Origin of the sequence: Amycolatopsis sp. NPDC049252 (genome assembly GCF_043197175.1) — a bacterium.
Taxonomy (GTDB): Bacteria; Actinomycetota; Actinomycetes; order Mycobacteriales; family Pseudonocardiaceae; genus Amycolatopsis.
This window is the reverse complement of the sequence record NZ_JBICSQ010000045.1, coordinates 1-57,671: the sequence shown is the minus strand read 5'-3', so window position 1 is coordinate 57,671 and position 57,671 is coordinate 1. Positions and strand designations below refer to the sequence as shown.

The 57,671-nt window shown below is 72.0% G+C and carries 38 protein-coding genes (1 of these 38 running past the window's edge); 17 read left to right on the top strand and 21 right to left on the bottom strand.

All coding sequences use genetic code 11. The features are described 5' to 3' along the window. From ACGFMK_RS32880 to ACGFMK_RS32855, 6 genes are all read right to left on the bottom strand, one after another. Positions 1-626, bottom strand: partial view of a pyridoxal phosphate-dependent decarboxylase family protein gene (locus ACGFMK_RS32880; protein WP_392771540.1) — the 5' end (the start) only. Its footprint begins 790 nt before the window's first position; 626 of the gene's 1,416 nt are visible here — the first part of the coding sequence; its start codon is at positions 624-626; the stop codon falls past the left edge of the window. Next, positions 613-1,935, bottom strand: a complete 1,323-nt coding sequence (locus ACGFMK_RS32875; protein ID WP_392771537.1) for an MFS transporter — start codon at positions 1,933-1,935, stop codon at positions 613-615. The genes ACGFMK_RS32880 and ACGFMK_RS32875 overlap by 14 nt, the downstream gene beginning before the upstream one ends. A 34-nt stretch (positions 1,936-1,969) precedes the next feature. After that, positions 1,970-2,920, bottom strand: a complete 951-nt coding sequence (locus tag ACGFMK_RS32870) for a sphingomyelin phosphodiesterase (protein ID WP_392771535.1) — start codon at positions 2,918-2,920, stop codon at positions 1,970-1,972. A gap of 21 nt (positions 2,921-2,941) precedes the next feature. Beyond that, entirely contained in the window at positions 2,942-4,957 is a 2,016-nt protein-coding gene (locus tag ACGFMK_RS32865) for a neutral/alkaline ceramidase (protein ID WP_392771532.1), read from the bottom strand. A gap of 119 nt (positions 4,958-5,076) precedes the next feature. Further along, positions 5,077-6,102, bottom strand: a complete 1,026-nt coding sequence (locus tag ACGFMK_RS32860) for an LLM class F420-dependent oxidoreductase (protein WP_392771529.1) — start codon at positions 6,100-6,102, stop codon at positions 5,077-5,079. Between the two features lie 9 nt (positions 6,103-6,111). Then, entirely contained in the window at positions 6,112-7,089 is a 978-nt protein-coding gene (locus tag ACGFMK_RS32855) for an oxygenase MpaB family protein (RefSeq protein ID WP_392771527.1), read from the bottom strand. Between the two features lie 85 nt (positions 7,090-7,174). Between ACGFMK_RS32855 and ACGFMK_RS32850 the strand changes: the two genes are divergently transcribed. The 5 genes from ACGFMK_RS32850 to ACGFMK_RS32830 all read left to right on the top strand — a co-directional run bounded on the left by ACGFMK_RS32850 (position 7,175) and on the right by ACGFMK_RS32830 (position 12,008). Continuing rightward, a complete protein-coding gene (locus ACGFMK_RS32850) occupies positions 7,175-7,771 on the top strand; it encodes a TetR/AcrR family transcriptional regulator (RefSeq protein ID WP_392771525.1) in 597 nt (198 codons plus the stop codon). Positions 7,772-7,819: 48 nt separating this feature from the next. Next, entirely contained in the window at positions 7,820-8,605 is a 786-nt protein-coding gene (locus tag ACGFMK_RS32845) for an IclR family transcriptional regulator (protein WP_323328569.1), read from the top strand. Positions 8,606-8,711: 106 nt separating this feature from the next. Continuing rightward, positions 8,712-10,538, top strand: coding sequence for a glycosyl transferase (locus ACGFMK_RS32840; protein WP_392771521.1), 1,827 nt, complete (start codon positions 8,712-8,714; stop codon positions 10,536-10,538). Between the two features lie 20 nt (positions 10,539-10,558). After that, positions 10,559-11,422, top strand: coding sequence for a DUF4397 domain-containing protein (locus tag ACGFMK_RS32835; RefSeq protein WP_392771520.1), 864 nt, complete (start codon positions 10,559-10,561; stop codon positions 11,420-11,422). Beyond that, on the top strand, positions 11,412-12,008 hold the full coding sequence (locus ACGFMK_RS32830) for a class F sortase (protein ID WP_392771517.1): 597 nt from the start codon (positions 11,412-11,414) through the stop codon (positions 12,006-12,008). The genes ACGFMK_RS32835 and ACGFMK_RS32830 overlap by 11 nt, the downstream gene beginning before the upstream one ends. Here the strand turns inward: ACGFMK_RS32830 and ACGFMK_RS32825 are convergent. The 7 genes from ACGFMK_RS32825 to ACGFMK_RS32795 all read right to left on the bottom strand — a co-directional run bounded on the left by ACGFMK_RS32825 (position 12,005) and on the right by ACGFMK_RS32795 (position 18,667). Beyond that, entirely contained in the window at positions 12,005-13,156 is a 1,152-nt protein-coding gene (locus tag ACGFMK_RS32825; protein WP_392771516.1) for an LLM class flavin-dependent oxidoreductase, read from the bottom strand. The genes ACGFMK_RS32830 and ACGFMK_RS32825 overlap by 4 nt on opposite strands. Next, the gene (locus ACGFMK_RS32820) at positions 13,153-14,181 is read right to left on the bottom strand and encodes an ABC transporter substrate-binding protein (protein ID WP_392771515.1); all 1,029 of its coding nucleotides are present in this window, start codon (positions 14,179-14,181) and stop codon (positions 13,153-13,155) included. The genes ACGFMK_RS32825 and ACGFMK_RS32820 overlap by 4 nt, the downstream gene beginning before the upstream one ends. After that, complete coding sequence (locus tag ACGFMK_RS32815; RefSeq protein WP_392771513.1) at positions 14,168-14,887, bottom strand: ABC transporter ATP-binding protein; 720 nt, start codon at positions 14,885-14,887, stop codon at positions 14,168-14,170. Before ACGFMK_RS32815 ends, ACGFMK_RS32820 begins: the two co-directional genes overlap by 14 nt. Continuing rightward, on the bottom strand, positions 14,872-15,690 hold the full coding sequence (locus tag ACGFMK_RS32810) for an ABC transporter permease (RefSeq protein ID WP_392771512.1): 819 nt from the start codon (positions 15,688-15,690) through the stop codon (positions 14,872-14,874). Before ACGFMK_RS32810 ends, ACGFMK_RS32815 begins: the two co-directional genes overlap by 16 nt. A 236-nt stretch (positions 15,691-15,926) precedes the next feature. Next, positions 15,927-16,637 (bottom strand): MBL fold metallo-hydrolase, encoded by a 711-nt coding sequence (locus ACGFMK_RS32805; RefSeq protein WP_392771509.1) that lies wholly within the window; start codon positions 16,635-16,637, stop codon positions 15,927-15,929. A gap of 18 nt (positions 16,638-16,655) precedes the next feature. Continuing rightward, positions 16,656-17,756, bottom strand: a complete 1,101-nt coding sequence (locus tag ACGFMK_RS32800; protein WP_392771506.1) for a hypothetical protein — start codon at positions 17,754-17,756, stop codon at positions 16,656-16,658. Between the two features lie 398 nt (positions 17,757-18,154). After that, positions 18,155-18,667, bottom strand: a complete 513-nt coding sequence (locus ACGFMK_RS32795; protein ID WP_323328589.1) for a DinB family protein — start codon at positions 18,665-18,667, stop codon at positions 18,155-18,157. Positions 18,668-18,750: 83 nt separating this feature from the next. Between ACGFMK_RS32795 and ACGFMK_RS32790 the strand changes: the two genes are divergently transcribed. The 3 genes from ACGFMK_RS32790 (at position 18,751) to ACGFMK_RS32780 (ending at position 23,093) form a co-directional block, all read left to right on the top strand. Continuing rightward, positions 18,751-19,596 (top strand): hypothetical protein, encoded by an 846-nt coding sequence (locus tag ACGFMK_RS32790; RefSeq protein ID WP_392771503.1) that lies wholly within the window; start codon positions 18,751-18,753, stop codon positions 19,594-19,596. A gap of 78 nt (positions 19,597-19,674) precedes the next feature. Beyond that, positions 19,675-21,345 (top strand): ABC transporter ATP-binding protein, encoded by a 1,671-nt coding sequence (locus ACGFMK_RS32785; RefSeq protein WP_392771501.1) that lies wholly within the window; start codon positions 19,675-19,677, stop codon positions 21,343-21,345. Continuing rightward, positions 21,342-23,093, top strand: a complete 1,752-nt coding sequence (locus ACGFMK_RS32780; protein WP_392771498.1) for an ABC transporter ATP-binding protein — start codon at positions 21,342-21,344, stop codon at positions 23,091-23,093. Before ACGFMK_RS32785 ends, ACGFMK_RS32780 begins: the two co-directional genes overlap by 4 nt. Before the next feature lie 54 nt (positions 23,094-23,147). Here ACGFMK_RS32780 and ACGFMK_RS32775 read toward each other — a convergent pair whose 3' ends face one another. From ACGFMK_RS32775 to ACGFMK_RS32760, 4 genes are all read right to left on the bottom strand, one after another. Continuing rightward, positions 23,148-23,357, bottom strand: coding sequence for an MbtH family protein (locus ACGFMK_RS32775; RefSeq protein ID WP_392771496.1), 210 nt, complete (start codon positions 23,355-23,357; stop codon positions 23,148-23,150). Positions 23,358-23,368: 11 nt separating this feature from the next. Further along, on the bottom strand, positions 23,369-24,394 hold the full coding sequence (locus ACGFMK_RS32770; RefSeq protein ID WP_392771493.1) for an ABC transporter substrate-binding protein: 1,026 nt from the start codon (positions 24,392-24,394) through the stop codon (positions 23,369-23,371). A 174-nt stretch (positions 24,395-24,568) separates the two neighbouring features. Further along, on the bottom strand, positions 24,569-24,979 hold the full coding sequence (gene panD, locus ACGFMK_RS32765) for an aspartate 1-decarboxylase (protein WP_392771491.1): 411 nt from the start codon (positions 24,977-24,979) through the stop codon (positions 24,569-24,571). After that, complete coding sequence (locus tag ACGFMK_RS32760) at positions 24,979-43,068, bottom strand: amino acid adenylation domain-containing protein (protein WP_392771488.1); 18,090 nt, start codon at positions 43,066-43,068, stop codon at positions 24,979-24,981. The genes panD and ACGFMK_RS32760 overlap by 1 nt, the downstream gene beginning before the upstream one ends. A 136-nt stretch (positions 43,069-43,204) precedes the next feature. Here ACGFMK_RS32760 and ACGFMK_RS32755 point away from each other — a divergent pair, with 136 nt between their 5' ends. The 4 genes from ACGFMK_RS32755 (at position 43,205) to ACGFMK_RS32740 (ending at position 46,681) form a co-directional block, all read left to right on the top strand. Further along, entirely contained in the window at positions 43,205-44,242 is a 1,038-nt protein-coding gene (locus tag ACGFMK_RS32755; protein WP_392771485.1) for a FecCD family ABC transporter permease, read from the top strand. Between the two features lies 1 nt (position 44,243). Beyond that, positions 44,244-45,293 carry a FecCD family ABC transporter permease gene (locus tag ACGFMK_RS32750; protein WP_392771483.1) on the top strand — a complete coding sequence of 350 codons (1,050 nt, stop codon included), beginning with the start codon at positions 44,244-44,246 and terminating at the stop codon, positions 45,291-45,293. Positions 45,294-45,297: 4 nt separating this feature from the next. After that, entirely contained in the window at positions 45,298-46,110 is an 813-nt protein-coding gene (locus ACGFMK_RS32745; protein WP_392771480.1) for an ABC transporter ATP-binding protein, read from the top strand. Positions 46,111-46,195: 85 nt separating this feature from the next. Then, complete coding sequence (locus tag ACGFMK_RS32740; RefSeq protein WP_392771478.1) at positions 46,196-46,681, top strand: DinB family protein; 486 nt, start codon at positions 46,196-46,198, stop codon at positions 46,679-46,681. On the opposite strand, the gene ACGFMK_RS32735 is transcribed toward ACGFMK_RS32740, so the two are convergent. Then, positions 46,668-47,990, bottom strand: a complete 1,323-nt coding sequence (locus tag ACGFMK_RS32735) for a lysine N(6)-hydroxylase/L-ornithine N(5)-oxygenase family protein (RefSeq protein WP_392771475.1) — start codon at positions 47,988-47,990, stop codon at positions 46,668-46,670. The two genes, ACGFMK_RS32740 and ACGFMK_RS32735, sit on opposite strands and share 14 nt — an antisense overlap. A 115-nt stretch (positions 47,991-48,105) precedes the next feature. Here ACGFMK_RS32735 and ACGFMK_RS32730 point away from each other — a divergent pair, with 115 nt between their 5' ends. Next, positions 48,106-49,050 carry a methionyl-tRNA formyltransferase gene (locus ACGFMK_RS32730; RefSeq protein WP_392771473.1) on the top strand — a complete coding sequence of 315 codons (945 nt, stop codon included), beginning with the start codon at positions 48,106-48,108 and terminating at the stop codon, positions 49,048-49,050. Between the two features lie 3 nt (positions 49,051-49,053). On the opposite strand, the gene ACGFMK_RS32725 is transcribed toward ACGFMK_RS32730, so the two are convergent. From ACGFMK_RS32725 to ACGFMK_RS32715, 3 genes are all read right to left on the bottom strand, one after another. Then, the gene (locus ACGFMK_RS32725) at positions 49,054-50,037 is read right to left on the bottom strand and encodes a hypothetical protein (RefSeq protein ID WP_392771470.1); all 984 of its coding nucleotides are present in this window, start codon (positions 50,035-50,037) and stop codon (positions 49,054-49,056) included. Positions 50,038-50,159: 122 nt separating this feature from the next. Next, positions 50,160-50,642, bottom strand: a complete 483-nt coding sequence (locus tag ACGFMK_RS32720; protein ID WP_392771467.1) for a GNAT family N-acetyltransferase — start codon at positions 50,640-50,642, stop codon at positions 50,160-50,162. Continuing rightward, positions 50,639-52,276 carry an ABC-F family ATP-binding cassette domain-containing protein gene (locus tag ACGFMK_RS32715; protein ID WP_392771465.1) on the bottom strand — a complete coding sequence of 546 codons (1,638 nt, stop codon included), beginning with the start codon at positions 52,274-52,276 and terminating at the stop codon, positions 50,639-50,641. Before ACGFMK_RS32715 ends, ACGFMK_RS32720 begins: the two co-directional genes overlap by 4 nt. Positions 52,277-52,424: 148 nt before the next feature. Here ACGFMK_RS32715 and ACGFMK_RS32710 point away from each other — a divergent pair, with 148 nt between their 5' ends. The 4 genes from ACGFMK_RS32710 to ACGFMK_RS32695 form a co-directional block, all read left to right on the top strand. Further along, on the top strand, positions 52,425-53,336 hold the full coding sequence (locus tag ACGFMK_RS32710; RefSeq protein ID WP_392771462.1) for a PaaX family transcriptional regulator C-terminal domain-containing protein: 912 nt from the start codon (positions 52,425-52,427) through the stop codon (positions 53,334-53,336). A 2-nt stretch (positions 53,337-53,338) separates the two neighbouring features. Then, entirely contained in the window at positions 53,339-54,118 is a 780-nt protein-coding gene (locus ACGFMK_RS32705; RefSeq protein WP_392771459.1) for an enoyl-CoA hydratase/isomerase family protein, read from the top strand. Between the two features lie 121 nt (positions 54,119-54,239). After that, positions 54,240-56,495, top strand: a complete 2,256-nt coding sequence (locus ACGFMK_RS32700; RefSeq protein ID WP_392771457.1) for a glycosyl hydrolase family 18 protein — start codon at positions 54,240-54,242, stop codon at positions 56,493-56,495. A gap of 187 nt (positions 56,496-56,682) precedes the next feature. Continuing rightward, positions 56,683-57,671: alginate lyase family protein (locus tag ACGFMK_RS32695; protein ID WP_392771454.1), on the top strand; the 989-nt coding region annotated here is incomplete at its 3' end.

The following is a 57,671-nucleotide window of genomic DNA, read 5'->3' as shown; positions in this document are numbered from 1 at the left end:
TGCGCGAAGTACGGCAGCACCCAGCCGCCGATGCAGGCGTCGACGTGCATCCGGACGCCGCGCTCAAGAGCAGCCGCCGCGATCTCCGTGATCGGGTCGAGCACGCCGTGGGCGTACGACGGCGCGCTCGCCACCACCAGCACCGTCGAGTCGTCGATGGCGGCGGCCATCGCGGCCGGGTCCGCGCGGAACGTCACCGGGTCGACCGGGACGTCGATCCGCCGCAGCCCGAACAGGTGCGCCGCCTTGTGGAAGGCCGCGTGCGCGGTGGTCGGCAGGACGATCGACGGGGCGGTGATCGCCGGATGGGCGTCGCGGGCGGCCAGCACCGAGAGCAGGCAGGACTCCGTGCCGCCGGACGTCACCGAACCGACCACCCCCGGCACGTCGCCGAGCAGCCGGGACGCCGCCGCGACGAGGTCGTTCTCCATCCGCAGCAGGCTGGGGAACGCCGTCGGGTCGAGGCCGTTGGCCGAGGACGCCAGCGCGTGCGCGGCGGCGCCCAAGGAGTCCACTTCGGACAGACCGCTGTCGTAGACGTACGCGAGGGTACGGCCACCGTGCGTCGGGAGGTCGCCTGCGCGCAGCTCCCGCAGCGCCGCGAGAACGTCCTCAGGCGGGTTCATGGCGTGGCTCCCGAGGCTCCAGCACCTTGCGCCGCAGGAGCGGCAGCGCCAGCGCGATGAGCACGCCGGGCACGATCGACGCTCCGACGAGGATCGCCACGATCGCGCTGTGCGGCTGGGCCGTCGTGGCGTCCGTGCTGGAAACGTACCCGCCGAACGCGAGGATGAGCGCCCACAGGCCGCCGCCGAAGGCGAGGCCGAGCGTCTCCCCCGCGGTCCACACGCCCGCCGCGATCCCGGCGCGGGTCTCGCCGGTCCGCTCCTCCTCCGCCGTGATCAGGTCCGGCAGGATGGCCAGCGGGAACACCGAGATCCCCGCGTACCCGACGCCGCACAGCGCGACGAAGACGAACGACACGACCAGCGGGATCTCCTGGGCGAAGACCAGGCCGAGCAGGCCGACCGCGAACGTCGCCGTCGCCAGGCGGAAGCCGTTGAGCTTGCCGACCCGGACGCCCAGCCGCGGCCACAGCGGCATGGTGACCAGCGCCGGGCCGACGAAGATGACGAACAGGATCGTGCCGTAGCCGTCGTTGCCGAGGATGCGCTGGGCGAAGAACGGGATCGCGGCGAGCACCGTGCCGATGCCCAGCGCCTGGATGAAGTAGGTGCCCAGCAGCCAGCGGAACGGCCGCCAGCCGGCGAGCGTGCGGACGAGCTCCTTCAGGTTCACGGTGTTCGGCCGCAGCGAGCCGACCGGCGCGCCCTTGAGCCCGAAGTACACCAGCAGCGTCGCGGCGAGCACGATCAGCCCGATCACCACGGCCATCAGCCGGTAGCCGGCGACGCCGTCGATCGCGGAGGTGATCGCCGGGGCACCGCCGCCGCAGATCAGGATCGTCACGGCCAGCACGCCGATGCGGACGCTGGTGAGCTTCGTGCGTTCGGTCGCCGACTCGGTCAGCTCGGCGGGCAGCGCGTTGAACGGCACTTGGAACAGCGCGTACGCCGTGGCGCAGAGGGCGAACGTGATCGCCACGTACAGCGCGTCCGGCAGCGGCGCGCCGAACCCGGGGTGGGCGAACATCGCCGCGAACAGGATCGCGACGCCGATGCCGCCGATGAGCAGGAAGCGCCGCCGGCTGCCGGTCTTGATCAGGTCGGCGTCCGACATCCGGCCGGCGATGGGGTTGAACAGCACGTCCCAGGCCTTGGGCACGAACACGATCGCCGCGGCCCAGCCCGCGGGCACGGCCATGGTGTCGGTCAGGTACTTCACCAGAACCAGGCCGGGGACCGTGCCGAAGGACCCCGTGACGAACGAGCCGAGCGAATACCTGAACCGCGTCCGGCCGGACAGCGTCGTCATGGTCCTCCTCGCGAAACGAACACCGATGAGGCACTCAGTAGTGGATCTCGGCCCGCACCGGGTAGTGGTCGGAGGGAATCGTGCCACCGTCGTAATGCACCAGCTGTACCGGGCCGACCTCGGCGCGTCGCAGCGAGCCGACGTAGTCCAGGGAATCGCGGTAGGTCGCCGGCGCGGACTTCGCCGCGTCCGGGTTGGTGACGGCGTCGAAGCTGTACTCCCCCGCGCCGGCCGTCCGCAATGTCCCGCCGAGCACGGCCTCGCCCTGCTCGGACTGGGCGCGGCCCAGGGTGTCACGGCGGCCCTGCCCGGCCCAGTACTCGATGTTGAGGTCGCCGGCGATCGCCACCGGGTCCGCCGCCGGGACGTGCGCGGCGGCGAGGTCGCGCAGCTCGCCGAGCTGCGCCAGCCGGATCTGGTGCGCCTTCGGCAGGGTGTCGGGGGCCTCGTCGGCCTGCAGGTGCGTGCCGGCCAGCCAGAGCGCCTTGCCGTGGGCGAAGATCCGGACCAGCGCCGCGCCCTTGTTGGACAGGTAGTCCGCGGTGCCGGAATAGGAGTTGCGGTAGACGAGCTGGTGCTTCTCGGTGATCGGGTACCGGCTCAGCACCGTGACCCCGCCGTTGACGACGATCGGCGAGTTCGAGCAGTTGCCGCTCACCGTCGTCCAGCCCGGTGACGTCGAGCAGGACTGCCCGACCACCGGCGTCTGGAACGGGTAGGCGTCGACGAGCCGGCTGCGCAGATCCTCGGCCTGCGCGCTGAACGCCTCTTCGAGCACGACGACGTCAGCGGCTTGGGCCCGGATGACCCGCTCGGCGGCCGCGGCCCGGGCCTCCTTGTCCGCGGTGTTCGGGTTGGCGATCCACGGCAGCTGCCACAGGTTGAAGCTCAGGACCGACACGCTCGCGGCCGCGGCCTTGGCCGGGGCGGTCACGAGGGCGAGGAAGGCGCAGACGACAGCGGCGAGAAGGGCGGTTCTCCGCACGGAGTGTCCTTTCGGGAAAGTTCAGGCGACGACGAAGGCGCGGGACGTCCCGCTGAGCTGGGCGATCGCGCCGGTCAGGCCGTGTTTCCACGCTCCGAAGTGGACGACGCGGTACTTCCCGACCGGCGTGTTCGCCGGGATGTCCCAGGTGACCTCGGCGCGTGACTCGGAGACGAACGTCCGGGTCCAGCGGAACTTCGTCGCCCAGTCACCGTCGTCGGCGTAGCGGACCCAGCGGCCGTCGACGTACTGCTGGATCTCCAGGAACGTGCCGTCGCGGCGCAGGTCGTTCTTCGGGTGGCCGGTCACGAACGCGACCGCCACCTGCTCGCCGCGCCGGTAGCTGCTCTTCGCGTCGGTGACGACGTCGCCGAAGCTCTTCAGCAGCGGCGCGCTGTCGAAGACCACGCCGGGCTGGAAGTTGACCAGCTTGCCGCGCAGGTCCCGCGGGACCGGGCCGTGCGGCACCGGGGTCCCGGCCTTCATCGCGGCGGCGAGCTTGCCGAACTCCTGCTGGTACGCGGGCAGCGTGTAGCGGCCGAAGAGCGTCGACGCGCCCTCGTACTGCTGCGAGTCGTACTCCTCCGGCGTCGTGACGTACTGGCTGTAGGCGTTGGAATAGCCCTGCACTAGGACGTTCTCCAGCGGGACGCCGAGTTCGGCCGCGACGGTCCGCCGGATCCGCAGCCCGGCGACGATCGTGTACTCGGCGGGCCCGGCGACCAGGTGCAGCTGCCCGATCCGGACGATCTGCAGCGGCAGCACCTCCGGCGCCCACGGGTAGGGCTTCATCGCGCCGAACGGCACGGCGACGACCTTCGGCGCCTGCGCGTCGGCCAGGGCCTGCGGGATCGGCGCGTCGATGCCGCCGAGCCAGTCGATGAACGGGTTCTTGACGCCTTCGGGCAGCGGCAGGCCGGGCCCGTCTTCGGTGCTGCCCGCCAGCATCGAGACGCCGATGGCCGCGGTGCAGGTGCGGTGCGGGCGGCCGTCCGGGGTGAACCTCGGGTCGACGTCGACGGCGGACATGTCCACGTAGGTCATCCGGTGGTCGACGCCGCCGGTCACGGACTCGGTTGCCGTGTCGAACGCGCGTTTCGCCGCCTGGAACTGGAGTTCGCCGATGCGCTGGGTGTTCTGAAACTCCGTCTCGGGTGTACCCGGCTGGAGGTTCAGGTTCGGCGTCATGTCGCCGGAGTTGGTCTGGGCGAACGCGGCGACGAACCCGGGCGGGCCGTCGAGGTAGCGGACGCCGGCGTGGTCGTGCTCCCACGTGTAGGCGGCGTAGCCCTTGTTGTCGCTGCTGATCAGGTGGTTGCCGTTGCTCATCGACGTGCCGTGCGTGGCGAACCAGGTGATCGCGCCGACGTCCTTCCCGCCCTGCCGGAACCGCAGCACGGTCACGGCCGGGTCGATCGACAGCGGGAAGTGGCCCTTGTCCGGGTTGAGCTCGAACGCGACGCGCGAGCGGTTGGCGCTGGCCGAGGTCAGCTCGGTGCGGCCGAGACTGAGTTCGCCGGGCGCGAGGGTGTCGTGCGCGTGGCCGATGGCCTCGACGATCCCGGCGACGACGGCGTCGTAGGTCTGCTGCTGGAACCCGAGGATCGACAGGTCGTAGGCCGCGTAGTGCGAGTCGCCGCCGCACGCCGAGTGTGTGTGGGTGGCGTTGAGCAGCACGTTCTGCTCGGTGTAGGTGTTCCCGTACTTCCGCGCCAGCTCGCGCAGGACGCCCTGGTGGACGGACTGGAACAGCGCGCCCAGCTCGGCGGTGACGAAGACGATCCGGTGGGTCCCGTCGTCGACGACGTAGGCGCGGGCCCGGGTGCGCAGGTGGATGCCGGCGGTCTGCTGCTGCGGCATCGAGTAGCCCATCATGCCGTTCTCGGCGGCGGGCCCGGTGACGTCGCCGATCCCGACGCCCACCTTGAGCCCGGCTTCGGCGGCCGCGGCGGGTCTGGCCGCAGCAGCACCGAAAGGCAGGGCGGCGAAGGGCAGGGCGGCGGCTCCGGCCAGGACGTGACGACGACTCACCCGCATACGGTCTCCCGACTAACGTGAACGACTTTCGCGTTAGTTGCGGACCGTACGTGACCCCGGCCACCCGGGCAACCCGACAAAAGTGCCGTCAAGCCGCCCGGGCGCCGTCGATTCGCGGGTCAGCCGAGGGCTTCGGCGATCTTCTCCAGGGTCGCCGCGTCCCCGCGCAGCAGCAGCTGGGTGACCACGGTGTCTTCCCACGCCTTCAGCTCTTCGCGGATTTTCGCCGCCGGCCCGATCAGCGAGGTGTCCTCGACGAGTGACGTCGGGATCGCCGCGACGGCTTCCTCCTTGCGCCCGGCGAGGTACAGCTCCTGGACCTTGTCCGCGACGTCCTCGTAGCCCAGCCGCGCGAAGACGTCGTGGTGGAAGTTCACGCTCTTCGCGCCCATGCCGCCGATGTAGAGCGCCAGCGACGGCTTGATCCAGCTCGCCGCTTCCTCGACGTCGTCGTGCACGATCACCGGCACCGACGCGGGCACCTCGAACGTCTCCAGCGTGTGCCGCGCACCCGGCCGCGCGAAGCCCTCTTCCAGCGCGGCCTTGTAGAAGTCGTTGCTCTTGGGCGAGAAGAACAGCGGGAGCCAGCCGTCGCAGATCTCGGCGGCGAGGGCCACGTTCTTCGGCCCCTCCGCGGCCAGGTGGATCGGGACGTCCTTGCGCAGCGGGTGCACGGTCGGCTTGAGCGGCTTGCCCAGCCCGGCACCGCCCTTCAGCGGGAGCTGGAAGTGCTGGCCGTCCACGATCACCGGCGCCTCACGCGCCAGCACCTGCCGCACGATGTCGACGTACTCCCGCGTGCGCGCCAGGGGCTTCGGGTACGGCTGGCCGTACCAGCCTTCGACGACCTGCGGACCGGACGCGCCGAGCCCGAGCACGAACCGCCCGCCCGACAGGTGGTCGAGGGTGAGCGCGCTCATCGCCGTCGCCGTCGGGGTCCGCGCGGCCATCTGGACGATGTTGGTGCCGAGCCGGATCCGGCTGGTCGACGAGCCCCACCAGGCCAGCGGCGTGAACGCGTCCGAGCCGTAGGCCTCCGCCGTCCACACCGAGTCGAAGCCGAGCTCCTCGGCCTTGAGGACCGCCTCCAGCGCACCCGGGGTCGGCCCGCTGCCCCAGTACCCGACGTGGAATCCTAGCTTCACGAAGACCTCCTAGACGTTCGGCGCGTAGTGCTCGGGTTTGCCGCGCTCGGACAGCGGCGGCAGGTTCCTGGGTGGAGTCTCGACCAACGCGGCGTCCGGAGCCACCTCGCCGCGCACCCGGCGCCAGCCGGCCCGGGCCCGCGGGTGGTAGCGGCGATCGTGCGGGACGAGCCTGAACACGGCGTTGATCAGCTTCCCCACCCGGCGGTGGCGGCGCGCGTCGCGCTCGGACCAGCGCAGGCCGAGCAGGTCGCGGATCTCGCGGTCGTAGAGCCCGGTGGTCAGCCAGACGAAGTTCTTCGCGATCAGCGCGCTCACCGGCCGCCAGAGCACGTCCGGCAGCCAGGGCAGGAACGGCGGCTTCGCGATCCCGGCGAGGTCGAGGACGTCCCGGGTGGCCTTGTTGTCCTCCAGGACCTCGGTGCACATGTGCTTCCAGTAGCGCTGGAAGTCCTCCCAGCTCTCCGGCACCGGCCGCATGCTCATGTCGTACATCCGCCACCACGTGACGTGCTCGTCGAACAGGCGCCGCTTCTCCCCCTCGCCGATGCCGCCCATGAAGTGGTCGGCGATGAGGATCGTGCTGACGAAGAACGTCGAGTGCGCCCAGTAGTAGGTGTCGGGGTCGAGCGCGTGGTAGCGGCGGCCGCGCGCGTCGATCCCCTTGATCCGGTCGTGGTACCCGCGGACTTCCAAGGCGGTCTGGTGCGCGCGCGGGCCGTCGTAGACGACCCCGCCGATCGGGTAGAGCGAGCGGAAGAGCCGCTGCCAGCGCTCCTCGAAGAACCGCGAGTGCTGCTCGACGCCGGCGCCGAGGCCCGGGTGCATGTTCTGCATCGACCCGGCCCACAGCGCGATCAGCAGGCCACGCCAGTCGCCGAAGTACTTCCAGGTCAGCGAGTCGGGACCCAGCGGCTCTGTGACATTCGGGGCTCCGCCCCGAGCCGGGGGCTTCGCCACCCGGACCCCCTCAAAGCGTTTAGGCATCGGCAGCTCCTCGTCGAGTCTCAACTGACTACGGCTGTTGTCAGGCTAGGATCTGACAACAGATGTAGTCAACCGAGGAGCGGGGATGCCGGGCCGGACCTGGGCGGGCACGACACTGGACGACCGGAAGGCGCTCCGGCGCGAGCAGCTCGTCGCCGCGGGCCTCGAGCTGCTGGGCACCGAAGGCTCGGCCGCGACCAGCGTGCGCGCGGTGTGCCGGCACGCGAAGCTCACCGAGCGCTACTTCTACGAGAGTTTCGCCGACCGCGAGGAGCTCGTCGCCGCGGTCTACGAGCACGTCGGCGAACAGGCGCGCCAGGCCCTCGTCGACGCCGTCCGGGACGCGCCCAACCCGACACTCCGGGCCGAGAACGCCGTGCGCGCGTTCGTCGAGCTGATCGTCGACGACCCCCGCAAGGGCCGGATCCTGCTGCTCGCCCCGCTGACCGACCCCGCGCTCACCCGGCGCGGCCTGCACCTGCTGCCCGTGTTCGCCGCCCTCGTCGGCGAGCAGCTTTCGCGCGGGGACGAGACCGAACGCCAGTTGGTGGCCGTCGGGCTGGTCGGCGCGCTGAGCAACGTCTTCATCGCCTACCTCGACGGCTCGCTGAAGGTGACGCGCGAGCGGCTCGTCGCGCACTGCGTCAAGCTCGTGCTCGGCGCCGACGACCTGGCCCGCTGACCGCACCACCAGCTGACAGTCCCGCGCCGGATCGGGCACACTCAACCCATGCGTACCGCTGGGCGGAACGAAGGAGCGAGCGGCGACGGTCTCGTCGCGGCCCGGCTCGCCGCGCTCCTCGAGGCCTTCCGCCCCGGCGACGAGTCACTCGGCGTGTCCGAGCTGGCCCGCCGGACCGGGCTCGCGAAGACCACCGTGCACCGCCTCGTCGGTCACCTCGCCGAGACCGGTCTGCTGACGCGTGAGGACGGCGCGGTGCGGCTCGGGCTGCGGCTGTTCGAAATCGGCCAACTGGCCTCGCCCCGGAGAGGACTTGTCGAAGCGGCCCGGCCGTACCTCGCCGATCTCCGCGAGGCGACCCGCAACACGGTCCACCTCGCGATCCTGGAAGGCACCGAAGTCGTCTACCTCGACGTGCTGCGCGGGCCGGACGCGCCGACGCTGCCGTCGCGCATCGGCGGCCGGTTCCCCGCGCACGCGACCGGCGTCGGCAAGGCGATTCTCGCGTTTTCCGCGGAATCCGTGGTGAACAAGGTGATCGACGCCGGATTGCCCCGCATGAGCCCCAAGACGATCACCGCGCCCGGACTGCTTCGCCGCCAGCTCACCCGGATCCGCGAAGACGGGATCGCGCTGGAACGTGAGGAATCGGGCGTCGGCGTCGTGTGCGCGGCCAGCCCGCTGCTCGACGCGCACGGCGTCGCGGTCGCGGCCGTGTCGATTTCGGGCTGGGCCAACCGGATGCGGACCGAACGGGTGGCCCCGGCCGTCCGCACGGTCGCCCTCGCGTTGACCCGGACGCTTTCCGGATCCACTGCGGACAGTCGGAAATAATCTTGCCGCACAAGGGTTTTTGATCATCAAGACGATCTCTAGGCCGTCCGGATGACGTAACCTCCCCGAGCTGTACGGGTGATCCCCAGCGGCTACGATCCGTCCAATGGCCCAGCACAGCTGGGGGACGACGTTCTCGGGCCACTCCCCCGCGACACTTTCCGAGCAGTCGGGTGCGCGTCCTTCGGCCGCGCACCGGCTGCTGTCCCTCGACATCGTGCTGGCGCTGCTGGCCCTGGCCGGCGGCCTCCGCGTGCTCTACCTCGCCGCCACCACCCCGGCCCTGCCGTCCGAAGCGGCGACCGTCGCCCACGCGTACGCGCTCGGCCACCTCACGCCGTTCACCGACGCGGGCGGCGCCGGGCTCAGCCGGTTCGGCTGGCTGCAGCTGTCCGCCTACACGATGGTGTCCGACGCGTTCGGCCGCTCGGCCACAGCGCTGGCGGCCGTCCGCGAGACGATGCTGGTCGCCGCCGTGATCGGCACGGTCCTCCTGTGGTTCCTCGCGCGCCGCCTCGGCCTGGCGCGCTGGGCGGCCACGGCGGCGGTGCTGCTGATCGCCGTGTCACCGCTGGCGCTCGGCCTGCAGCGGCTGGTCGTCGTCGAGCACCTGGCGGCGGTGTGGGCGCTCGGCGCGCTGGTGCTGATCACCACCCCCGAAGCCAAGCTCCGCCACGACATCCTGGCCGCGGTGTGCCTGCTGGCCGCCGTGCTCACCTCACCGCTGGCGCTGTTCCTGCTGCCCGCGGCCGGCTGGCTGCTGGTCCGCCGGTCGCCGACCCGGGCCGCGGTGGTGGCGGTGCTGCTCAACCTCGGGCTGGGTGTCGCGTTCGGCCCGGCCGCCGCCGTGCTGCGGCCCCACCTCGCCGCCGCGGGCCACCCCGACGTCGCCGACTGGGTGGCGCTCGACCCGGCGTGGGCGGTGCTCTCGACCTTCGCCCTCGTCGCCGGGCTGGCGGTCGCCGCGCTGCGGCCGTTCGCGGTGTCCGGCCTGCTGCTCGTCGCGATGCTGCTCGTACCCGGCGTGCCCGACACGGCGGTGCTCGCGCTGCTGCTGCCGGTGACCCCGCTGCTGGTGGCCGGGGTCGCCCAGGCCGTCACCCGCCAGCGCCGGGCGGCGGCCCACCAGTCACGGGCCGGGGGCCGGACCGGGCTCGTGGTGGCCGCCACCGCTTCCGTCCTGGTGGTCGGGGTCGGCTGGGCGTACGGGTTCAGCGCCTTGAAGCCGTCCCCCGACCGCAGCGGGCCGCTGACCGACGCGCAGGGATGGTTGCGGGACAACGCTTCCGGTGCCCGGCTGCTCGTCGACGACGCGGCCTGGGCCGAGCTCGCGAACGGGGGCTGGCCCACCGGAATGATGGCGCCGCCCGCCGCGTGCGCGGCCGCCTGCCCGGCCGCCGAGTGGGCGGTCTTCACCCATGACGCCGACGACCTCCGGCAGCGCTACCCCGCCCTCGACGGCGCCTTGACCGACGCCGGGGTGGTCGCGGCGTTCGGCTCCGGCGACCAGCGGGTCACGGTCTCCCGCCTCGACCTGCCCCCGGCCGACCCGGGCGCGTCGTCGGAGGACTCGGCCCGGGCCCACGCCGGTGCCGCGCTGGCCGCGTCCACCCGGCTCACCGTCAGCCAGGACGCCGCCGCCGTGCTGCGAGCCGGCCGCGTCGATCCCCGGCTCATCGCGACGATCGCCGCGCTGGCGGCCCTGCAGCCGGTGAAGATCACCGCGTTCCCCGAAGTCCCCGGCGAAGAATCCGCCGGTCAGCCCCGCCGCCGCGTGCAGTTCGCCGGCGGCGAGGACGGCGTGGCCGCGTTCTACACCGGCCAGCGCGACCTGTTCCGCCCCTCGGCCGTCGCCCGGACCCGCGACGGTGTGCTCGTCACCTACCCGTTGTTCGCGCCCTCGGGACTGCTGGTCCCGTTCTCCTCTCCCTGAGCTTCCCGAAAGGCCCTCCCATGCGCACCAGGCTCCTGCTCAGACCGGCCGGGCTGATCGCCGCGGCCCTCTTGATCGGCGCGCTCGCGCCGGGTCCCGCGTCCGCCGCGGCGAACACGCCCGGGCCGGGCGTCGGCTGGATCCGCGTCGGCCACCTGTCCCCGAAGGTCCCGCCGGTGGACATCTACTTCGCGCCGTTCGGGCAGGCCGAGAAGGTCGTCATCCGCAAGGCCGGCTACGGCGCGGTCACGCCCTACTCGTCGCTCGACCCCGGCAAGTACACCCTCTCGATGCGGCCCGCCAACGCCGCGGCGACCACCCCGCCCGCCCTGTCGGCCACCATCGACGTCGCCGAGCGCAACGCCTACTCCCTGCTGGTCTTCGCGAACGGCCCGGACGGCACGCTGCACGGCCAGCTGGTGACCGACGACCTGACCCCGCCCGGCCCGGGCCAGGGCCGGGTCCGCGTCGTCGAAGGGTCGGCGGCCATCGCCCCGGTCTCCGTCGACGGCCCGCAGGGCATGGCGATCGCCAAGGACGCGGCGTACGGCATGACGTCCAACTACGTCGACGTGCCGCAGGGGCGCTACCCGCTGCAGCTGAGCGGCGGCTCGGTGAAGTCCACCGCCGACGTCGACGTCAAGGCGGGCACGTCGACCACGCTGCTGGTCACCGAGGACGGCGGGGCGCTCAAGGCGAACCCGATCGCCGACGGCGCGTCGCTGCCCGACCCGCCGAAGTTCGGCGTCGAGACCGGCGGTGGCGGCACGGCGCCGGTGTCGTCGGGCACGCCGTTCTGGCCGGCGGCGGCGGTGGTCGCACTCCTGGCCGCGCTCGCGGCGTGGCCGGTGCTGCGGCGGCGCCGGGCCGCCCGTGCGCACTGAGCTCGGCGCGCTCCTCGTCACGGCGCTGGTGGTCGCGGGCTGCTCGACAGCGGCCCCGGCCACCCCGCCGCCGACGGTGACGTCGTCCTCCACCCCGGCGGCCGCGGCCGGGCCGCAGCCGCTGCCGACGGCCGCCGAGGTCCGCCCGGTGCACCTGCGGATCCCGGCTATCGCCATCGACGCGCCCGCGCTCGTCCCGCTCGGGCTCGGGCCCGACCACCAGCTCGAAGCGCCCGCGAAGTTCGGGGACATCGGCTGGTACGCCGACGGCCCGGTGCCGGGCGACCCCGGCCCCGCCGTGATCGCCGCGCACGTCGACTCCCGGTCCGGCCCGGCACCGTTCTTCCGGCTGCGCGAGCTGAAGGGCGGCGACGAAGTGTTCGTCACGCGCTCCGACGGCCAAGAGGCGCGTTTCGTGGTGGACCGCGTCCAGCGGTACCCGAAGAACGCCTTCCCGACCGACGCGGTCTACGGGCCCGCGCCGGGCAGCGCCCTGCGGCTGATCACCTGCGGCGGCAGCTTCGACGCGGCGAAACGCTCTTACCGCGACAACATCGTCGTCTACGCCTCCACTCGCTGGGGTTAAAGGGCGGCGACGTTGCGTTCGGGGTGGGACGGCCGGTGCAGCGCCGGGACGTCGGCCAGCAGGCCACGCCGGGCCAGCTCCGGCCGGACGCCGTCGCCGAACCAGTACGCCTCCTCCAGGTGCGGGTAGCCGGACAGCACGAACTCGCTGACGCCGACCGAGTGGTACTCCTCGATCAGGTCGGCGACCTCGCTGTGGCTGCCCACCAGCGCGGTGCCCGCGCCGCCGCGGACCAGGCCGACGCCGGCCCACAGGTTCGGGTGGATCTCCAGGCCGCGGACCCCGCCGTCGGTGCGGCCGCCGTGCAGCGCGACCATCCGCTGCTGCCCGACGGATTCGCTGACGGCCAGCTGCGCCTGCGCCTTCGCGACCTGCTCCGGGCTCAACGCGTCCAGCAGCTTCTGCGCCTCCGCCCACGCCTCGGCCGAGGTGTCGCGCGAGATCGTGTGCAGCCGGACGCCGAACCGGATGTCCCGGTCCCCCGCCAGCGCCTTGACCTTGGCGATCTTCTCGGCCACCTGCGCGGGCGGCTCGCCCCAGGTCAGGTAGACGTCGGCGTGCCGGGCGGCGACCGGCAGCGCGGCCGGCGACGAGCCACCGAAGTAGATCGGCGGCGCCGGGTCCGGCGCGGCCAGCGTCGTCGCGCCTTCGACCTTCAGGTGCTCGCCTTCGAAGGTGAACGGCTTCCCGGACCACACCCCGCGGACGATCGTCAGGAACTCGTCGGTGCGCGCGTACCGGGCGTCGTGGTCGTGCCAGTCGCCGAACCGGCGCTGCTCGACCGCGTCGCCGCCGGTGACGATGTTGAGCAGCACGCGGCCGTTCGACAGGCGCTGGAACGTGCCGGCCATCTGCGCGGCGAGCGTCGGCGAGATGACACCGGGACGGAAGGCGACCAGGAACTTCAGCTTGGTCGTCTCACGGATCAGCGCGGCCGTGGTCAGCCAGGCGTCCTCGCACCACGTCCCGGTCGGCGTCAAGACGCCTTCGAAGCCCTGCCGCTCGGCCGCGCGGGCCACCTGGGCGAGGTAGTCGAGATCGGGGTCGCGCTGCGCGGCCGGACCGGCGGACCGGTTGGCGTGGAAGCGTTCCACGATCGTGCGGCCGTCGCCGCTGGTGGGCAGGAACCAGTGCAGCCTGATGCTCATCCGTTGCTCCTCGGCGTCTTCTGGGCCGCCTCCAGGTCGGGACCGAACCGGCGGTCGGCGTACGCGGCGAAGTCCACCTTCCCCGGCAGAGTCTTGTCGTCGGTGAAGGCGTCCGCGAGCTGTTGCTCCGACTGCACGATCGAGTCGTCCAGCGGGGTCGGCAGGTCACGGCCCGCGTCGACGGCCTTCTGCGCCACCTCGAGCTTCAGCCCGGTCTCCTTGGCCCACGCCGCCGCCCACTCCGGGCGGTGCGCGTCGGCCCACTTCTGGGCCTTGACCACCCGGACCACGAAGTCCCGGATGGCCGAGTTCTTGCCGGGGTCGGCCAGCGCCGCGGTGCTCGCGGTCTGGAAGCTCAGGCCGTTCGACGAGCCCCGGCCGTCGGCCAGCACCCGCGCCTTGGCCTCGATCTGGGCCTGCGCGGTGTAGGGGTCCCAGATCGCCCACGCGTCGATCGTGTGCTGGGTGAACGCGGCGTAGGCCTCGGCCGGCTGCAGGAACGTCACCTTGATGTCCTTGGTGGACAGTCCGGCGTTGTGCAGCGTGTTCAGCAGCTGTCCGTGGGCGGACGAGCCCTTCGCGACGCCGACCGTCTTGCCTTTGAGGGACGCGACGTCCTTCAGCGGTGAGTCGTCCGGGACCAGGATCGCCTCGCGTTCGACGTTGCTCTTCGAGACGCTCACGACGGCGATCTTCGCCTTCGCGGCCGCGGCGAAGATGGGTGGCGTGTTGCCGACGCGGCCGATGTCGATCGCCCCGGCCGACGCCGCCTCGAGCAGCGGCGGGCCGGAGGTGAACGTCGACCACTCGATCTTGTACGGCAGGTTGTCGAGGCCCTTCGCGGCGGTGAGCAGCGACTTCACGCCGCCCTTCTGGTCGCCGACCTTGAGCGTCACCTTCGCCAGGTCGGCCGCGCTCACCGGCGGCGGCACGGCGGCCGGGCCGGGGTTCGCGCCGGTGGCCGAGCCGCAGCCGGCCAGTACCAGCGCCGCCGCGACGGCGACGATTCCCTTATACAGGCGCATCTTCGGTCACTCCCAGGTCCGCCAGCACGCGGCGGCGGACGTCGATGTGGTCGGCGGGGTTGCGCGGCCGGGACCCGCCCGGCCGGTGTTCGGCGACGATGCGGCCGCCGTCGAGGACGAGCACCCGGTCGGCGAGCAGGAGCGCTTCGTCGACGTCGTGGGTCACCAGCAGCACGCCCGGCCGGTGCCGGCGCCAGAGGTCCTCGACCAGCCGGTGCATCGCGATCCGGGTGAGCGCGTCGAGGGCGCCGAACGGCTCGTCGAGCAGCAGCAGGTCCGGCTCGCGCACCAGGGCGCGGGCCAGCGACACGCGCTGCGCCTCACCGCCCGACAGCGTCAGCGGCCAGTCGTCGGCGTGCTCACCGAGGTGGACCTCGGCGAGCGCCCGGTCGGCCAGCGCGCGGTTGCGGGACTTCGAGACGCCGTCCTGGCGCAGGCCGAGTACGACGTTGCGCCAGACCTTCCGCCACGGCAGCAACCGCGGCTGCTGAAAGGCGACCGAGACGGTGCCGTGGACGTCGGCCCTGCCTTCGACGTCACCGTCGAGCCCGGCCAGCACCCGCAGGAGCGTCGACTTGCCGGAGCCGCTGCGGCCCAGCAGGGCGACGAACTCGCCGCGGCCGATGGTCAGGTCGAGTCCACCGAGGACGGTCCGGTCGCCGAACCGCTTGGTCAGGTTCCCGACGTCCGCTACCGGGTTCGCCACCGCAGCACCTTCCGTTCCAGCAGCCGGACCAGCGCGTCGGTGACCAGGCCGAGCAGGGCGTACAGGATCAGGCCGACGACCACGACGTCGGTGCGCAGGAACTCCCGCGCGTTGTTGATGAGGTAGCCGACGCCGGCGTCGGCGTTGACCGTCTCGCCGACGATCAGCGCGAGCCACGCCAGGCCGAGCGACTGCCGCAGCCCGACCAGCGCCTGCGGCAGGGCGCCGGGCAGCACGACGTGCCAGAGCCGTTCCGCGCGGCTGAACCCGAGCGCCCGCGAGGCCTCGACGAGGTTCGGGTCGGCGCCGCGGATTCCCGAGTGGACGTTCAGGTAGAGCGGGAAGGCCACACCGAGCGCGACCAGCACGATCTTCGTCTCCTCGCCGATCCCGAACCACAGGATGAACAGCGGGATCAGGCCGAGGAACGGCAACGTGCGCAGCATCTGGACCGGCGGGTCGACCAGCGCTTCACCCCAGCGCGACAGCCCGGAGACGATGCCGAGGACGACACCGACGAGTGCGCCGACGGCGAAGCCGGCGCCGACGCGGCCGAGCGACACGGCGAACGCGTCACCGAGCTCGCCGCTGCGCGCGACTTCGACGCCGGCCTGCAGGACCGTCCACGGTGAACTGAGCTTGTCGGGTGGCAGCAGGCCGGTGCCGCTGGCGATCTGCCAGACGGCGACCAGCACCACCGGGCTGATCCACCGGCGCAGGTCGATCCGCCGCCAGGTCTTGCGGGACGGCCGTTCGGCGGCCGGTTCGGCGCGCGCCAGCACGCCCGTGGTGGAAATCGACACGGATTTCTCCCGGGACTTCAGTATTCGGGCTCAGCGGTGTTCGGGCTTCAGCGCGAAATCAGGCGCGCGGACACGCCGCGCTCGCCTGCCGCCGGAGATCGACGTGCAGGCGGGCGACGAGGAGCGCGCCGTGATGCATGGTCCCGAGCTTCGAGCCACGAACGGGTGAAGTCAATCCGTGGACGCGGACTCCCATTCCGTGAAATAGCCGTGTTTCAGTCCGTGGAACGGCGAGGTCAGCCGCCGAACATGACCTTCCATTCGTCGAGCGAACGCGGCCGGTAGACGAAGTTGGTGCGCTTGACGTCCGACAGCGGAGCCGAGGGCTCGGCGGAGTACTGGTGCCCGGGGTAGACGACGGGGTCGCCGGCCAGCCCGGCGAGGGCCTGCAGGCTGCGGTAGATCTCCTCGGCGTCCCCGCCGGGGAAGTCGGTGCGGCCGCAGCCCTCGAGGAACAGCGTGTCGCCGGAGACGAGCTTGTCCTCGACGAGGAAGCACTGGCTGCCCGGCGTGTGGCCGGGGGTGTGCAGCAGGCGGATCGGGATCGCGCCGACCTCGAGGACGTCGTCGTGGTCGTGCGCGCGCAGGTCGGTGTCCGACACTCCGGTGACCCGCCGGACCCACTCGGTCTCGGCGGCGTTGACGTGGATCGGCACCTGCTCCACGGCCAGCAGCTCGGCGATCCCGGGCAGTGAGAAGCCCATCATGTCGCCGCCGACGTGGTCGGGGTGGTGGTGGGTGGCGAGCACGCCGGTGAGCCGCATCCCGTCCGCGGCGAGCACGTCGAGCAGATCCCGCACGGCGTAGGCCGGGTCGACGATCACCGCGTCCCCGGTCTCGCGGTCGCCGATCAGGTAGGCGAAGTTCACCATCTGCGTCGCCACCGGGTCCCCGACCGCGAAGTCGCGGCCCGCGAGCAACTGCCGGAAGTAGAGCCGATCCGTCATGCCCGCCACCCTACGGGGTCACCGCGCGGCCCACTGGTGGACGTTGCCCCGGTGCAGGGCGGCGTAGACGCGGTCGCGCAGGAGGTTGGCCTCGTGGTCGGAGAGCGTCGTTCCCGTCGGGCGGAGTACCAGGCGTACCAGCAGGTTCTTCTGGTCGGCGCTCGCGCCCAGCCGGGCGAGTGCCTGCGGTGGCAGGTCCGCGCACGGCGTCTCCTGCCGGATCTCGACCGTCTCGACGACGTCGGCGCCGGCGCCCAGTGCGTCGCGGACGCGGTCGCCGAGGTCCTCCGCGAGGTCGTCGGCCGCGACGGCGATCGAGAGGTCACGGCGCACCGACGGCATCGCCGACACCGGGCGGTAGGGCTCGAGGTCGAGCATCTGGTGTGCGACCGCGGGTTCGGTCGAGCGCAGCAGCCGGATGTCCGGGATGCCCTTGAGCAGCATCAGCATCCGGTCCAGGCCCAGGCCGAGGGCGAGCCCGGACCAGCCTTCGCGCAGCCCGGCCCGCGCCAGGACGGCCGGGTGCGCGAGCCCGCATTCGGCGACCTCCACCCAGGCGCCGTCGTGCTCGACGTCGAGCTCGGCACCGTCCACTGTGTACGAATGCCGCCGGTCCGCCCGCCGCCACCGGCGGCCCGGCAGGAGCGCGCCGGCCAGCTCTTCGAGGTCGGCCCGCCCCATCGGGCGGCGGGTGATCCGCCACAGGTCGAGCTGGTGCGGCGTCCCGCTGTGCAGCCGGTCGATGCTGTCGCGGCGGTAGACGACACCCGGGCACACGAGCAGGACGTCGTCGGCCGGGCTCGTGGCCAGCGCGCGCAGCGCCGCCGGGATCATCGCGCTGGAATGGCTGCGCAGCATGCGATCCGCGTCGACGTAGCGGGTGTAACGCGCGTCGCGGGTGACATCGGCCGGGTCGTAGCCGAGGTTGTCGTAGTTGTCGGCGGCGGTGACGATCCGCTCTCCGGGCCACCGCCGGACGGCGCACGACCACCGTCCGGCCAGCGCGGCGACGGCCCGTTCGACAACGAGCTGGACGGCGTGCGGCCCGGCGGCCGGATCGGTCAGATCGCGGACGGCGAGATCACGGGTCAGCTGAGCAGGGGTGAGGGCAACGGGCATGACAAGACCTCCGGGACGAGCGGGACGATGGGGGCGGCTGCTCCCCCTGGCCCGGACACCCGGTGAGGTCGGCACATCTCCACGCGCTCGCGACTCGCCTCGACCAGCCGAGGCGATCGGCAGGCAGGCAGACCGGCTTGGGCAAGCATGGCGACCTGAGGCGGCCGGGCCGCCTCAGCCACTCACGCAACCCGAGCCAGCCAGGCAGAGCAAACCGAAACCGCGCCGGCCGACTCACTCAGGCCGAACCGCACTCGCCGAACCCGCGCAGCCTCAGCCGTTCACGGACATGGCACCGCAGCCCCACTGGCACCCGTGAAGGGCCAGGGGGCCGGTAAATCGGCGGTACTCCGCGACGACGGCCACCCACCCACGCTATCCCGCGTGTCACCCCGTTTTCATTCCCCCACCTCCCCGTCGGCCAGCTCGCGCAGGACGTCCAGGTGCCCTACATGCCGGGCCGTCTCCTGCACGACGTGCGCGAGCACCCACCGCACGGTGAACTCCGAGCGCCGCCTCGTGCGGTCGTCGGGGGTGAGCCCGTGCAGTGCCTTCTCCACCCGGGCCCACTCCGCCTTGTACGCCGCGACCACCGACGCCGGGGTGTCGTCCTCCGTCAGGTCCCAGCTCGGGTCCGGTTTGCCCGGCCAGAGCGACGGCAGGTCCGCACCGCCCGCCTCGATCGCCAGCCACCACCGCTCGACCGCGGTCAGGTGCTTCAGGACACCCAGCGCGCTCATCCGCGGTGACGTCGGCAGCGGCGTCGCCGCGGCGGCCTCGGGGGTCAACCCGGCGACCTTGTTGACCGCGGTGGCGCGGAGGAACTGCAGGAAGTCCAGCTGCACGCGAAGCTCGTCCCAGGCCAGGCGAGCGGGCCAGGACCGGCGCATCTTCGAACTCGTGTTCGACATGCAGACAAGATAGCGAGGGGGTCCGACAAAATCCGGAGGCCGCCAAGATCACGCCGGACGGGAACGGTCCTAGGCTGGGTGACATGTGGTGGGGACTCCTCTGCGCCTTGGGCGCGGCCTGCGCGTACGGCGTCGCGTCGGTCATGCAGTCGGTCGCCGCGCAGGCGACCGACACCGGCGCCGACGGCGTCGACCCGAAACTCCTGGTGCGCGTGCTCGGCCAGTGGAAGTTCGTGCTCGGCCTCTCGCTGGACGTTCTCGGCTTCGTGGCGCAGATCGTGGCCCTGCACGTCCTGCCGCTGTTCGTCGTGCAGGCCGCGCTCGCCGCCAGCCTCGCCGTGACCGCCGTCGCCGCGCGGTTCCTCGGCGTCCGGCTGGGCAAACGGGAGTGGGGTGCCATCGCCGTCGTGTGCGCCGGCCTGGGCCTGCTCGGCGCGGCCGCCGAGAGCGAGGGCTCGGACCCCGTCGGCCTCGGGTTCCGGCTGGTGCTGATCGGCGCGGTCGTCGTGCTGGCCGGCGCCGGGATCGTCGCCGGCAAGGCGAACCGCCGCATCCGGACGCCGGCGCTCGGGCTGGTCGCCGGGCTGTGCTTCGGCGTCGTCGCGATCGCCGGGCGGATCATCCCCAGCCTCGCGCCGCTCGACCTGCTCAAGGACCCGGCGACCTACACCGTCGCCGTCGCGGGCGGGATGGCGATGCTCTTCTACGCGACGGCGTTGCAACGCGGCAGCGTCACGACGTCGACCGCGATGATGGTTCTCGGCGAGACGGTGTTCCCGTCACTGGTCGGCGTGCTCGCGCTCGGCGACCGCACGCGGCCCGGGTTCGCGCTGGTCGCGGTGGCGGGGTTCGTCCTGGCCGTCGCCGCCGCACTGGCCCTCGCGCGGTTCGGGGAACCGGCGACCGATCCCGTCGCGGCCGCGAACTGAGACGAACACGACCGTTTCCCCGTAAGCGATTTACTTAGACTAGCCTTACCTATCCCACGACAGGACAGGGAGGCGCGGGTGAGCACGACCGGACGGGAAGTCCTCCGCCGTTCGATCGCCGGGCAACGCCGGCCGGTGGCGCTCGCGTCGCTGCTGACGGCGTGCCACCAGGGCGGTGAGGCGCTGGTCCCGGTGGTGATCGGCGTCGTGATCGACCAGGCCGTCGCGGGCGGCTCGGTCTGGACCCTGCTGCTCTGGCTCGCGGTGCTCGGTGTGCTCTTCGCCGGCCTGTCGACCAGCTACCGGCTCGGCGCCCGCGCCGGCGAGCGCGCCGCGGAACGCGCCGCCCACGAACTCCGCCTCGACCTCGGCCGCCGTGTGCTGCACCCGGGTGGCGGCGCCGAAACCGGCAACCTCGCGGGTGAACTGGTGAGCATCGGGACGTCGGACGCGAAGCGCGTCGGCCAGCTCAACGGCGTCCTCCCGTTCGGTGTCGCCGGGCTGGCCGGGCTCCTGGTGAGCGCCGTCGTGCTGCTGACGATGTCGATCCCGCTCGGCCTGCTCGTGCTGCTCGGCACGCCGCCGATGCTCTACCTCGCGCACCTCGTCGGAAAGCCCCTGGAACGCCGCAGCGAAGCCGAGCAGGAACGCTCCGCCTTCGCCTCCGGGATCGCGACGGACCTCGTCGCCGGGCTGCGCGTGCTCAAGGGCGTCGGCGCCGAACGCGCGGCCGTCGACCGCTACCGCCGGACCAGCCAGGACTCGCTGAAGGCGACGCTCAAGGCGGCCCGCGCCCAGGCCTGGCACAACGGCGCCCTGCTCGCGCTCACCGGCATCTTCATCGCGCTGGTCGCGCTGGTCGGCGGCAACCTCGCCGCGGCGGGCGACATCACCATCGGCGACCTGGTCGCGGCGGTCGGGCTCGCCCAGTACCTCATCACGCCGTTCTCGATCTTCTCGTGGGTCAACGGCGAACTCGCCCAGGGCCGGGCGTCGGCCGGGCGGATCGCCGACGTCCTCAACGCCCCGCCCGCCGTCGGCGCGGGCACCGCGACGCTGCCGGCCCCGGCGCCCGGGCACGTGCGGCTGTCCGCGCTGGGCCGGGGCGCGCTGCGCGACGTCGACTTCGAAGCCCGGCCGGGGGAACTGCTCGGCGTGGTCGCCACCGACCCGGCCGCCGCGACCGACCTGCTCGACTGCCTCGGCCGCGCCGCCGACCCCGCCACCGGGTCGGTGTCGGTCGACGCGGTCGACCTGTCCACCGTGGACCCGAGCCGGGTGCGCGAAGTCGTGCTGGTCGCCGCGCACGACGCGGACCTGTTCGCGGGGACCGTCGCCGAGAACGTCGAGCCCGGGCCGCGCGTCGCCGAGGCGATGTCGGCCGCCGCCGTCGACGAGGTGGCGAGCGCGCTGCCCGACGGCGTCGCGACCGCCGTCAGCGAACGCGGGAGATCACTCTCCGGCGGCCAACGCCAGCGGGTCGCCCTCGCCCGGGCGCTGGCCGTCGACGCGCCGGTGCTCGTGCTGCACGACCCGACGACCGCGGTCGACACCGTCACCGAGGCCCGGATCGCCGCGGGCCTGGCGGAGCTGCGCCGCGGCCGCACGACCATCCTCGTGACCACCAGCCCGGCCCTGCTCGCCGCGACCGATCGGGTCGTGCTGCTCGACGACGGGCGGATCGCCTGCGAGGGCAGCCATGCCGAGCTGGCCGGCCGGGCCGACTACCGGGCGGCGGTGCTGTCATGACCCGCGAGCTCCTTCCCGTGGCCGGCGGGCCGCGCATCCGCGCCGTCCTCGGCGAGCTGCTCGGCCGGGCCAAGGGCCGCGCGGTGGCCGCGTTCACCATGCTGGTCGCGGCCACCGCGATCGGCCTGCTCACCGCTCCCCTGCTCGGCCGGGTCGTCGACCTGGTCGCGTCGAAGCAGCCGGCGACCGGGCTCGTCACGCCGGTGGTCGCGCTGGTGCTCGTCGCGCTGGCGCAGGCGGTCGCGACCGCCCTCGGCGTGTCGATGGTGTCGCGTCTCGGTGAGACGATCCTGGCGGAGCTGCGGGAACGCTTCGTCGAGCGGGCGCTCGGGCTGCCGCTCGAACAGGTGGAACGCGCCGGGTCCGGCGACCTCACCGCGCGCGTGACGAACGACGTCTCCGTGGTCGCGGAGGGCGTCCGGGAGGCGCTGCCCGAGCTGGGGCGTTCGGTGCTGACGGTGGTGCTCACGCTCGGCGCGCTTGCCGTGCTGGACTGGCGGTTCTTCCTGGCCGCGCTGGTGGCCGTGCCGATCCAGCTGTGGACCGTGCGCTGGTACGTGCCGCGCGCGAAGCCGTTGTACGCCAGCCAGCGCGAGGCCGTCGGCGCGCAACAGCAGCAGCTGCTGGACACCATCGGTGGCGCGAAGACCGTCCGCGCGTTCAGCATGGGCGACGCCCACATCGAGCGGGTGCGGAAGCGCTCCGACAGCGCCGTCGAGCTGGCGCTGCGCGGGATCCGGCTGGTGACGCGGTTCTACGCTCGGCTCAACCTCGCCGAGTTCGCCGGGCTGTCGGCGATCCTCGCGATGGGGTTCCTGCTGGTCGGGGCGGACGCCGTGACGGTCGGTGTGGCGACGGCGGCGGCCCTGTACTTCCACAGCCTGTTCGGCCCGATCACGACGGCCCTGGCCCTGGTCGACGACGCGCAGGCGGCCGCGGCCAGCCTCGCGCGGCTGATCGGCGTCGCCGACCTGCCCGCCGCAGCCCAGCCCGCGCAACCGGCGCGGCCGGTCGACGCGTCGGTGAAGACGGCGGGCGCGGGTTACTCCTATGTGGACGGTCACCCGGTGCTGCGGGACGTCGACCTCGGCGTCGCGCCCGGCGAGCGGGTGGCGCTGGTCGGGGCGAGCGGCGCCGGGAAGACCACGCTGGCCAAGCTGATCGCCGGCATCCACCGGCCGGGCTCGGGCTCGATCACGCTCGGCGGCGTCCCCCTGGACGAACTGGGCCCGGAGGCGACCCGCCGGACCGTCGCGCTGATCAGCCAGGAGGTCCACGTCTTCGCCGGGCCACTGGCTGAGGACCTGCGCCTGGCACGGCCCTCGGCGTCGGACGACGACCTGCGGGCCGCGCTGACGAAGGTCGGGGCACTGTCCTGGGTGGACGCGCTGCCGGGGGGCTTGGCGACGGTCGTCGGCGAAGGCGGTCACCAGCTGACGGTGACGCAGGCGCAGCAGCTGGCCCTGGTCCGGCTGGTGCTGGCCGACCCGCCGATCGCGATCCTCGACGAGGCCACGGCCGAGGCGGGCAGCGCCGGTTCCCGCGTCCTGGAGTCGGCGGCCGCGGCGGCCCTCGAAGGCCGCACGGCCCTGGTGGTCGCCCACCGCCTCACCCAGGCGGCGGCGTCCGACCGCATCGTGGTCCTGGACGCGGGCGCGGTGGTCGAGTCGGGCACGCACGACGAGCTGGTCGCCGCGAATGGCCAGTACGCCAAGCTCTGGGCGGCTTGGTCCGGCCAGCGCACCTGACATACGACAACGCCGGGAGCACAGGCGGCTCCCGGCGTGTCGTGCGGGGAAGGGTCAGTTGTCCATGGCGTCGGCCAGAGACTTCGGGCGCATGTCCGTCCAGTTCGCTTCCACGTGGTCCAGGCACGCCTGGCGGCCGGACGGGCCGAACACCACGCTCCAGCCGGCCGGGACGTCGACCGGCTCCGGCCACAGGCTGTGCTGGTTCTCGGCGTTGACCAGGACCAGGTACGTGCCTTCGGGGTCTTCGAACGGGTTGGTCATCGGGGGCCTCCTCAGGCGGTGATGTCCGTGCGGGCGCCGTTCACGACCTCGGCCAGCTTCTGGATGACCGGGGCCGCGAGCACCGGGTTGAACCGCGGCTCGGTCGACCAGTCGGCGAGCTGGTTCGCCTTGACGGCGGGCAGCTGCGCCCAGGTCGGGATCGCGGCCAGCTGCTGACGCGACAGGGCGAAGGTGCGGCTGTCGCTGAGGATCAGGTCGGCCGGGTACTTGCCGGCCTGCTCCCAGCTGAGCGTCTCGAAGTAGTCGTCCGTGCCCGCGCCGTTGACGATGTCCAGGCCGAGGTCGCGGTAGTACGCGAGGTCGGCGAAGAACTCCGGCTTGCAGACGTACAGGTTGTCCTTGTCGCTGGACACCACGAGCACCTTCAGGCCGGGCTTGGACTTGATCGCGGCCTTCAGGTCGTCGGACGCCTTCCGGAAGTCGTCCTTGCCCTTCTTGATGGCGGCCGAGTTCGCGTCGCCGCCCAGCGCGACGGCGAGCTGCTCGTAGCGCTCGATCACCTTCGGCAGCGTGACCTTGTACTCCGACAGCGCGACGATCGGGGCGATCGCCTGCACCTTGGGGCCGAGGTCGTCCTTCAGCACCCACAGGTCGGTCGGCTTGGTGCCGGTGAGCCCGGTGACGACCAGGTCCGGCTTCAGCGCGGCGAACTTCTCCATGCTGAAGTCGTCCCAGGCGTTGCCGATGGAGGTGACGGCGTTCAGGTCGATGTTGCCGGCCTGGATCTCCTTGGCGCCGTCGGCCGTCTTCTGCGGGCCGAACACGCCGACCGGGCGGACGCCGTAGTCCCAGAGCGCGGCGGCCGAGCTGGCGTAGGCGACGACACGGGACGGTCGCTGGTCGCGCGCGGCCTTCTGGTTCCGGTCGTCGGTGAACTCCCACGGCCCGGAGGCGGCGGCCGCCGGCTTGTCACCACTGCTGCCGCACGCGGTGAGCGCCGCGACCGCGGCGAGACCGCCGGTGCCGATCAGGAATCCACGCCGGCTGAGCCCGGCACCGCCTTGAAACACGGACATGAGAACCTCTCGAGAACCTTTTTTTGGGGGTTCCGGGTGGCGGAGCCCCCGGCTCGGGCCGAAGGCCCGGATGCCACAGACTTTAGGATAGGCACACCTTATTTAGGGGAGCCTGACAAAAGCAACCTCCGCGACCGACCTGTGTCCACCCCCACCTGTCCACCCCCACCTGCGTCAATTCCTCCCCGACAGCTGGGCCTGGGCGCCGGGAACCGGCTCGGCCGGGTCGTGTCCCAGGTGGACCTGGCGGTTGCCGGCGTCGACGTGCACCACCCGCGGCCGGTGCGCCGCGCGCTCGGCCTCGTCGACCTGGGCGTAGGTGATGATGATGACCAGGTCACCGGGGTGCACCAGGTGCGCGGCCGCGCCGTTGATCCCGATCACGCCGGAGCCGGGCTCGCCGGTGATCGCGTACGTCTCCAGGCGGGCGCCGTTGGTGATGTCGACGATCTGCACCTGCTCGCCCTCGACGATGTCCGCGGCGGCCATCAGGTCGGCGTCGATGGTCAGGGAGCCGACGTAGTGCAGGTCGGCCTGGGTCACCGTGGCGCGGTGGATCTTGGCGTTCATCAGGGTGCGCTGCATCAGTTTCCTCGTGTCTCGGTCATCAGGGCGGCCAGGCCGGCCACGGTGGGGGTACGGAAGAACTCGGCGATCGGGAGCTCGGTCCCGGTCCGCTCGGTGATCCGGTTGCGCAGGACCACGAGCAGCATCGAATGACCGCCGAGGGTGAACAGGTCGTCGTCGGCGCCCACGGCGTCGACGTCCAGCACCTCGGCGAACACGTCGCAGAGGGTCTTCTCCAGCGGCGTCCCGGGCGCCCGGCCGCGAGCCTCGAGGTCGGGCACGGGCAGGGCCGCCTTGTCGAGCTTCCCGTTGGGCGTCACGGGGAACGCCTCCAGCGGGACGATCGCCGCGGGCACCATGTACTCCGGCAGGGAGCGGGCCACGAACTCCCGCAGCCGCGCGGGATCCGCGGACGCCGGCGTCGTGTACGCGACCAGCCGCTTGTCCCCCGGCCGGTCCTCGCGAACGATCACGAGTGCCTGCGCGACGTCGTCGTGCCGCGTCAACGCCGTCTCGATCTCACCCGGCTCGATCCGGAAGCCGCGGACCTTCACCTGGTCGTCGGTGCGGCCGAGGTACTCGAGCTGCCCGTCCGGCCGCCAGCGCACCAGGTCGCCGGTGCGGTACATCCGCTCCCCCGGCGGCCCGAACGGATCCGCGACGAACCGGTCGGCGGTCAGCGCCGGACGCTCGTGGTACCCGCGGGCCAGTCCGGCGCCGGCCAGGTACAGCTCGCCGGGCACGCCGGCCGGCACCGGGGTGAGGCCGCCGTCGAGGACGTACGCCCGGGCGTTGTGCACCGGACGGCCGACCACCGGACGTTCGCTGTCCGCGACCCGGCCGACCAGAGCGTCCACTGTGGCCTCCGTGGGGCCGTACAGGTTGTACGCCTCGGTCCCCGGGAACGCTCGCAGCTCTTCCCACAGCGACTGGGAAACCGCCTCGCCGCCGACGCCGACGACGCCCAGGGCGCACGAGCCGTCCTCGACCACGCCGGCCGCGGCCAGCTGCGCGAAGTGCGACGGCGTCAGCTCGAGGAAGTCGAGCCCGCGCTCGCGAACCACCGCGGCGAGCCGGTCCGGGTCGCGGCGGGTCTCGTCGTCGACGACGTGGACCTCGTGGCCGTCCAGCATCCACAGCTGCGGCTGCCAGGACGCGTCGAAGAAGAACGCCCACGCGTGCCCGACCCGCAGCGCCCGTCCGGCCGCCGCGGCGACGGCCGGGCGGTAGAGCGTCTCGCGGTGGCTGTGGAACAGGTTCACCAGCCCCGCATGCGGGATGACGACACCCTTGGGCTTGCCCGTGGAGCCGGAGGTGTAGAGCACGTACGCCGGGTTGGCGGGCGACGGCGGGATCAGCACTACGGAACTGTCCACAGTGTCCTCAAGCAGGTCCTCGACGAACAGCACCCGACCCTCGGGAACACGGTCCCCCAGCGAACGGCTGGTCAGGACCAGCGACGCGCCGGAATCGGCGAGGATCGCCGCGATCCGGTCGGCCGGCTGGTCCGGATCCACCGGCAGATAGGCCGCACCCGACTTGAACACGCCGAAGATCGCCTCGACGACCGCCGCCGACCGCGGCAGCACCAGCGCCACCACGCGCTCGGGCCCGGCACCGTGCGACACCAGCCACCGAGCGAGCCGGTCGGTCCGCGCGGCGAATTCGCGGAAGCTGACGCTCTCGTGCGCGTCGCTCAGCGCGGTCGCCTCCGGCGTCGCGGCCACCTGCGCGGCCAGCCGGTCGACGACCGTCGGCGCCGCCGTGGACACCGGCGCGCCGGTACCCCACTCGCCCAGGATCCGCTGCCGCTCGGCGGGGTCCAGGACGTCGATCCGGCTCAGCGGCCGGTCCGGGTCGGCGACGACAACACTCATCAGCCGCACCAGGCGCTCGGTGAGCGTCCGAGCGGTCGGCTCGTCGAACAGGTCGAGGCTGAACTCGAGGTCGCCCTCGATGCCGTCAGGCGTTTCGACCAGGTCGAACGACAGGTCGAACTTCGCTTGCCGCAGCCCGGTGTCCCGATAGGACGCGTCGAGACCGAGCAGCTTCTCCGGCTCGGAACCCGAGTGGTAGACCGCGAGCATGACCTGGAACAGCGGGTGCCGGGCCAGCGACCGGGCTGGGTTGAGCACCTCGACGAGGTGCTCGAACGGCAGGTCCTGGTGGGCGTACGCGGCCAGGTCGGCCTCGCGGACCCGCGCCAGCAGCTCCCGGAACGTCGGGTCGCCGCCGGTGTCCGTGCGCAGGACGAGCGTGTTGACGAAGAACCCGGCCAGGTCCTCCAGTGCGTGGTCCAGCCGGCCGGCCACCGGGGTGCCGAGCGGGATGTCGGTGCCCGCGCCGAGGCGGGTCAGCAACGCGGCGAGGGTCGCCTGCAGCACCATGAACGTGCTGGTGTCACTGCCGTGGGCGAGGTCGCGCAGGCCGCGGTGGACCTCGCCGGGCACGGTGAACGGCACCGCCGCGCCGCGGTTGGTCGAGCGCGCGGGGCGCGGCCGGTCGGCCGGGAGTGCCAGCTCGTCCGGGATCCCGGCCAGGGTGTCGCGCCAGAACGCGGCCTGACGGCCGAGGAGGCTGTCCGGGTCGTCCGAGCGGCCGAACATCTCCCGCTGCCAGAGCGTGTAGTCCGCGTACTGCACCGGTAGCGGCGTCCATTGTGGACGTTCACCCCGCAGGCGCGCGGCGTACGCGGTGTCGAGGTCCCGCTTCAACGGCGGCAGCGACCAGCCGTCACCGGCGACGTGGTGCACCAGCAGCACGAACACGTGCCGTTCGGGTCCGGCCGACACGAGGGTGGCCCGGACCGGGATCTCGGCGTCGAGGGGGAAGCAGTACGACGCCGCGGCGGTGACGCGCTCGTCGAGGTCGCCTGCCGTTTCCGTGGTCAGCACCGGCCGGGCGCGGGCGTCACTCGTCTCCAGGACGATCTGGCTGGGCGTGCCGTGATCTTCGACCAGGATCGTGCGGAGGATCTCGTGGCGGGCCACGACGTCGCCGAGCGCTGCACGCAGCGCGTCGACGTCGACCGGTCCGGTCAGCTCCCACGCCCACGGGATGTTGTAGGTCGCGCTCAACCCGTCGAGGCGGTCGAGGAACCACAGCCGCTGCTGGGCGAACGACAGCGGCAGCACCTCGGGACGGTCCGCCGGGACCAGCGCGGGACGGCTCTGCCGGCCGGGGTCGAGCAGCCGAGCCAGGCGGGCCGGGGTCGGGGCGTCGAACACCGTGCGAATCGGGACCTCGACGCCCAGCAGCGCGCGGATGCGGCTGACCAGCCGGGTCGCCAGCAGCGAATGCCCGCCGAGAGCGAAGAACCCGTCATCCGGGCCGACCTGTTCGACGCCGAGGACATCCGCGAAGAGGTCGCACAGGGCTTGTTCGGCCGGGGTCCGCGCGATCCGCCCCGAGGTCCGGACCCCGGGGCCGGGCAGCGCGGCCCGGTCGAGCTTGCCGTTGGCGTTCACCGGCAACTCGGGCAGCACGACGATCGCCGACGGCACCATGTACTCCGGCAGCCGCGAGGTCAGCGACGCGCGCAGCGCGGCCGGGTCACCGGCCGGTGCGACATAGGCGACCAAGCGGTTGTCGCGGGCGATCACGACCGCGCGGGCCACCGACGGATCGGCCGTCAGCACGGCCTCGACCTCACCCGGCTCCACCCGGAACCCGCGGATCTTGATCTGCTGGTCCGCGCGGCCGAGGAACTCCAGCGCGCCGTCCGGACGCCGCCGGACGAGGTCGCCGGTGCGGTACATCCGCTCCCCCGGCGCGCCGAACGGATCCGCCAGGAACCGCTCGGCGGTCAGGGCCGGACGGCCGAGGTAACCGCGGGCGAGCCCGGCCCCGGCCAGGTACAGCTCGCCTCGTACGCCCGGCGGCACCGGCCGCAACGCCGCGTCGAGGACGTGGGCGCGGGTGTTCGCGACGGGCCGGCCGATCGCGACGGGCCCGCAGACCTGCGCCAGGCTGTCGCCCGCGACTTCCGAGCAGCCGTACAGGTTCACCAGTTTCGCCGACGGCCACCGCCGCGCCACCTTCTCGGCGAGGGCCGCGGAAAGCGGCTCACCACTGGTGATCCACGTGGTCACCGAGTCGACGGCAGTGTCTTCCACGAAGGTGTCGAGCAGGCTGGGCACGACGGTCAGCACCTGGGCGCCGCTGCTGCGCACCAATTCCGCGAGGGCGTGCGGGTCGGTGGCCGTGGCGTCGTCGGCGAGGACCACCGGGTCGCCCGCGACGAGGCCGCCGAGCAGCTCGGTCGAGCCGTCGATGAACGTCAGCGCGCTCTTCGCCACGCGCACGCCTCGAGCGAGGTCACGGCCCCAGTGCAGGCGGTTGGCCAGTGCGAGCTGGGTACCCGCGACGGCCTTCGGGCGTCCGGTCGAGCCGGACGTGAAGATCACGTACGCCGGGTTGTCCGGGCTGATCGACGGCCACTCGGCCGGGTCCTCCGCGGTCTCCTCCGGTCGCACCAGGCGATCGCCGAAACCGTCATGGGCGACGACCAGGTGCGGTGCGGCGTCGGCGAGCATCAGCTCGACGCGCTCGGCCGGGTGGTTCAGGTCCAGGGGCAGGTACGCGGCGCCCGTCTTGAGCACCGCCAGGAGCGCGGTCACCAGCTCGACCGATCGCGGCAGCGCGACGGCGACGACCTTCTCCGGGCCCGCGCCCCGGGCGAGGAGCGCGCGAGCCAATGCCGTCGCCCGGGTGTCCAGCTCGGCGTACGTCAGGCGCTCGTCGCCGAACACCAGCGCGGTCGCGTCCGGGGTCCGGGCCACCCGGACGGCGAACAGCTCGGCGACCGTCTCCGCGGGCAGCGGTGTCGCGGGATCGGCGGCGAGCTGGTCGTGCTCGGCGTCGGTGAGCAGGTCGATCGCGCCGATGCGGGTGTCCGGGCCGGCGACGGCCGCGCGCAGCAACGTTTGAAGGCGCCAGAGGATCGTCTCGACGCTCGCGCGGTCGAAGACGTCGCTGTTGTACTCGGCCGTGCCGCGAATCCCGGTCTGGTTGCCGGGTCGCTCGCCGACGAAGAACACCAGGTCGGCGCGGGCGGTGCCGGTCCGGACCGGTTCCTCTTCAACGGTCAGGCCCGGCAGCCCCAGGTCGGCGACAGCGTTGTTCTGCCAGGCGAGCATCGTCTGGAACAACGGCGCGTACGCCAGCGACCGAGTCGGATTCAGCGCCTCGACCAGGCGCTCGAACGGGACGTCCTGGTGGGCGTAGGCGTCGAGGCTGCGGTCGCGCACCCGGGCGACCAGGTCGCGGAACGTCGGGTCGCCGTCGGTGCCGACCCGCAGGACCAGGGTGTTGACGAAGAACCCGACGAGGTCGTCGAGGGCCTGGTCGGTGCGGCCGGCGATGGACGTGCCGATCAGGACGTCGGTGCCCGCGCCGAGCCGGGTCAGGACGGCGGTGAGGCCGGCGTGCACGACCATGAACACGCTGGCGCCACACGAACGAGCGAGCTCGACCAGTCCACTGTGGAGGTCGGCGTCCCAGCCGAACGAGAACTGTTCACCCTGGTACGACGCTTCCGCCGGGTGCGGCCGGTCGGTCGGCAGCTCGATCCGCTCCGGCAGGTCCGCGAGGGCCTCGCGCCAGTAGGCCAGCTGCGGTTCGATCACCTGCTCGCCGAGGACGTCGCGCTGCCAGAGCGTGTAGTCCGCGTACTGCACCGGCAGCGGTGTCCACTCGGGACGCTCGCCACTGCGGCGGGCGGTGTAGGCCGTCGCGAGATCACGCCACAGCGGCGCGGTCGACCAGCCGTCCGAAGCGATGTGGTGGAACACCAGCACCAGGACGTGCTCGCGGGCATCCAGTCGCAGCAGTTCCGCGCGCAGCGGGACTTCCGACTCCAGCTCGAACACCGTGCGGGCCACTTCGGACACAGCGTCGGCGAGCGTGGTTTCGGTGACCTCGCGGCTGTGCAGCGGGATCGTGACGTCGTCGAGAACCTGCTGCCGGGCCTCGCCGTCGACCTCCGGGAACACCGTCCGCAGGGCTTCGTGCCGTTCGACCACATCGGACAGGGCAGCTTTCAACGCCGAGACGTCGAGGTCGCCGGTGAGCCGGACCGCGGTCGGCATGTTGTACGTCGCCGACGGGCCTTCCAGCCGGTGCAGGAACCACAACCGCTGCTGGGCGAACGACAACGGCAGCGCGTCCGGCCGCGGGTAGGCGCGCACCAGCGCGGGCCGGGCGACCGACGAGTCCATGGTGGACAGCAGCGCGGCGAGCCCGGCCACGGTCGGCGTCTCGAACACCGACCGCACCTGCAGTTCGACGCCGAACACCGCGCGCACCCGGGCGACCAGACGGGTGGCCATCAGGGAGTGCCCGCCGAGGGCGAAGAAGTCGTCGTCGACGCCGATCGAGGCCGCGTCCAGAACCTCGGCGAACAGGCCACTCAGGACCTCCTCGACCGGGGTCCGCGGGGCGCGTCCGGCGGTGGTCTCCTGCTTGTCCGGGCCCGGGAGGGCGCGGCGGTCGAGCTTGCCGGAGGCGAGCAGCGGCAGCCGGTCGAGCACGACGAACGCCGACGGCACCATGTACTGCGGAAGCCGGTCGCGGACGTGCCCCCGCAGGGACGTCACCAGCGCACTCGTGTCGCGTTGCCCGGCCGGGTGGTTCCCCAGCGTGCCCAGGGCGGCCCGCACCGGACGGGCGCGGTGGATCCGCACCGGGTCGCCGGTGGTGAACACGACCTCCAGCGCGCCTTCCTGCGCCGTGACGGTCGGGTACACCCGGTAGCCCAGGCGCGCGCCCAGTTCCTGCAGCGTCTCGGGGTCCACACCGGACGGCTTACCGTCCAAAGCGGACAAGGCGGCGTCCGCGTCCCCCGAGGCCAAAGCGGCGACGGCGGCCAGCTCACCGGACAGCCGGGCGTTCGGCACCCCGGTGACGCGCAGCCGCTCGGGGTGCTCGGTCAGCAGCCGCTCCAGCTCGGCCACGGACTCGAACGTGACGACGTCCTCGTCGACCGGAGCCGGTTTCGGGGCCTTCCGCAGGACGACGTCGTAGCGGTGCCGGGTCAGCTCGTTGTGCGCGTGGCCGCGCTTGAACCACAGGTCGACGTCGTCGAAGCCGTCCAGGTCGCGGGCCACCGCGGTGAAGAAGTCCGGGTCGAGGACGAGTTCGCCGTCACGGGCGATCGCCTGGTCGACCGCATCGGTGGTCCGACGGCCGTGCCGCAGCTCGGTCGCCGTGCGGAACGCCCGCAGGGACCGCAGGTTCCGGATGTCGCCCAGGAAGAGCACGCCGCCGGGCCGGACCCGCGCGGCGGCGGTCCGGATGACCTCGGCGAGGTAGTCGACGCTCGGGAAGTACTGCGCGACCGAGTTGACGATCACCGTGTCGAACGGCTCGTCCGGCAGCTCGCCCAGGTCGTGCGCCGGCCGGGCCGCGACGTGCACCTTCCCGGCGAGGTCCGGGCGTCCGGCCAGCTCGCGGCGCAGGTTGGCGATCGCCTTCTCGGACAGGTCGACGCCCCAGTACGCCTCGGCGTCCGGCGCGATCCGCGACAGGATCAAGCCGGACCCGACGCCGATCTCGAGCACGCGCTGGGGCCGTAGCGCCTGGATGCGCTCAATCGTCGCCGCGTGCCACTCGCGCATCTCGCCGAGGGGGATCTCCGAGCCGTCGTAGCTGGAGTTCCAGCCGGTGAAGTTCTCCTCGAACCCGCCCGAGGCCGCGTCGTCGAAGACGTTCTCGTGCAGCTCCCGCCACTCGCCGACGTGGTCGAGCTCGGCCTCTTCGTCACGGCTCGCGGCCGGGACGGCGTAGGCGACGAGACGTCCGTCCTGCGCCAGCACGACCGACTGGGCGACGGCCGGGTGCCCGGTGATGACGGCTTCGATCTCACCCGGTTCGATGCGGTAGCCGCGGATCTTCACCTGGTCGTCGGCGCGGCCCAGGAAGACCAGGCGGCCGTCCGGCAGCCATTTGACCAGGTCACCGGTCCGGTAGAGCCGGCCACCGGAACCGAACGGGTCGGCCACGAACCGCTCGGCCGTCAGCCCGGCCCGGCCCAGGTAGCCGCGGGCCAGGCCGGAGCCGGCGAGGTACAGCTCCCCCACCACGCCGGGCGGGACCGGCCGCAGCCCGGCGTCGAGCACGTACGCGCGGGTGCCCGGGTCGGGGACGCCGATGGGCACGACCGTCGCGTCGGCGAGTTCGATCGGGTCGCTTTCGCCGAGGGTCGAGTTGGTGGTCGCCTCGGTCGGGCCGTAGGCGTTGAACATCCGCCGTCCGGGCGCCCACCGCCGGACCAGCTCCGGCGACACGCGCTCGGTGCCCGCGAGCAGGACGCTGTCGCGCGGCAGGTCACAGTCCGCCGGCATCGCGTCGAGCAACGCGGGCGGGAGGATCATGAAGTCCGCGCCGTGCTCGTGGGCGTACTCGGTCAGGGCGGGCCCGGCGACCCGGCGTTCGGCCGGGACCACGATCAGCCGGCCGCCGGAGAGCAGGCCGAGGCAGAGGTCCCAGAACGCGACGTCGAAACTCGGCGACGCGAACTGCAGCACCCGGCTGTGCGGCCCGATCCCGAACCGCTCGACCTGCGTCGCGACGAGCTTCGCGACGCCGGAGTGCTGCAGCACCACACCCTTGGGACGCCCGGACGAGCCGGACGTGTAGATCACGTACGCCGCGTTCTCCGGCTTGACCGGCACGGCCGGGTCCACAGTGGACATCGTGGGCAAGTCGTCCAGAAGCACGCGCGGGACGTCCGCGGGCAGCTTGCCGTCGATCTCGCGGGTGGTGACCACGCACACCGGCGCGGCGTCGGAGACCATGAAGGCGATCCGGTCGCCCGGGTAGTCGACGTCGATCGGCAGGTAGGCGGCACCCGCCTTGAGCACGGCCAGCTCCGCGACGATCATCTCGACCGACCGCGGCACGGCCAGCGCGACGACCTTCTCCAGCCCGGCCCCGCGCTCGATCAGCAGGTGCGCGAGCTGGTTGGCCCGCGCGTCGAGTTCGGCGTAGGTCAGCTCGACGTCCTCGAACACGAGCGCCACGGCGTCCGGGGCCTCGGCGACCCGGCGCGCGAAGAGACCGGGGAACGTCTCGGTGCCTGCCGGTTCGAGGCTGCCCGCCCAGCGGGTCAGCACGAGGTCGCGCTCGTCGCCGGCGAGGAGGTCCAGGGCACCGACCGCGCGGTCCGGCTCGGCCAGCGCCGCGCGCAGCAGGACCTCGAGGCGGCGCAGGATCGCGTTGGCACCCGGGTGGTCGAAGACGTCCGCGTTGAACTCCAGGACACCCGCGATCCCGGCTTCCCGCTCGGTCAGCGAAATCGAGAGGTCGAACTTGGACGTCCCGGTGGTCACCGGGATCTCGGTGACGGTCAGCCCGGGCAGCGTGACCTCGGCGCGGGTGTTGTTCTGCCCGGCGATCATCACCTGGAACAGCGGGTGGTACGACAGCGACCGGGCCGGGTTGAGCACCTCGACCAGGCGCTCGAACGGGACGTCCTGGTGCGCGTACGCGTCGAGGTTGCGCTCGCGGACCCGGCCGACGAGGTCGCGGAACGTCGGCTCGCCCGCGGTGTCGACGCGCAGGACCAGGGTGTTGACGAAGAACCCGACGAGGTCGTCGAGGGCCTGGTCGGTGCGGCCGGCGATGGGTGAGCCGATCGGGACGTCCGGGCCCGCGCCCAGCCGCGTCAGCAGCGCGGCGAGGGCCGCGTGGACGACCATGAACACGCTGGCCCCGCACTCGCGGGCCAGCGTGGACAGTCCGGTGTGGAGGTCGGCGTCCCAGGTGAACGTGTGCAGCTCGCCGCGGAACGTCGCCTTCGCCGGGTGCGGCCGGTCGAGGGGCAGGGCGATCCGGTCGGGCAGGCCGTCGAGGGTGTCGCGCCAGTAGTCCAGCTGGGCGGTGAGCACGCTGTCCGGGTCGTCCTCGCGGCCGAGCAGATCCTGGTGCCACAGCGTGTAGTCCGCGTACTGCACCGGCAGCGGCGTCCACTGGGGACGCTCGCCGGAGCGGCGGGCGGCGTAGGCCGTGGCGATGTCACGCCACAGCGGCGCCATGGACCAGCCGTCGGAGGCGATGTGGTGGAACACGAGCACGAGGACGTGCTCGCCGTCGGCCAGGCGCAGCAGTTCCACGCGCATCGGTGCGTGCTGTTCGAGGTCGAAGGAGCCCCGGACCAGACCGGTCAGGGCCCTGTCGAGGTCGGTGACCTCGCGAACCGGCAGATCGACCTCGGTGGCCGGGAGGATGTCCTGATATGGCACGCCGTCGTGCTGCGGGAACCGGGTCCGCAACGCTTCGTGACGCTCGACCACATCGGACAGTGCCGCGCGCAGAGCGTCGACGTCCAGATCGCCGTCGAGGCGCATGATCAGCGGCACGTTGTAGGTGGCCGACGGACCTTCGAGGTGATGCAGGAACCACAGCCGCTGCTGGGCGCCCGACAGTGGCACGAGCGCGGGCCGTTCCACCGGGGCCAGCGGCGGGCGGGCGGGGCCGCTGCCGGCGGAGATCAGCTCGGCCAGGCCCGCGGCGGTCGGCGTCTCGAACACCGACCGGACTTCCAGTTCGGCGTCCAGGGTCGTGCGGATGCGGGCGATGAGCCGCGTGGCCAGCAGCGAGTGCCCGCCGAGGGCGAAGAAGCTGTCGTCCGGGCCGACGCGCGGCAGGCCGAGGACGTCGGCGAACTGCTCGCAGAGCTGCCGTTCGACCGGGGTACGAGGCTCGCGGCCGGACGTCGGCGCGACGAGGTCCGGTGAGGGCAGGGCACGGCGGTCGAGCTTGCCGTTGGCCGTCACCGGCAACGCGTCGAGGACCACAATCGCCGACGGGACCATGTGCTCGGGCAGGCTTTCGGCGGCCAGCGCGCGCAGGTCGGCGGACAGGGTGCTGATCCGGCGGAAGCGGCCGGGGTTGCCGGTGTAGGACAGCAGCGGCCCGTCTCCCGGCCGGAACGCACCCGCCACCGAGCCGGTCGTGAACAGGACGTCGACCGAGCCGTCACCGTCGGGCGACCAGGTGACGGCTGTGGTGTATCCGCGAGCGTCACCCAGGTCGTACCAGTCCTGCGGGTTGACGCCGTCGGTGATGCGGCCGTTCGGCACACCGTTGATCCGGACACCACCGTCGAGTACGACTTCGTCCACCGAGGACACGTCCGTACCCCACGTCAAGGTCTCGACCGCCGGTGCCTCGACGGGTGACGTGTGCAGGACGACGTCGTAGCGGAACTGGGTCAGTTCGTTGATCCCACGGCCGCGCTTGACCCGGATGTCCGCGGTGACGCCCTTCAGCCCGGCGAAGAACTCCGGCGCGACGAGAAGTTCCTTCTCCCGCAACAGCCCCTGCTCGACGTCTCCCCCGCGCTGCCGCGCGACCTCGGTGTGGAACGCCCGCACCTGGCGCAGGTCGCGGACGTCGCCGACGAACACGGTCCCGCCCGGAGCCAGCAAGCCGATCGCCCTGTCCAAGACGTCCAAGAGGTACGTACCGCTCGGGAAGTACTGGACGACCGAGTTCAGGACGATCGTGTCGAAGTACCCGGCCGGCAGCCCGGAGACGTCGGCGGCGTCGCCGGTCCGCAGTTCGACGCGGTCCGCGAGCGTCGGGTCGGCGGCGACCCGGCGGCCGAGCGACGCGATGACCTCGGCGGAGAAGTCCGTGCCCCAGTAGGTCTCGCAGTGCGGGGCCAGCTCGGTCAGCAGCAGGCCGGTGCCGACGCCGAGTTCCAGCACGCGCCGTGGCCGCGTCTCCCGGATGCGCGTGACGATGGCGTCGCGCCACTCCCGCATCTCGTCCCGGGGAATCGGCTCGCCGGTGGAGCTGGAGTTCCAGCCCTCGAAGTCGTCGGTGGCGCCGGAGTACATCGACTCGTACAGCTCGCGCCACTCGCCGACCTGCTCGGTCTCGTCCGTGCCCGACGCGGGCGTCTCGGCGGGCACGACGTAGCCGACCAGGCGGACGTCACCCGGCCGGTCCTCCCGGGCGACGACGACCGCGTGCGCAACGTCGTCGTGCGCGGCCAGGGTCGCGGCGATCTCACCCGGCTCGACGCGGAAGCCGCGGATCTTGATCTGCTCGTCGCCGCGGCCGAGGAATTCCAGGACGCCGTCGGTGCGGAACCGCGCGACGTCGCCGGTGCGGTACATCCGCTCCCCTGGCTCGAACGGCGAGGCGACGAACCGTTCCGCGGTCAACCCGGGTCGGCCCAGGTAGCCGCGGGCGAGCTGGACTCCGGCGAGGTACAGCTCACCCGGCGTACCGGGCGGCACCGGCCCCAGCCCGGCGTCGAGCACGTACGTCCGGGTGTTCCACACCGGACGTCCGATCGGGACGGTCGTCTCGTCGGCCGAGGTGCGCCAGGACGTGACGTCGACCGAGGCTTCGGTGGGGCCGTAGAGGTTGTGCAGCTCGGCGTCCAGGACCTGACCGAACCGCGCGACGGCCTCGGGCGGCAGCGCCTCGCCGCTGCAGAGCACCCGGCGCAGGCTCGTGCACTCCCCCGCGGCCGGTTCCTGCAGGAAGACCTGGAGCATCGACGGGACGAAGTGGACGGTCGTCACGTCGTGCTCGCGGATCAGCCGCGCGAGGTAGGCCGGGTCCTTGTGGCCGTCGGGCCGGGCCACGACCTCCGTGGCGCCGGTCAGCAGCGGCCAGAGGAACTCCCAGACCGAGACGTCGAAGCTCGACGGCGTCTTCTGCAGCACTCGATCGTCGCTGGTCAGGCCGTATTCGTCCTGCATCCACAGCAGGCGGTTGACGATGCCCGCGTGCGGCACGACAACACCCTTGGGCCGGCCCGTGGAACCCGACGTGTAGATGACGTAGGCCGGGTTCTCGGGGCGCAGGACGACGTCCGGCGCCTTGGCCGGGAACACGGCCGCCGTCGCGGGCTCGTCCAGCAGCAGCGCGCCGGGGAGAGCGGTTTCCGTCGTGGCCAGCACCAGCGCCGGCTGGGCGTCTTCGAGCATGAAGGCGATCCGGTCGGCCGGGTAGCCCGGGTCGAGCGGCAGGTAGGCCGCCCCTGCCTTGAGCACGGCGAGGATGGCGGTGACCAGGTGCGTCGAGCGCGGCAGCGCGAGAGCGACCACCTTCTCGGGCCCCGCGCCACGCGCGACGAGGGCCTGGGCGAGGCGGTTCGACGCGGCGTCCAGCTCGGCGTAGGTGAGCCGTTCGTCCTCGAAGACCAGCGCCGGGTGGTCCGGTGTCCGCGCGACCTGCGCGGCGAACAGCTCGGGCACGGTGATCGCCGGAACGTCCTCGACCGCACCCGACCAGACGGCTTCGAGGCCATCACGCTCGGCCGGGGTGAGAACGTCCAGGGAGCCGAGCCGGCGGTCCGGAGCCGAAACCACCTGGTGCAGCAGGACTTCCAGGCGAGCCAGAATGGCGTCCACAGTGGATCGGTCGAAAACCTCGGCGTTGAACTCGGCCTGGCCGCTGATGCCGTCGGCGTGCTCGGTGAGGGAGAACCAGAGATCGAACTTGGCCGTGCCGGTGCCGACCGGCTGCTCGGTGACGGTCAGGCCGGGCAGCTCGACGCCGGAGCCGGGGGTGTTCTGCCACGCGAGCATCGTCTGGAACAGCGGGTGGTGCGCCAGCGACCGCGCCGGGTTCAGCGCCTCGACGAGCCGGTCGAACGGGACGTCCTGGTGGGCGTACGCGTCGAGGCTGCGCTCCCGGACCCGCGCGACGAGGTCGCGGAACGTCGGGTCGCCGTCGGTGTCGACGCGCAGGACCAGGGTGTTGACGAAGAACCCGACGAGGTCGTCCAGGCCCGGGTCGGTGCGCCCGGCGATCGGGGTGCCGATCGGGATGTCGGTGCCGCCGCCGAGCCGGGACAGCAGCGCGGTCAGTCCGGCGTGGACGACCATGAACGGGCTGGCGCCGTACGCTCGCGCGAGGTCCGCGAGTCCGGTTTGGAGGGTGGCGTCCCAGGCAAAGGTGAAGAACTCACCGCGGTAGGCGGACACGGCCGGGTGCGGCCGGTCGAGCGGGAGCGTGATCCGTTCGGGCAGGTCTGCGAGCGTCGAACGCCAGTAGTCGAGCTGGGCCGTCTCCTCGGTGGCGAGGAGTTCGCGTTGCCAGAGGGTGTAGTCGGCGTACTGGACCGGCAACGGCGTCCACTGTGGAGTCTCGCCCTGCCGGCGGGCGCCGTAGGCCGTGGCGATGTCCCGCCAGAGTGGTGACAGCGACCAGCCGTCGGCGGCGATGTGGTGCACGACCAGGACCAGGACGTGCCGGCGCGAGTCGATCGTCAGCAGCTCGGCGCGGACGGGCACGCCGGCGCCGAGGTCAAAGACCGCGCGCACGAGAGCGTCCACGGCGGAGTCCACTTCGGACTCGGTGATCGTACGGACGGTCAGGTCGACGTCTCCGGCGGGCAGCACTCGCTGGTAGGCCACGCCGTCCGCGACCGGGAAGACCGTGCGCAGGGCCTCGTGGCGACCGAGGACGTCGTGCAACGCGGCCCGCAGCGCCTCGACGTCCAGCTCGCCGGACAGCCGCATGACGAGCGGGACGTTGTAGGTCGCCGACCCGCCTTCGAGGCCGTGCAGGAACCACAGCCGCTGCTGCGCGAACGACAGCGGCAGCCGCTCCGGCCGTTCCTCGACGCGTTCCAGGGGATGCCGTTGCGTGCCCGGCACCGCGCCGGACAGCAGCTCCGCGAGGGCGGCGACCGTCGGCGCGTCGAAGACCGCGCGCACCGGGAGGTCGGCCGCGACGGCCGCGCGGATGCGCTGGATCAGCCGCGTCGCCATGAGGGAGTGCCCGCCGAGGCCGAAGAAGTCGTCATCCGGGCCGACCCGCGGCACGCCGAGGACGTCCGCGAAGAGCTCGCACAGCAGCTGCTCGACGGGGTTGCGGGGCGCGCGGCCCGGCCCGGCGGTGAACCGCTCCGGCGCCGGGAGCGCCCTGCGGTCGAGCTTGCCCGAAGCCAGCACCGGCAGCTTGTCGAGCACGACGAACGCCGTGGGCACCATGTACTGCGGCAGCCGGTCGCGCACGTGCGAGCGCAGGGAGGCGACCAGCGTGCCGGTCTCCCGCCGCGCGGCCGGGTTGTTGGCGTACGACGCCGGGGTGCCCGTGCTGCGCACCGGACGGTAGGCCGCGTCCGGTGACGAAAGACCGAAGACGGCTTCCAGCTCACCGGCTGCGGCGGGCGTGACGGCGACCCGGTACCCGGCCCGCTCGGCCAGCCGGTGCAGGTCTTCCGGGTCGACGCCGTCACGGCGTGCCAGAGAAGCCAACGCAGCCGCCGGGTCGCCTTCGTCGAGCGCACGAACGGCGGCCAGCTCACCGGACAGCCGCGCATCCGGGATACCGGTGACACGCAGCCGCGACGGCGTCTCGGCGGTCAGGAACCCTTCCACCGCGACGAGATCGCCGAACGCGATGACCTGCTCTTCGGCCGGCGACGGCCGCGGCGCCTTGCGCAGGACGACGTCGTAGCGGTGCCGCGTCAGCTCGTTGTGCGCGTCACCCCGCTTGACCCACAGGTCGACGTCCTCGAACCCGTCGAGCGTGCGGGCCAGCGCCGGGAAGAAGTCGGGATCGAGCACGAGTTCGCCTTCACGGGCGATCGCCTGATCCACGGCGGCGACGTCACCGCGGCCGTGCCGCAGCTCGACGGCCGTGCGGAACGCCCGCAGGGAGCGGAGATTGCGGATGTCGCCGAGGAAGATCGTGCCGCCCGGGGCGAGGAGTCCGGCAGCGGTCCGGACGACTTCGGCGAGGTAGTCCGCGCTCGGGAAGTACTGGGCGACCGAGTTGACGATCACCGTGTCGAACGGCTCGGCCGGCAGCTCGCCGAGGTCGTGCGCGGGCCGCGCGGCGAGGTGGACCTTGCCCGCCAGCTCCGGCATCGCGGCGACCTCGCGCCGGACGTTCTCGACCGCGCTCTCGGAAAGGTCGACTCCCCAGTAGGTTTCGGCGTCCGGAGCGATCCGGGAGAGGATGAGCCCGCTGCCGACGCCGATCTCCAGAACCCGCTTCGGCCGCCGCGCGCGGATGCGTTCGATGGTCGCCGCGTGCCACTCCCGCATCTCGTCGAGGGGGAGGTCCGAGCCGTCGTAGCTGGAGTTCCAGCCGGCGAAGTTCTCCTCGATGCCCCTCGAATCGGCGAGCATCTCCTCGTGGACGTCGCGCCACTCGGCGACGTGCCCCCGCTCGGACGCACGGTCCGGGACCGGCACGGCGTAGGCGACAAGCTGGCCGTCCTGCGCGACGACGACCGACTGGCCGACGCGCGGGTGCTCGGCCAGCACGGACTCGATCTCGCCGAGTTCGATGCGGTAGCCGCGGATCTTGACCTGGTCGTCGGCCCGGCCCAGGAACACCAGACGGCCGTCCGGCAGCCATTTCACCAGGTCGCCGGTGCGGTAGAGCCGGCCACCAGAGCCGAACGGGTCGGCCACGAACCGCTCCGACGTCAGGGCGGCCCGCCCGAGGTAACCCCGCGCGAGGCCGGAGCCGGCGAGGTACAGCTCCCCCACCACGCCGACCGGGACCGGCGCGAGGAACGCGTCGAGCACGTACGCGCGGGTGCCGGGGTCCGGGACGCCGATCGGCACGGCCGAACCCGGCGCGATCTCCGGGTCGCAGAGCCCGAGCGTCGAGTTGGTCGTGGCCTCGGTCGGCCCGTAGGCGTTGAACATCCGGCGGCCCGGCGCCCACCGCCGGACCAATTCGGGCGACACGCGTTCGGTGCCGGCGAGCAGGACGCTGTCGCGCGGCAGGTCGCAGTCTTCGGGGAACTCGGCGAGCAACGCGGGGGGCAGGATCATGAAGTCGACGCCGTGCGCGTTCGCGTAGCCGGCCAGCTCCGGGCCGGGAACGCGCCGCTCGGCCGGGACCACCACGAGGCGGCCGCCGGAGAGCAGGCCGAGACAGAGGTCCCAGAAGGCCACGTCGAAACTCGGCGACGCGAACTGCAGCACCCGGCTCTGCGGGCCGATGCCGAACCGCTGCGACTGCGTCGCGACCAGCTTCGCGACACCCGCGTGGGACACGACGACGCCCTTGGGGCGCCCGGTGGAGCCGGAGGTGTAGATGACGTAGGCCGCGTTGGCCGGGACGATCGCCGCGCCCGGGTCCGTCGCCGGCGCGTCGTCCAGGGAGATCTCGTCGAGCAGCAGGACGTCGCCGTCGAACCGGCCGGCCAGGTCGCTCGTGGTCACGACGCACACCGGACCGGCGTCGGCGACCATGAACGTGATCCGCTCGGCCGGGTAGTCCTGGTCGAGCGGCAGGTACGCGGCGCCGGCCTTGAGCACGGCCAGCTCCGCCACGATCATCTCGACCGACCGCGGTACGGCCAGCGCGACCACCCGCTCGGGCCCGGCCCCACGGCCGATCAGGACGTGCGCGAGCCGGTTCGCCCGCGCGTCGAGTTCGGCGTAGGTGACCTCGACGTCCTCGAAGACCAGCGCGACCGAGCCGGGTGCCTCGCGGACACGGGCGGCGAACAGCTCCGGCACCGTCGACAGCGGCGTGTCGAGGTCGGTGTCGTTCCACTCTTCGAGCATCCGGCGCAGTTCCGGCTCCGGCATCAGGTCCAGCCGCGCGACCGGCCACTGTGGACGTTCCAGGGCGGCGGCCAGGACGTGTTCGAGGTGACCGAGCATGCGGTCCACCGTGGACTCGTCGAGGACGTCGGCGCGGTAGTGCACACCGCCGGTGGTCAGGTTCAGGTCCAGCGGCTGGTCCGTCTCGGCGCCGAAGCCGACGTTGACGAGCACCGATCCCCCACGCCCGGACTCGGGCTGCAGCTCGGCGACGAGGTCACCGAACGGAACCTGGTGCGCCAACGCCGCTTCCCGCGCCGCGCGCACGCGCTCGACCACCTCGGCGAACCCGGGCGAACCCCCCAGGTCGACCCGCACCGGCACCAGCGCGCCGATACCGACGACCACGTCCGAGGTGCCCGCGTACCGGGACAGCAGCACCGTGAACGCCGCGAGCAACGTCAGCTCGTCGACCGCCGGGGACGACCAGGCCAGCCGAGCCGGAACGGGCACGGCCGGGTACGGGCGGTCGACCGGCAGCGGCAGTTCCTTCGGCGCCGACGCGAGGCGATCACGCCAGAAACCGAGGTCTGCGACCTGCTGCACAGCGTCACCGTTGCTCACCGGTAGACCAGCCTCCCGCTGCTTACGGCACCCCGAACGGGGTGCGAACTTAGGTGAACCTAACAAACCGTGGGTAAGGATGCACTCCTGTACCATCGGTTAGCCTTACCTAAAATTGGTACCAGTCGGAGGTGCGGTGCGAACAGACCCCGGAGGTATCGCTCTCACGCGACGCCCGCCACACCCGGGCCGCGCGATCGGGTTCCTCGCCGCCCTCGCGGTCCTCGTTCTGCTGTGCCTGCTGAGCGTCTGGCTGGGTTCGAAGGAGATCTCGTTCGGCGCCGTCTGGCAGGTGCTGTGGCACAACGACGGCTCCGCGGACGCCGTGATCATCCACAGTGTCCGGATGCCGCGGACGCTCCTCGCGGTGCTGGTGGGTGCCGGTCTCGGCCTCGCCGGCTGCGTGATGCAGGCGTTGACGCGCAATCCCCTGGCCGACCCGGGCCTGCTGGGGGTCAGCGCCGGGGCCGCGTTCGCCATCGTGTTCTCGATCACCGTGCTCGGCGTCAGCTCGGCCTACGGCTACATCTGGTTCGCCTTCGCCGGCGCCCTGGCCGCGACGACGGTCGTCTACTTCCTCGGCACGCGCGGCCGAGCCGGGTCCAGCCCGGTCAAGCTCGCGCTCGCCGGCGCCGCCGTCACGGCGCTGCTCGCCTCGTTCACCAGCGCGATGGTCCTGTCGGACCCGGTGGCCCTCAACCGCTACCGCTTCTGGTCGGCCGGCTCGCTCGCCGGCGTCGACAGCTCCGCGCTGCTGCAGGTCCTGCCGTTCCTCGTGATCGGCGTGGTGCTGGCGATCGCGAGCGGCCCGGCGTTGAACAGCCTGGCCCTCGGCGACGACGTCGCGATCGCGCTCGGCCGCAAGCTCGGCCCGCTGCGGCTGCGCGGCGCGCTGGCGATCACCCTGCTGACCGGCGCGGCCGTCGCCGTCGCCGGGCCGATCGTGTTCCTCGGCCTGATCGTCCCGCACGCGGTGCGGTTCGTCATCGGGCCGGACCACCGCTGGCTGCTGCCCTACACCGCGGTGCTCGCGCCCTGCCTGCTGCTGGCCGCCGACATCCTCGGCCGGCTCCTGGCGCGCCCCAGTGAGATCCGGGCGGGGGTGATCGTCGCGTTCCTCGGCGCGCCGTTCTTCATCTACCTCGTTCGCCGTCGCAAGCTCGCGGAGGCCTGACGTGGCCTTGCTCCCAGCGCGACGCACCTTCCGGCTCACCACACCGCCGGTGTCGGGCCGGTTCCGGCCGCGCCTGCTGGTCGTCTGCCTCGTCCTCGCCGTGCTGACGTTCGTGCTGTTCTGCGTGGGCATGACGATCGGCGACGTCCCGATGAGCGTCTCCGACGTGCTGTCCGGTCTCTTCGGTGGCAGCGACAGCGGAAACGGCTACATCGTCCAGGAACTGCGGCTGCCCCGGGCGCTCACCGGGCTGCTCGCCGGCATCGCGTTCGGCGCGTCCGGCGCGGTGTTCCAGACGATTACGCGCAACCCGCTGGCCAGCCCGGACATGATCGGCGTCAACGCGGGCGCGGCCACCGCCGTGGTCGCCGGGATCTCGTTCGGCTTCGGCGGCGGCCTCGGCACGACGACCCTCGGGCTGTTCGGCGGCCTGTTCACCGCCGTGCTGGTGTACGCGCTCGCCTGGCGGCGCGGCACCACCGGCTACCGGATCCTGCTGGTGGGCATCGGGATCTTCGCGATGTGCACCAGCCTGACCGACTACCTGCTCAGCCGGGCGCAGATCACCGAGGCGCAGGCGGCGATCGGCTGGATGGTCGGCAACCTCGCCAACCGCGGCTGGGAGCACGTCATCCCGTTGCTGTGCGCGCTGTGCGTGCTGCTGCCGGTGGTGCTGGCGCTGTCGCGGTGGATGAGCACACTGCTGCTCGGCGACGACGTGGCGGCCGGGCTCGGCACGCCGGTGCAGCCGGTGCGGCTGGGGCTGCTGCTGGCCGGCGCCGGGCTGGTCGCGTTCGCGACGGCGTCGGCGGGCCCGATCTCGTTCGTCGCCCTGACGGCACCGCAGATCGCGCAACGGCTCGCGCGGCTGTCGTCCCCGCCGATCACGGCCTCCGCGCTCACCGGCGCGGTCGTGGTGCTGGGCAGCGACATCATCGCGCGCGAGGTCACCGCGTCCGCGCTGCCGGTCGGCATCGTCACCGGGGTCATCGGCGCCCCGCTCCTGCTCTGGCTGCTGGCCAGGGCCAACCGATCCGGCTCCGGAGGCTGAGCACATGACATCGGACGCCCCCTCGCTGCGCGTGGAGCAGCTCCGGGTCGCCTACGACGACCGGGTGGTCATCGACGGCCTCGACCTCGACCTCCCGCCGGGTGAGATCACGGCGATCATCGGCGCCAACGCCTGCGGGAAGTCGACGCTGCTGCGCACCATCGCCCGCCTGCTGACGCCGAAGTCCGGCGGGGTGTTCCTCGACGGCCGCTCGATCCACGACCTGCCGACCCGCGAGGTCGCCCGGCGGCTCGGCATCCTCCCGCAGTCGCCGGTGGCGCCGGAGGGCATGACGGTGGCCGACCTCGTCGGCCGCGGCCGCGCGCCGCACCAGAGCTGGTGGCGCCAGTGGTCCACTTCGGACGAAGGCGCGGTGAACGACGCGCTGGCGGCCACCGGGATGACCGACCTGGCCGACCGGCCGGTCGACGAGCTGTCCGGCGGCCAGCGCCAGCGCGCGTGGATCGCGATGGCCGTCGCGCAGGGCACCCCGGTGCTGCTGCTGGACGAGCCGACGACCTACCTGGACCTGGCGCACCAGATCGACGTGCTCGACCTGGTCGTCGACCTCAACCGGGAGGAAGGCCGCACGGTGGTGCTGGTGCTGCACGACCTGCCGCAGGCCTGCCGGTACGCCGATCACGTGATCGCGATGAAGGCCGGCCGGGTCGTGGCCTCGGGCAAGCCGGTCGAGGTGATCACCGAAGAACTGGTCGACGAGGTCTTCGACGTCCGCTGCCGGATCACCCCGGACCCGGTGAGCGGGACGCCGATGGTGATCCCGATCAGCCGCCACCACCCGGCGCCGTCGAACTAGCGCTATCCTGGGTTCGGCCCGCCTCGGCTCCGGACGTCACGTCCCCGAGGACCGTCCGGCCACTCCCCCTCCAGGAAGCAGAGCCATGTTCGTGCTGCCCGAAAAGACCACCGGCCCCGAGCGCCCCCTGCTCGAGACGATGCTCGACCGCAACCGGCTCGCGCTCGTCGAGACCGCGCGGGGCCTGTCCGAGGCTGACGCCCGGCGGCGGCTGGTCCCGTCCGTGACCACGCCGATCGGGCTGGTCAAGCACGCCGCCGTCGCCGAACGCCGCTGGTTCCAGCGGCTCGTGCTCGGTCTGGACGAAGCCGAGTGCGACGGTCACGCGACCCCCGGCGACGCCGGGTTCGCCGTCTCGGACGACGAGACGCTGGCGGACGTGATCGCCGAGTACGAGCGGACCAGCACCCGCTCACGCGAGATCGCGGCCCGCTTCGAACTCGACGACACGTGGACGCACCCGGTCGTCGGCGAGGTCAGTCTCCGGTTCGTCTACCTGTTCCTGATCGAGGAGTTCGCCCGCCACGCCGGCCACGGCGACATCCTCCGGGAGCAGCTCACCGCGCGCTGACCGCGTACGCCCCCTGCCGCGGCAGGGCCGCCGCTCGCCGATCCACAATGGACTGGAGGATCTCGCCCACGCGCACCGCGGTGTTGGACAGCAGCGACGACGTGATGCCGTGCGTGTGCTCCGTGCCGCCCTGCAGGTAGATCCCGCCGCGCAGCACGGGTTCCGTCGTGATCCGGTAGTCGCGCTCGACGCGCAGCCTGCCCTCGGCGTCCCGGCCGCAGCTCGCGCCCAGCTCACCGAGCAGCGGCGTCGGGTCGGCGGGGCGGTACCCGGTCGCGTAGACGACGGCGTCGGCCTCCAGCACCGTGCGCTCGCCCGTGGTGAGCGACTCGACGGTCGCCGAGACGGCCGTGCCGGTGTCGTCCACCTCGACCGGACGCGAGACGTTGAACAGCCGCAGCCGTTCCACGCCCAGCACCTTCTCGCGGTAGACGCGCCGGTAGAGCTCGTCGATCAGCTCGACGTCGACGGCCGAATAGTTCGTCGCGCCGTGGTAGCGCATCAGGCGGTCCTTGACCGGCTCGCCCGCGCGGTAGAACTGGTCGACGGCGTCGGGGTCGAAGATCCGGTTGGCGAACGAGCTGTCGTCGGCCGGACTGTAGCCGTAGCGCGCGAACACCGCGCACACCTGCGCGTGCGGGAACTCGTCGTGCAGCAGCGCGGCCACCTCGGCGGCGCTCTGCCCGGCACCGACCACGACGAACCGCTTCGGCTCGGTGCCGCGCAGGCGATCGACGCGGAAGAGCAGCTCGCTGTTGTGCCAGATCCGCTCGCCCGCGGTGACGCCCTCGGGCAGCTGCGGCCGCAAACCGGTGCCCATCACCAGGTTGCGGGCCCGCAGCGAGCTGCCGTCGGAGGTCTCGACGTCGAAGAACTCGACCTCGTCGCCGTCGTGGACCGGCTTCACGGACACGACTTCGGTGCCGTACGAGACGACGTCGTCGACCTTCGCGGCCGCCCACTCGAAGTAGTCGTGGAACTCGACGCGCAGCGGGAACAGGTTCTTGTGGTTGATGAAGTCCACGAGCCGCCCGGCCGCGTGCAGGTAGTTCAGGAAGCTGAACCCGCTGGTCGGGTTCCGCATGGTGACCAGGTCCTTGAGGAAGGAGACCTGCATGGTCGCGGTGTCGATCAGCATCCCGCGGTGCCAGCCGAAACGGGGCTGCCGCTCCAGGAAGTGCGCGGTCACCGGCTCCCCCGGGCCGGCGTTGTGCTCGGCCAGCGCGATCGCGAGGGCCAGGTTCGAAGGCCCGAAACCCACCCCGACGACGTCGTAGATCGGGACCTGTTCGCCGGCCTCTGCAGTCATGTCGCTCCCTCGCACACTCCGCTACTGTTCAGGGAACCCTAACCTAACTTAGGCGAGCCTCGCCTAGTACGTTCGTGGTGATGTTCGTCCCCCGACTGCGGAAAGGCACTCTCGAATGCGCGTGGCGATGTTCGGCTACCAGACCTGGGGGCACCGGACCCTCCAAGCGCTCGTCGACGCGGGGCACGAGGTCGCGCTGGTGGTCACCCATCCGAAGAGTGACCACGCGTACGAGCGAATCTGGGCCGACTCGGTCGCCGATCTCGCCGAGGAGAACGGCATCCGCGTCCTGCTGCGCACCCGCCCGGACGACGACGAGCTGCTGGCCGAGCTGAAGACGGCCGACCTCGACCTGATCGTGGCGAACAACTGGCGCACGTGGCTGCCGCCGGAGATCTTCGACCTGCCGCGCCACGGCACCCTCAACATCCACGACTCGCTGCTGCCGTCCTACGCCGGGTTCTCCCCGCTGATCTGGGCGCTGATCAACGGCGAGCCCGAGGTCGGCGTCACCGCCCACATGATGGACGGCGAGCTGGACGCGGGCGACATCGTGCTGCAGCGCGCGATCCCGGTCGGCCCGGCCGACACCACGACGGACCTGTTCCACCGCACCGTGGACCTCATCGCGCCGATCACCGCCGAGGCGATCCAGCTCATCGAGACGGGCTACACGCCGGTGCCACAGGACCGGTCGAAGGCCAGCTTCTTCCACAAGCGCGCCGCGCGCGACAGCCTCATCGACTGGACGTGGCCGGTCGAGGACATCGAGCGCCTGGTGCGCGCCCAGTCCGACCCGTACCCGAACGCGTTCGCCTACCACCGCGGCGAACAGCTGCGGATCACGAAGGCGTCGGTGTCGCAGGGGCACTACGGCGGAACGCCGGGCCGCATCTTCATCAGGGAGGCTGACGGCGTGGTGATCGTCGCGGGCCCGGACGCCCGGCGCGGCCAGTCCCCCGGCCTGCGGGTGGAGCGGGTCCGCACGGCCGACGGCACCGAGCTGCCGGCGGCCGAGTACTTCACGACCATGGGCGGGTACCTGACCGACCGGCCGTGACCGTCAGCCGTCCTTGCCCGGCCCGGCGTCGGTGATCCGCGGGTCCGCGGTGTCCGGCGTGCCGGGCAGGGTGCGGACGATGGTGTCCTGGGCCCACCGCTCGCTGAACCCGGCCAAGAACGCGAGCCCGGCGAAGAACAGGGAGACCTGATCCGCCGCGCCGGGGGTCGCGATCGGGATCAGCCCGCCGGCCACGAGCACGAACAGGACCGCCCCGAAAACCGCGCCGATGATCGACCGGAAAGCGCCGGACAGCACCGTCACGAACCGGCCCTGGTCGATGCCGACCTGGACCTTCCGCCGGTTCGTGATGCGCACCATGACGCTCACGATCGCCCCGATCCCGCCGCAGGCCAGGCAGACCGCGACCGGCGCCCCGTTTTCGACGGTCAGCGGTACGAAATCGGCGAAGTAGACGCAGAGTGCCACCACGATCGCGCCGACGAAGATGCCGGAAAGGTACCTGATCAGCGCCGACTTCATCGCGGCGACGTAGGCGTACCGTTCGATCTGTTTGGTTTCCTTTTTCGCCGACGCCGCCGCGCTCGAGATGCGACCCGGTTTCTGTTCCGGCGGAGCTTCCGGGGCGGACATCGCGTCGAGCACCGCGAGCAGGTGCGCGCCGGTGGTGTAGCTGCCCTGGGTCAGGATCTCCTGCACCCGCCCGTGCAAGAGCACCGCGTACTTGCGTTCCACCTGGCGCGCGGACCGGAAGACGTCGTCGAACTCGGGTGTGCTCCGGCTCGGGTCGTAGAAGAGTCTCGTCTTGTGGACGACCCGCGGCGGCCAGCCCGGCCGCCGCTGGGCCACCAGCAACAGCGCCGCGGGAAAGTTGAGCGCGTAATACTCCTCCAGGATCCGGCCTTGGTTCTTTTCGAACTCCGCGCGCAGCCGAGCGAAATTCGACCGGTCACCCTGGTGCGCGACGATCAAGTCGTGCACGGACGGCGATTCGACGACAGTCGGTTTCTCCTCGAAATCCGTCATTGCGGTGACCTCCCCGAATGGTTTCTCCCGGAATCCGCCACGCGCGGGACTCTGTTACGGATCGTCGCGGCGGCCGCGAAATCCCGCGCGGATGCCACCCTTTCGGCGGAGCCGGGTAAAGGTCAGAGCACCTTGACCATGGTGTCCGAGTCCGGCGACCCCTCGGCGACGACCTCGTAGCCCTCCGCCAGGTACAGGCGCTGCGCGAAGTTCTTCCGTTCGACGCTCAGGCTGATCCGCCCGATGCCCGCCGTACGAGCCCGGCTCTCGACGGCCCGCATGAGCGCACGGCCGACGCCCCGCCCGCGCCAAGCGGCCACCACACCGAGCGACAACTCGGGGACGTCGGCGGCCACGAACCCGTACCCCGGGTCGTCCGCCGCGAAGAAGCGCAGCCAAGCCGCCCCGACGGATTCGCCGTCCACCTCGGCGACCACGCCCAGGTCGTCCGGCCGGGGCCACCCGGCGACGTAGTGCGCGGTGTTCGGCGCCGCCAGCACCCGCCGCTTGCTCTTGCGCTTCCATTCGGGCGACCAGTTCACCGCCTCGACGAGCATGTCGGCCAGGAAGCCGCCGTCTTCGCGAGTCGCCTCGCGGAGGTTCACAGCTCGCGGACCTTGCCGTCCGCAACCTCGAACCGGCGCGTGACGTGCACGGCGTCGAGCATCCGGCGGTCGTGCGTGACCAGCAGGAGCGTGCCGGGGTAGCGGTCCAGCGCCGCCTCGAGCTGCTCGATCGCGGGCAGGTCCAGGTGGTTGGTCGGCTCGTCGAGCACCAGCAGGTTGACGCCGCGGGCCTGCAGCAGCGCCAGCGCCGCGCGGGTCCGCTCCCCCGGCGACAGCGTCGCGGCGGACCGCAGCACGTGCGCGGCCTTGAGCCCGAACTTGGCCAGCAGCGTCCGGACCTCGGCGTCGGGCAGCTCCGGGACCAGCCGCGCGAAGGCGTCCGCGAGCGGGACGTCGTCGAGGAACAGCCGACGCGCCTGGTCGACCTCGCCGACCACGACACCCGAGCCGAGCGCCGCGTTGCCTTCGTCCGGGGAGAGCCGGCCGAGCATCAGCGCGAGCAGGGTCGACTTCCCGGCCCCGTTCGCGCCCGTGATGGCGATCTTGTCCGCCCAGTCCACCTGCAGGTCGACCGGCCCGAGGGTGAACCCGCCGCGCCGGACGACCGCGCCGCGCAGGGTGGCGACCACCGCACCGGCTCGCGGGGCCGCGGCGATCTCCATCCGCAGCTCCCACTCCTTGCGGGGCTCCTCGACGACGTCGAGGCGCTCGATCATCCGGTCGGTCTGCCGCGCCTTCGACGCCTGCTTCTCGGTGGCCTCGCTGCGGAACTTGCGGCCGAGCTTGTCGTTGTCGGGGGCCTTGCGGCGGGCGTTCTTGACGCCCTTCTCCATCCAGCCCCGCTGCATCCGCCCGCGCGCCTCGAGCGCGGCCTTGGTGCCGGCGAACTCCTCGTAGTCCTCACGCGCGTGCCGCCGGGCGACCTCGCGCTCCTCCAGGTAGGCCTCGTAGCCGCCGCCGTAGGTGTTGACCTGCTGCTGGGCCAGGTCCAGCTCGACCACCCGGTCGACCGTGCGGGCCAGGAACTCGCGGTCGTGGCTGACCAGGACCGTCGCCGAGCGCAGGCCGGTGACGAACCGCTCCAGCCGGGCAAGACCGTCGAGGTCGAGGTCATTGGTCGGCTCGTCGAGCAGGAAGACGTCGTAGCGGCTCAGCAGCAGCGACGCCAGGCCCGCGCGCGCGGCCTGCCCACCCGAGAGCGACGTCATCAGCTGGTCGAGGTCGACGTCCAGGCCGAGGTCGGCGGCCACCTCCCCGGCGCGGTCGTCGAGGTCCGCGCCGCCGAGGTCGAGCCAGCGGTCGAGCGCGGTCGCGTACCGGTCGTCCGAGCCGTCCTCGCCCGCCGTGAGCGCTTCGGTGGCCAGATCGAGGTCGGCCTGCGCCGCCGAGACGCCGGTCCGGCGCGCCAGGAACGCCCGCACCGACTCGCCTTCACGGCGTTCGGGCTCCTGCGGCAGGTGCCCGACGGTGGCGGTCGGCGGGTTCAGCCGCACCTCGCCGTCGTCCGGCTTGGCCAGGCCGGCCAGGGTCCGCAGCAGCGTCGACTTGCCGGCGCCGTTGACGCCGACCAGGCCGACGACGTCACCCGGCGCGACCACCAGATCGAGGCCGGAGAAGAGGATGCGATCGCCGTGGCCCGCGGCCAGGTCCTTCGCGACGAGAGTTGCGCTCATGAGGTAGCCGAGTCTACGGGCACGTGGTGAACTGTCAGATCATGGTCAAATGACACCGACTGTGTGTGTCCGGTGGCGCTTTGATCACTCAGTGTGGGTAACCTGTTTGGTTGTCAGTCCCCGCAGCAGTGAGGTCGGTGAACATCGAATGGGCGAGCCCGCTTCCCCGGTCACCCTCGGCCGCAGGCCGAAGGCGAGGGAAGGCCGCGTGCCGGCGCCCCGGCCGACGGTCAGCCGCCGTCGCGAGGTCAGCCACGCGAGCGCGCGCTCGCTCCTGATGACCGTGCTCGGCGAGTACGCGCTACCCCGCGACAAGCCGGTGTGGACGTCGATGCTGGTCGAGGTGCTGGGCATCCTCGACATCGAGGAGAAGTCGGCGCGGCAGGCGCTGGCCCGCTCCGCCGCCGAGGGCTGGGTCGTCTCCGAGCGCGTCGGGCGCCGGGTGCGCTGGTCGCTGACGCCGCCGGGCCGCCGGCTCCTGACCGAGGGCGCCGACCGGATCTACGCGTTCGGCCGCGAAGAGCGTCCGTGGAACGGGCAGTGGCTGATGCTGATCGTTTCCGTGCCGGAGGCCAAGCGCGACCTGCGCCACCGGCTGCGCACCCGCCTGACCTGGGCGGGCTTCGGCTCGCCGGTCGCCGGCGTCTGGGTCAGCCCGGACCTGTCCCGTCAGCGCGAGGCCCAGCAGATCGTCACCGATCTGGGTCTCGAGGCGCAGGCCATGTCGTTCACCTCGACCTACGGCGAGGTCGGCGAGCAGGAGACGATGGTCGCCCGGTCGTGGGACCTCACCGAGCTGAAGGACCGCTACGAGGACTTCATCGACCGCTTCACCGGCCTGCACCCGACCGGCGGACGCGCGGTGCTGCGGGCGCAGACCGAGCTCGTCCACGAGTGGCGGCGGTTCCCGTTCCTCGACCCGCAACTGCCCGCCGAGCTCCTGCCCTCGAAGTGGAGCGGGACGAAGGCCGGGGAACTGTTCCATCACAAACACGTCGACTGGCGCCCCGACGCCCAGCAGTATTGGGACGACATCGTCGAAGCCGAAGAAGCAGGGTGAGCATGACTGACCAGGTCCGCCTCGACCACGACGGCGGGCTCGCCGTCCTGACCATCGACGCGCCGCCGTTGAACCTCTACACCGCTTCCCTGCAGTCCGACCTCGCCGCCGCCCTCGGTTCCCTGGAAGACGCGCCCGCGCGGGCGCTGCTGATCCGCGCCGAGGGCAAGATCGTCAGCGGCGGCGTGGACGTCTCGCTGTTCGACGCCCAGGGCTCGCCCGCCGAGGCGAAGGTGCTGTTCGACGAGATGCTCGCGGTGCCCGACCGGATCGCTGCGCTGCCGTTCCCCACCGTGTTCGCCGCGCACGGCCTGTGCCTGACCTGGGCGTTCGAGGTCGCCGTGGCCTGCGACCTCATCCTGGCCGCGCCACGCGCGAAGTTCGGGCTGGTCGAGAAGGTCGTCGGCCTGACCCCGACCATGGGCGGCACCCAGCGGCTCGCCGCGCGGGCGGGTGTCGGGCGCGCCAAGGAGTTCGTCATGACCGGCGACACCTACGACGCGGCGACGATGGAGCGCTGGAACGTCGTCAACCGCGTCCTGCCGGACGAGGACTTCGACGCCGCGGCCCGGGCGTTCGCCGCTCGCCTGGCCGAGGGCCCGACCCGCGCGCACACGGCGACCAAGCGCGTCCTCGACCACTTCTCCGCCGGCGGCGTCCCGGAGGCCAACGCGCACATCACGGCGATCGCCGCGGAGCTGTTCGAGACCGAGGACCTGCGCAACGCCGTGAAGTCGTTCCTCGCCGACGGCCCGGGCAAGGCGACGTTCTCGGGTCGTTAACAGTCCGTTCGGACAACGGTTGCCGCCGTTCGGGCGTGCGTGGATCTCCGGGCACCGGGTTACATTCGGATGTGGTCTAGACCATCACATTCGGCTGCTTCGTGTCGCTTGGAGAACCGCCATGAGACGCATTCCCGTACGACTACGCTCCGCGCTCGCCGCCCTCCTGATCGCCGCGGGCGGCGTCGCGGCGCTGGCCCCGCCCGCCGCCGCTGCCGGTTCGCTGACCGCGACGCTCGCGCTGAGCGGCACGACCGGCACCTACACCGTCGCCAACACCGGAACCGCGTCGGTGAGCAACTGGGCGATCACCTTCACGCTGCCCGCCGGCGTCACCGCCAGCACCGGCGACAACGGCACCGTGACGCAGAACGGCACCCAGGTCACGCTGACCCCGGCGTACTACATCGCGACGCTGGCGCCGGGCCGCACCACCTACCCGTACAGCCCGACGTTCCGGCTCAGCGCGGCCGCGACGCCGACGCAGTGCCGCGTCGACAACGCGAACTGCGACGGTTCACCGGACACGCCACCGAGTGCTCCGGCTGGGTTGAGGCTCGTCGCGAAGACGACGACCACGGCCGCACTGGCTTGGAACGCGTCAACGGCCGGATCGCTTCCGGTCACGGGTTATGACGTCTATCAGGGCACGACTTTGGCCGCCTCGGTGACCGGCACCAGCGCCACGATCAGCGGGCTGACGCCGAACACCGCGTACTCGTTCACGGTGAAGGCCAAGGACTCGAAGGGCACGGCGTCGCCGGCGAGCACCGCGCTCGCCGTCACGACGAACAACCCGGCCAACGACACGCAGGCACCCACCGTGCCGGGCGGGCTGCGGTCAACGTCCGCCGACGCGACTTCGGTGTCGCTGACGTGGACGGCGTCCACCGACAACACCGGCGTCGTCAGCTACGACGTCTACCGCGGGACGACCCTGGCGACGACGGTCACCACGACCGCCGCCGTCGTCACCGGGCTGGCACCGTCCACTTCGTACACGTTCACCGTTCGCGCGCGGGACGGCTACGACAACGTGTCCGCGCCGAGCGCCGCCGTCACGGCCAAGACCGGCGACATCGTGTCCGGCTACGCGAAGGTCGGCTACTTCGTTCAGTGGGGCATCTACGGCCGCCAGTACTTCGTGAAGAACCTCGAGACGACCGGCGCGGCGGCCAAGCTGACGCACCTGCTGTACGCGTTCGAGAACATCGACCCGGTGAACCTGACGTGCCTCTCCGGCGTCACCAAGGGCACGACGGCGAACCCGCAGGACCCGAACCAGGGTGACGGCGCCGGCGACGCCGAGGCCGACTACTCGCGGCCGTTCGCGGCGGCCCAGTCCGTCGACGGCGTGGCCGACACCGGCTGGGAGGCGCTGCGCGGCAACTTCAACCAGCTCAAGAAGCTCAAGGCCAAGCACCCGAACCTGAAGGTGCTGGTGTCCCTGGGCGGCTGGACGTATTCGAAGTACTTCTCGGACGTCGCGGCCACGGACGCGTCGCGCAAGAAGTTCGTCTCGTCGTGCGTCGACACCTGGATCAAGGGCAACATCGCGTCCTACGGCGGCGCGGGCGGCCCGGGCACCGCGGCCGGGATCTTCGACGGCATAGACATCGATTGGGAGTGGCCCGGCAGCGCCGACGGCCACCCCGGCAACCACTGGAGCGGAGGCGACAAGAACAACCTCACGGCGCTGATGGCCGAGTTCCGCACGCAGCTGGACGCGTACGGCGCGACCACCGGCAAGCGGTACCAGCTGCAGGCCTTCACCCCGGCAGACCCGGCCAAGGTGGCGTCCGGCTGGGACCTGTCGAAGATCTTCAGCTACCTCGACGTCGCGAACGTCCAGGGGTACGACTTCCACGGCTCGGGCAGCGACAACTCGTGGGAGCCGAACCGCACCGGCCACCAGGGCAACCTGTACGCCGACGCGGACGACCCGTACAACTTCCACTTCAGCGCCGAAGCGGCGATCAACGCGTACACGAACGCGGGCGTCGATCCACGAAGGCTGACGCTCGGCCTGGCCTTCTACGGCCGGGGCTGGCAGGGCGTCGCGGACGGCGGGAAGCACGGCGAGTGGCAGTCGGCGACCGGCGCGGCACCGGGGCAATTCGCCGAGGAAGCCGGGACACGCGGGTACTCGAACCTCATCGCGAGCGTCCCCGGCTGCACGGTCTACCACGACACCGCGGCCGTCGCGACGTCGTGCTACACCGGCAACGGCGGCCAGTGGTGGACGTTCGACGACGCGTGGTCCATCGCGGCGAAGACGACCTGGCTGAAGTCCCGCGGCCTGCTCGGCGTGATGGCGTGGGAGATGTCGGGTGACACCGGGACGCTGATGAACGCGGTCAGCGCGGGTCTCGGCTAGCGGCACGATTGTTCAGCCCGCTGAACGGAAAACGCCTTCCGTTCAGCGGGCTGAACATTTCGCCGGCTCTTTCCTTCACGACGCAAAGAAAGGCTTTCCCCGCTCTTGACTGACGATGGTCTGGACCATGAAACTGTCCAGACAGCGCGCTGGTGATCCACCTCACATCGTCGTCCCGAGGAGAACCATGTCCGCATCCCGCTGGAGGAAAGTCGTCACGCTCGCCGCCGCCGTCCCGCTCGCCCTGGGCCTGATCGCCACCCCAGCCCCCGCGGCCCCGGCCACGTTCACGCACCCCGGCGTGCTGGTCAGCCGCCCGCAGCTGGACTTCGTGAAGGCGCAGGTGAACGCCGGCGCCCAGCCGTGGAAAGCCGCCTACGATCAGGCGAAAGCCAGTTCGTACGCGTCACTTTCGCGCACCCCGAAGCCGCGTTCGGTCGTCGAATGCGGCCCGTACTCGGACCCCAACCTCGGCTGCACCGACGAGCGCGAAGACGCGATCGCGGCGTACACGGACGCGCTGATCTGGTACATCTCGGGAGACGCCCGCTACGCCCAGAAAGCAATAGCGCTGATGGACGCGTGGTCGGCGACGATCACCAACCACACCAACAGCAACGCGCCCCTCCAGACGGGCTGGGCGGGCTCGTCCTGGCCCCGCGCGGCGGAGATCATCAAGTACACGTACACGAGCTGGCCGAACTCGGCTCGTTTCGGCACGATGCTCCGCAACGTCTACCTGAACAAAATCATCAACGGCAGCAACAGCAACGGCAACTGGGAACTGTCCATGATGGAGGCCGCGGTAGGCATCTCGGTGTTCCTCGAGGACAAGACGAACTTCGACAAGGCGGTAACCCGCTACCGCAACCGCGTCGCCGCTTATGTCTATTTGGCTTCGGACGGCGCTTTGCCGAAGACGGTCCCGGGAAGCGGCCTGTCCACACGCGACCAGATCGTCGGCTATTGGCAAGGCCAGAGCACGTTCGTAGACGGCCTAACTCAGGAGACCTGCCGCGACTTCGTCCATACGGGCTACGGAATAGCGGCCATCGCGGACGTCGCAGAGACGCTGCGCATCCAGGGCCAGGACGTGTACGGAACAGACGTCGGCGAGCGACTGCGCCAGGCCCTGGGCTTCCAGTCGAAGTACGAGCTGGGCACAGCCGTCCCGTC

Excerpts from the sequence above, each read along its gene's own strand:
- ACGFMK_RS32705 (WP_392771459.1), top strand. The coding sequence starts at position 53,339 with ATGACTGACCAGGTCCGCCTCGACCACGACGGCGGGCTCGCCGTCCTG.
- panD (WP_392771491.1), bottom strand. The coding sequence starts at position 24,979 with ATGCAGCGCACCCTGATGAACGCCAAGATCCACCGCGCCACGGTGACC.
- ACGFMK_RS32795 (WP_323328589.1), bottom strand. The coding sequence starts at position 18,667 with ATGTCGAACACGAGTTCGAAGATGCGCCGGTCCTGGCCCGCTCGCCTG.
- ACGFMK_RS32745 (WP_392771480.1), top strand. The coding sequence starts at position 45,298 with ATGACATCGGACGCCCCCTCGCTGCGCGTGGAGCAGCTCCGGGTCGCC.
- ACGFMK_RS32875 (WP_392771537.1), bottom strand. The coding sequence starts at position 1,935 with ATGACGACGCTGTCCGGCCGGACGCGGTTCAGGTATTCGCTCGGCTCG.
- ACGFMK_RS32825 (WP_392771516.1), bottom strand. The coding sequence starts at position 13,156 with ATGAGCATCAGGCTGCACTGGTTCCTGCCCACCAGCGGCGACGGCCGC.
- ACGFMK_RS32820 (WP_392771515.1), bottom strand. The coding sequence starts at position 14,181 with ATGCGCCTGTATAAGGGAATCGTCGCCGTCGCGGCGGCGCTGGTACTG.
- ACGFMK_RS32775 (WP_392771496.1), bottom strand. The coding sequence starts at position 23,357 with ATGACCAACCCGTTCGAAGACCCCGAAGGCACGTACCTGGTCCTGGTC.
- ACGFMK_RS32840 (WP_392771521.1), top strand. The coding sequence starts at position 8,712 with ATGGCCCAGCACAGCTGGGGGACGACGTTCTCGGGCCACTCCCCCGCG.
- ACGFMK_RS32735 (WP_392771475.1), bottom strand. The coding sequence starts at position 47,990 with ATGACTGCAGAGGCCGGCGAACAGGTCCCGATCTACGACGTCGTCGGG.
- ACGFMK_RS32710 (WP_392771462.1), top strand. The coding sequence starts at position 52,425 with ATGGGCGAGCCCGCTTCCCCGGTCACCCTCGGCCGCAGGCCGAAGGCG.
- ACGFMK_RS32805 (WP_392771509.1), bottom strand. The coding sequence starts at position 16,637 with ATGACGGATCGGCTCTACTTCCGGCAGTTGCTCGCGGGCCGCGACTTC.
- ACGFMK_RS32855 (WP_392771527.1), bottom strand. The coding sequence starts at position 7,089 with ATGCCTAAACGCTTTGAGGGGGTCCGGGTGGCGAAGCCCCCGGCTCGG.
- ACGFMK_RS32850 (WP_392771525.1), top strand. The coding sequence starts at position 7,175 with ATGCCGGGCCGGACCTGGGCGGGCACGACACTGGACGACCGGAAGGCG.
- ACGFMK_RS32790 (WP_392771503.1), top strand. The coding sequence starts at position 18,751 with ATGTGGTGGGGACTCCTCTGCGCCTTGGGCGCGGCCTGCGCGTACGGC.
- ACGFMK_RS32730 (WP_392771473.1), top strand. The coding sequence starts at position 48,106 with ATGCGCGTGGCGATGTTCGGCTACCAGACCTGGGGGCACCGGACCCTC.
- ACGFMK_RS32780 (WP_392771498.1), top strand. The coding sequence starts at position 21,342 with ATGACCCGCGAGCTCCTTCCCGTGGCCGGCGGGCCGCGCATCCGCGCC.
- ACGFMK_RS32740 (WP_392771478.1), top strand. The coding sequence starts at position 46,196 with ATGTTCGTGCTGCCCGAAAAGACCACCGGCCCCGAGCGCCCCCTGCTC.
- ACGFMK_RS32835 (WP_392771520.1), top strand. The coding sequence starts at position 10,559 with ATGCGCACCAGGCTCCTGCTCAGACCGGCCGGGCTGATCGCCGCGGCC.
- ACGFMK_RS32845 (WP_323328569.1), top strand. The coding sequence starts at position 7,820 with ATGCGTACCGCTGGGCGGAACGAAGGAGCGAGCGGCGACGGTCTCGTC.
- ACGFMK_RS32770 (WP_392771493.1), bottom strand. The coding sequence starts at position 24,394 with ATGTCCGTGTTTCAAGGCGGTGCCGGGCTCAGCCGGCGTGGATTCCTG.
- ACGFMK_RS32725 (WP_392771470.1), bottom strand. The coding sequence starts at position 50,037 with ATGACGGATTTCGAGGAGAAACCGACTGTCGTCGAATCGCCGTCCGTG.
- ACGFMK_RS32800 (WP_392771506.1), bottom strand. The coding sequence starts at position 17,756 with ATGCCCGTTGCCCTCACCCCTGCTCAGCTGACCCGTGATCTCGCCGTC.
- ACGFMK_RS32715 (WP_392771465.1), bottom strand. The coding sequence starts at position 52,276 with ATGAGCGCAACTCTCGTCGCGAAGGACCTGGCCGCGGGCCACGGCGAT.
- ACGFMK_RS32865 (WP_392771532.1), bottom strand. The coding sequence starts at position 4,957 with ATGCGGGTGAGTCGTCGTCACGTCCTGGCCGGAGCCGCCGCCCTGCCC.
- ACGFMK_RS32700 (WP_392771457.1), top strand. The coding sequence starts at position 54,240 with ATGAGACGCATTCCCGTACGACTACGCTCCGCGCTCGCCGCCCTCCTG.